The sequence below is a fragment of the Streptoverticillium reticulum genome (assembly GCF_047456005.1).
In the GTDB taxonomy this organism is placed as follows: Bacteria; Actinomycetota; Actinomycetes; order Streptomycetales; family Streptomycetaceae; genus Streptomyces; species Streptomyces reticulum.
Genome location: NZ_CP179755.1, coordinates 115344 through 171719, shown reverse-complemented (window position 1 = coordinate 171719; position 56376 = coordinate 115344). Strand labels below are relative to the sequence as shown.

53 protein-coding genes and 2 pseudogenes (2 of these 55 running past the window's edge) are annotated in these 56376 nt (G+C 71.5%); 34 read left to right on the top strand and 21 right to left on the bottom strand.

All coding sequences use genetic code 11. The features are described 5' to 3' along the window. The 3 genes in view from ACMATS_RS00795 to ACMATS_RS00785 are tightly spaced (each overlapping or abutting the next) and all read left to right on the top strand, a layout consistent with a single transcriptional unit that may run on beyond the window. Positions 1-904, top strand: the 3' portion of a protein-coding gene (locus ACMATS_RS00795) for an alpha/beta fold hydrolase (protein ID WP_391155027.1). It extends 20 nt beyond the left edge of the window; only the last 904 of its 924 coding nucleotides appear in the window; its start codon lies off the left edge, out of view; it ends in the stop codon at positions 902-904. After that, on the top strand, positions 901-1881 hold the full coding sequence (locus tag ACMATS_RS00790) for an NAD-dependent epimerase/dehydratase family protein (RefSeq protein ID WP_390780923.1): 981 nt from the start codon (positions 901-903) through the stop codon (positions 1879-1881). Before ACMATS_RS00795 ends, ACMATS_RS00790 begins: the two co-directional genes overlap by 4 nt. After that, a complete protein-coding gene (locus tag ACMATS_RS00785; protein WP_414166459.1) occupies positions 1878-2801 on the top strand; it encodes an alpha/beta fold hydrolase in 924 nt (307 codons plus the stop codon). Before ACMATS_RS00790 ends, ACMATS_RS00785 begins: the two co-directional genes overlap by 4 nt. Before the next feature lie 13 nt (positions 2802-2814). Here the strand turns inward: ACMATS_RS00785 and ACMATS_RS00780 are convergent, their stop codons facing one another. After that, the gene (locus tag ACMATS_RS00780; RefSeq protein WP_414166458.1) at positions 2815-3456 is read right to left on the bottom strand and encodes a protein-L-isoaspartate(D-aspartate) O-methyltransferase; all 642 of its coding nucleotides are present in this window, start codon (positions 3454-3456) and stop codon (positions 2815-2817) included. A gap of 79 nt (positions 3457-3535) precedes the next feature. Between ACMATS_RS00780 and ACMATS_RS00775 the strand changes: the two genes are divergently transcribed. Both ACMATS_RS00775 and ACMATS_RS00770 read left to right on the top strand, forming a co-directional pair. Further along, entirely contained in the window at positions 3536-5446 is a 1911-nt protein-coding gene (locus ACMATS_RS00775; RefSeq protein ID WP_414166457.1) for a sugar-binding protein, read from the top strand. Positions 5447-5693: 247 nt separating this feature from the next. Next, the gene (locus ACMATS_RS00770; RefSeq protein ID WP_390780927.1) at positions 5694-6482 is read left to right on the top strand and encodes a VOC family protein; all 789 of its coding nucleotides are present in this window, start codon (positions 5694-5696) and stop codon (positions 6480-6482) included. A 27-nt stretch (positions 6483-6509) separates the two neighbouring features. Here ACMATS_RS00770 and ACMATS_RS00765 read toward each other — a convergent pair whose 3' ends face one another. Beyond that, complete coding sequence (locus ACMATS_RS00765) at positions 6510-7064, bottom strand: DUF1707 SHOCT-like domain-containing protein (protein WP_414166456.1); 555 nt, start codon at positions 7062-7064, stop codon at positions 6510-6512. 64 nt (positions 7065-7128) lie between these two features. Next, positions 7129-8766 (bottom strand): ABC-F family ATP-binding cassette domain-containing protein, encoded by a 1638-nt coding sequence (locus ACMATS_RS00760; RefSeq protein WP_390780929.1) that lies wholly within the window; start codon positions 8764-8766, stop codon positions 7129-7131. A gap of 347 nt (positions 8767-9113) precedes the next feature. Here ACMATS_RS00760 and ACMATS_RS00755 point away from each other — a divergent pair. After that, a pseudogene (locus ACMATS_RS00755) lies at positions 9114-9593 on the top strand (FAD-binding domain-containing protein); the annotation flags it as partial. Between the two features lie 9 nt (positions 9594-9602). On the opposite strand, the gene ACMATS_RS00750 reads toward ACMATS_RS00755, so the two are convergent. Beyond that, positions 9603-10220: a LysE/ArgO family amino acid transporter gene (locus ACMATS_RS00750; RefSeq protein WP_390780930.1), complete on the bottom strand. Its 618-nt coding sequence runs from the start codon at positions 10218-10220 to the stop codon at positions 9603-9605. 69 nt (positions 10221-10289) lie between these two features. Here ACMATS_RS00750 and ACMATS_RS00745 point away from each other — a divergent pair, with 69 nt between their 5' ends. After that, entirely contained in the window at positions 10290-11186 is an 897-nt protein-coding gene (locus ACMATS_RS00745) for a LysR family transcriptional regulator ArgP (RefSeq protein ID WP_414170626.1), read from the top strand. A gap of 12 nt (positions 11187-11198) precedes the next feature. On the opposite strand, the gene ACMATS_RS00740 is transcribed toward ACMATS_RS00745, so the two are convergent. After that, a complete protein-coding gene (locus ACMATS_RS00740) occupies positions 11199-11984 on the bottom strand; it encodes an aminotransferase class IV (protein ID WP_414166455.1) in 786 nt (261 codons plus the stop codon). A 52-nt stretch (positions 11985-12036) separates the two neighbouring features. On the opposite strand from ACMATS_RS00740, the gene ACMATS_RS00735 reads away from it, so the two are divergent. The 4 genes from ACMATS_RS00735 to ACMATS_RS00720 all read left to right on the top strand — a co-directional run bounded on the left by ACMATS_RS00735 (position 12037) and on the right by ACMATS_RS00720 (position 16935). Beyond that, positions 12037-12513: a DUF6314 family protein gene (locus ACMATS_RS00735; RefSeq protein WP_414166454.1), complete on the top strand. Its 477-nt coding sequence runs from the start codon at positions 12037-12039 to the stop codon at positions 12511-12513. 51 nt (positions 12514-12564) lie between these two features. Then, entirely contained in the window at positions 12565-13293 is a 729-nt protein-coding gene (locus ACMATS_RS00730; protein WP_414166453.1) for a hypothetical protein, read from the top strand. A gap of 130 nt (positions 13294-13423) precedes the next feature. Further along, entirely contained in the window at positions 13424-15061 is a 1638-nt protein-coding gene (locus ACMATS_RS00725; RefSeq protein WP_414170625.1) for an FAD-binding oxidoreductase, read from the top strand. 254 nt (positions 15062-15315) lie between these two features. Then, positions 15316-16935 (top strand): multicopper oxidase family protein, encoded by a 1620-nt coding sequence (locus ACMATS_RS00720; RefSeq protein WP_414166452.1) that lies wholly within the window; start codon positions 15316-15318, stop codon positions 16933-16935. A gap of 31 nt (positions 16936-16966) precedes the next feature. Here the strand turns inward: ACMATS_RS00720 and ACMATS_RS00715 are convergent, their stop codons facing one another. Then, positions 16967-17239, bottom strand: coding sequence for a hypothetical protein (locus ACMATS_RS00715; protein WP_414166451.1), 273 nt, complete (start codon positions 17237-17239; stop codon positions 16967-16969). A 182-nt stretch (positions 17240-17421) separates the two neighbouring features. Here ACMATS_RS00715 and abc-f point away from each other — a divergent pair, with 182 nt between their 5' ends. Then, positions 17422-19056, top strand: coding sequence for a ribosomal protection-like ABC-F family protein (gene abc-f / locus ACMATS_RS00710; protein ID WP_414166450.1), 1635 nt, complete (start codon positions 17422-17424; stop codon positions 19054-19056). 21 nt (positions 19057-19077) lie between these two features. Here abc-f and ACMATS_RS00705 read toward each other — a convergent pair whose 3' ends face one another. Beyond that, complete coding sequence (locus tag ACMATS_RS00705) at positions 19078-19551, bottom strand: nuclear transport factor 2 family protein (RefSeq protein WP_390780937.1); 474 nt, start codon at positions 19549-19551, stop codon at positions 19078-19080. Between the two features lie 179 nt (positions 19552-19730). Between ACMATS_RS00705 and ACMATS_RS00700 the strand changes: the two are divergent. Beyond that, positions 19731-20090 (top strand): annotated as a pseudogene (locus ACMATS_RS00700) (TROVE domain-containing protein); the annotation flags it as partial. Here ACMATS_RS00700 and ACMATS_RS00695 read toward each other — a convergent pair. Next, positions 20088-20894 (bottom strand): hypothetical protein, encoded by an 807-nt coding sequence (locus tag ACMATS_RS00695; protein ID WP_414166449.1) that lies wholly within the window; start codon positions 20892-20894, stop codon positions 20088-20090. The pseudogene ACMATS_RS00700 and the gene ACMATS_RS00695 sit on opposite strands and share 3 nt — an antisense overlap. Positions 20895-21031: 137 nt before the next feature. Here ACMATS_RS00695 and ACMATS_RS00690 point away from each other — a divergent pair, with 137 nt between their 5' ends. Continuing rightward, the gene (locus ACMATS_RS00690; protein ID WP_414166448.1) at positions 21032-22045 is read left to right on the top strand and encodes a L,D-transpeptidase; all 1014 of its coding nucleotides are present in this window, start codon (positions 21032-21034) and stop codon (positions 22043-22045) included. A 44-nt stretch (positions 22046-22089) separates the two neighbouring features. On the opposite strand, the gene ACMATS_RS00685 is transcribed toward ACMATS_RS00690, so the two are convergent. After that, positions 22090-23199 (bottom strand): DUF5937 family protein, encoded by a 1110-nt coding sequence (locus tag ACMATS_RS00685; protein ID WP_414166447.1) that lies wholly within the window; start codon positions 23197-23199, stop codon positions 22090-22092. 314 nt (positions 23200-23513) lie between these two features. Between ACMATS_RS00685 and ACMATS_RS00680 the strand changes: the two genes are divergently transcribed. The 10 genes from ACMATS_RS00680 (at position 23514) to ACMATS_RS00635 (ending at position 34866) form a co-directional block, all read left to right on the top strand. Continuing rightward, on the top strand, positions 23514-23879 hold the full coding sequence (locus tag ACMATS_RS00680; protein ID WP_390780941.1) for a DUF2089 domain-containing protein: 366 nt from the start codon (positions 23514-23516) through the stop codon (positions 23877-23879). Continuing rightward, positions 23876-24136 carry a hypothetical protein gene (locus ACMATS_RS00675; RefSeq protein ID WP_414166446.1) on the top strand — a complete coding sequence of 87 codons (261 nt, stop codon included), beginning with the start codon at positions 23876-23878 and terminating at the stop codon, positions 24134-24136. The genes ACMATS_RS00680 and ACMATS_RS00675 overlap by 4 nt, the downstream gene beginning before the upstream one ends. 23 nt (positions 24137-24159) lie before the next feature. Further along, positions 24160-24591, top strand: a complete 432-nt coding sequence (locus tag ACMATS_RS00670; protein WP_414166445.1) for an SHOCT-like domain-containing protein — start codon at positions 24160-24162, stop codon at positions 24589-24591. Between the two features lie 165 nt (positions 24592-24756). Continuing rightward, the gene (locus ACMATS_RS00665; RefSeq protein WP_414166444.1) at positions 24757-25140 is read left to right on the top strand and encodes a hypothetical protein; all 384 of its coding nucleotides are present in this window, start codon (positions 24757-24759) and stop codon (positions 25138-25140) included. An 89-nt stretch (positions 25141-25229) separates the two neighbouring features. Further along, the gene (locus ACMATS_RS00660; RefSeq protein ID WP_414166443.1) at positions 25230-25724 is read left to right on the top strand and encodes a nucleotide exchange factor GrpE; all 495 of its coding nucleotides are present in this window, start codon (positions 25230-25232) and stop codon (positions 25722-25724) included. A 111-nt stretch (positions 25725-25835) separates the two neighbouring features. Next, complete coding sequence (locus ACMATS_RS00655) at positions 25836-27410, top strand: Hsp70 family protein (RefSeq protein ID WP_390780946.1); 1575 nt, start codon at positions 25836-25838, stop codon at positions 27408-27410. Between the two features lie 27 nt (positions 27411-27437). Next, positions 27438-30083, top strand: coding sequence for a hypothetical protein (locus ACMATS_RS00650; protein WP_414166442.1), 2646 nt, complete (start codon positions 27438-27440; stop codon positions 30081-30083). Then, a complete protein-coding gene (locus ACMATS_RS00645) occupies positions 30080-31168 on the top strand; it encodes a TRAFAC clade GTPase domain-containing protein (RefSeq protein ID WP_414166441.1) in 1089 nt (362 codons plus the stop codon). Before ACMATS_RS00650 ends, ACMATS_RS00645 begins: the two co-directional genes overlap by 4 nt. Continuing rightward, positions 31165-32610 (top strand): hypothetical protein, encoded by a 1446-nt coding sequence (locus ACMATS_RS00640; RefSeq protein WP_414166440.1) that lies wholly within the window; start codon positions 31165-31167, stop codon positions 32608-32610. Before ACMATS_RS00645 ends, ACMATS_RS00640 begins: the two co-directional genes overlap by 4 nt. A 3-nt stretch (positions 32611-32613) precedes the next feature. Continuing rightward, positions 32614-34866, top strand: a complete 2253-nt coding sequence (locus ACMATS_RS00635; RefSeq protein WP_414166439.1) for a hypothetical protein — start codon at positions 32614-32616, stop codon at positions 34864-34866. A gap of 4 nt (positions 34867-34870) precedes the next feature. On the opposite strand, the gene ACMATS_RS00630 is transcribed toward ACMATS_RS00635, so the two are convergent. The 3 genes from ACMATS_RS00630 to ACMATS_RS00620 all read right to left on the bottom strand — a co-directional run bounded on the left by ACMATS_RS00630 (position 34871) and on the right by ACMATS_RS00620 (position 40206). Further along, positions 34871-37477, bottom strand: a complete 2607-nt coding sequence (locus tag ACMATS_RS00630) for an NACHT domain-containing protein (protein WP_414166438.1) — start codon at positions 37475-37477, stop codon at positions 34871-34873. 52 nt (positions 37478-37529) lie between these two features. Continuing rightward, the gene (locus ACMATS_RS00625) at positions 37530-38474 is read right to left on the bottom strand and encodes a hypothetical protein (protein WP_414166437.1); all 945 of its coding nucleotides are present in this window, start codon (positions 38472-38474) and stop codon (positions 37530-37532) included. A gap of 634 nt (positions 38475-39108) precedes the next feature. Continuing rightward, complete coding sequence (locus tag ACMATS_RS00620) at positions 39109-40206, bottom strand: barstar family protein (protein WP_414166436.1); 1098 nt, start codon at positions 40204-40206, stop codon at positions 39109-39111. A 162-nt stretch (positions 40207-40368) separates the two neighbouring features. On the opposite strand from ACMATS_RS00620, the gene ACMATS_RS00615 reads away from it, so the two are divergent. Next, complete coding sequence (locus ACMATS_RS00615; RefSeq protein WP_414166435.1) at positions 40369-40956, top strand: snapalysin family zinc-dependent metalloprotease; 588 nt, start codon at positions 40369-40371, stop codon at positions 40954-40956. Between the two features lie 33 nt (positions 40957-40989). Here ACMATS_RS00615 and ACMATS_RS00610 read toward each other — a convergent pair whose 3' ends face one another. Then, complete coding sequence (locus tag ACMATS_RS00610) at positions 40990-41145, bottom strand: hypothetical protein (RefSeq protein WP_391155065.1); 156 nt, start codon at positions 41143-41145, stop codon at positions 40990-40992. On the opposite strand from ACMATS_RS00610, the gene ACMATS_RS00605 reads away from it, so the two are divergent. The 3 genes from ACMATS_RS00605 (at position 41108) to ACMATS_RS00595 (ending at position 44247) form a co-directional block, all read left to right on the top strand. Further along, on the top strand, positions 41108-41521 hold the full coding sequence (locus tag ACMATS_RS00605; RefSeq protein WP_414166434.1) for an SCO4402 family protein: 414 nt from the start codon (positions 41108-41110) through the stop codon (positions 41519-41521). The two genes, ACMATS_RS00610 and ACMATS_RS00605, sit on opposite strands and share 38 nt — an antisense overlap. Before the next feature lie 186 nt (positions 41522-41707). Further along, entirely contained in the window at positions 41708-43756 is a 2049-nt protein-coding gene (locus ACMATS_RS00600) for an MGH1-like glycoside hydrolase domain-containing protein (RefSeq protein WP_414166433.1), read from the top strand. Further along, positions 43753-44247: a hypothetical protein gene (locus ACMATS_RS00595; protein WP_414166432.1), complete on the top strand. Its 495-nt coding sequence runs from the start codon at positions 43753-43755 to the stop codon at positions 44245-44247. The genes ACMATS_RS00600 and ACMATS_RS00595 overlap by 4 nt, the downstream gene beginning before the upstream one ends. Before the next feature lie 80 nt (positions 44248-44327). Here the strand turns inward: ACMATS_RS00595 and gap are convergent, their stop codons facing one another. The 3 genes from gap to ACMATS_RS00580 form a co-directional block, all read right to left on the bottom strand. Next, positions 44328-45332, bottom strand: coding sequence for a type I glyceraldehyde-3-phosphate dehydrogenase (gene gap / locus ACMATS_RS00590; protein WP_414166431.1), 1005 nt, complete (start codon positions 45330-45332; stop codon positions 44328-44330). Between the two features lie 107 nt (positions 45333-45439). Next, positions 45440-46396 (bottom strand): GlxA family transcriptional regulator, encoded by a 957-nt coding sequence (locus ACMATS_RS00585; RefSeq protein WP_414166430.1) that lies wholly within the window; start codon positions 46394-46396, stop codon positions 45440-45442. A 55-nt stretch (positions 46397-46451) separates the two neighbouring features. Then, positions 46452-47393 (bottom strand): LysR family transcriptional regulator, encoded by a 942-nt coding sequence (locus tag ACMATS_RS00580; RefSeq protein ID WP_414166429.1) that lies wholly within the window; start codon positions 47391-47393, stop codon positions 46452-46454. Between the two features lie 89 nt (positions 47394-47482). Here ACMATS_RS00580 and ACMATS_RS00575 point away from each other — a divergent pair, with 89 nt between their 5' ends. Together ACMATS_RS00575 and ACMATS_RS00570 are read left to right on the top strand one after the other, a co-directional pair. Continuing rightward, entirely contained in the window at positions 47483-48403 is a 921-nt protein-coding gene (locus ACMATS_RS00575) for a zinc-binding dehydrogenase (protein WP_414166428.1), read from the top strand. Further along, a complete protein-coding gene (locus tag ACMATS_RS00570; RefSeq protein ID WP_414166427.1) occupies positions 48400-48537 on the top strand; it encodes a hypothetical protein in 138 nt (45 codons plus the stop codon). The genes ACMATS_RS00575 and ACMATS_RS00570 overlap by 4 nt, the downstream gene beginning before the upstream one ends. Positions 48538-48710: 173 nt before the next feature. Here the strand turns inward: ACMATS_RS00570 and ACMATS_RS00565 are convergent, their stop codons facing one another. Further along, complete coding sequence (locus tag ACMATS_RS00565; protein WP_414166426.1) at positions 48711-49784, bottom strand: hypothetical protein; 1074 nt, start codon at positions 49782-49784, stop codon at positions 48711-48713. Between the two features lie 32 nt (positions 49785-49816). Then, positions 49817-50185 (bottom strand): hypothetical protein, encoded by a 369-nt coding sequence (locus tag ACMATS_RS00560; protein ID WP_414166425.1) that lies wholly within the window; start codon positions 50183-50185, stop codon positions 49817-49819. Positions 50186-50402: 217 nt separating this feature from the next. Between ACMATS_RS00560 and ACMATS_RS00555 the strand changes: the two genes are divergently transcribed. Then, complete coding sequence (locus ACMATS_RS00555; RefSeq protein WP_414166424.1) at positions 50403-51134, top strand: dienelactone hydrolase family protein; 732 nt, start codon at positions 50403-50405, stop codon at positions 51132-51134. A 212-nt stretch (positions 51135-51346) separates the two neighbouring features. Here ACMATS_RS00555 and ACMATS_RS00550 read toward each other — a convergent pair whose 3' ends face one another. Beyond that, the gene (locus ACMATS_RS00550) at positions 51347-51772 is read right to left on the bottom strand and encodes a DUF3592 domain-containing protein (RefSeq protein WP_414166423.1); all 426 of its coding nucleotides are present in this window, start codon (positions 51770-51772) and stop codon (positions 51347-51349) included. Positions 51773-51909: 137 nt separating this feature from the next. Further along, positions 51910-52506, bottom strand: coding sequence for a TetR family transcriptional regulator (locus ACMATS_RS00545; RefSeq protein ID WP_414170624.1), 597 nt, complete (start codon positions 52504-52506; stop codon positions 51910-51912). A 104-nt stretch (positions 52507-52610) separates the two neighbouring features. Here ACMATS_RS00545 and ACMATS_RS00540 point away from each other — a divergent pair, with 104 nt between their 5' ends. Both ACMATS_RS00540 and ACMATS_RS00535 read left to right on the top strand, forming a co-directional pair. Next, on the top strand, positions 52611-53546 hold the full coding sequence (locus tag ACMATS_RS00540; RefSeq protein ID WP_414166422.1) for an oxidoreductase: 936 nt from the start codon (positions 52611-52613) through the stop codon (positions 53544-53546). Positions 53547-53719: 173 nt separating this feature from the next. Then, a complete protein-coding gene (locus ACMATS_RS00535; RefSeq protein ID WP_414166421.1) occupies positions 53720-54109 on the top strand; it encodes an SMI1/KNR4 family protein in 390 nt (129 codons plus the stop codon). A 165-nt stretch (positions 54110-54274) separates the two neighbouring features. Here the strand turns inward: ACMATS_RS00535 and ACMATS_RS00530 are convergent, their stop codons facing one another. Further along, complete coding sequence (locus ACMATS_RS00530) at positions 54275-54793, bottom strand: DUF1203 domain-containing protein (protein ID WP_414166420.1); 519 nt, start codon at positions 54791-54793, stop codon at positions 54275-54277. 926 nt (positions 54794-55719) lie between these two features. Here ACMATS_RS00530 and ACMATS_RS00525 point away from each other — a divergent pair. Further along, a protein-coding gene (locus ACMATS_RS00525; RefSeq protein WP_414166419.1) for a hypothetical protein crosses the window boundary here: on the top strand, positions 55720-56376 show its start. 783 nt of this gene lie beyond the right edge of the window; only the first 657 of its 1440 coding nucleotides appear in the window; its start codon is at positions 55720-55722; the stop codon falls past the right edge of the window.

The following is a 56376-nucleotide window of genomic DNA, read 5'->3' as shown; positions in this document are numbered from 1 at the left end:
CCCCCGCTGGCCCGACTACCCCTTCACCTCACAGTGGTTCGCACACACCGACGGCAGCCGGCAGCACTACGTGGACGAGGGCACCGGCCCACCGGTGCTGATGGTGCACGGCAACCCGTCCTGGAGCTACGCCTGGCGCCACCTGATAACCGGACTGCGCGACGCCTACCGGTGCATCGCCCCGGACCTGCTCGGCATGGGCCTCTCCGAACGCCTCGCCGCACCCCTGCCCGCCCTCCTGGCCGGACACCAGATCGCCGCACTCGACGACCTCGTCCGCCACCTGACCGACGCGCACGGAGCACCACGGCACGGATGGACCGTGGTCGCCCACGACTGGGGCGGACCCGTCGCCCTGACCTGGGCCTGCCTGAACGCCGACAAGGTGGACCGGGTCGTCGCCCTGAACACCGCCGTCTTCCGCTTCCCCGAACACGGCCTGCCCCCCTGGTGGTTCCGCCTGCTGCACCTGCGCGCCGTCAGCACCCCCGCCGCGCACTGGACACCCGGCTGGGCCCACGGAGCCGCCCGGCTCGGCGTGACCACCCCGATGCCCCCGCCGGTCCGCCGCGCCTTCACCGCGCCCTACCGCCCACGGCGCCGCCGCGCCGCCCTGGCCCGCTTCATCCGGGACGTCCCGCTCACCCGCCGCGACCCCGGCTGGGCGCTGCTGGCCGTCGTGGAACGCATGCTGCCCGCCCTGCGCCGCACACCGATGCTCGTCGGCTGGGGCATGCGCGACCCGGTCCTGCGGCCGCCACTGGCCGACGCCTGGCAGCAGCGCTTCCCCCACGCCCGCGTGCTGCGCTACCCCGACGCAGGCCACTACGTCCTGGAGGACGCGCGCGCCGAACTCGTCCCGGCCATCCGGCACTTCCTCGACACCACGGGAGAACAACGGTGAAGATCCTCGTCACCGGCGGCAGCGGCTTTCTCGGCGGCGCCGTGTGCCGGCACCTGGCCGTGGCCGGACACGACGTCAGGTCGCTGCAGCGCCGCTTCTGCGAGCCGCTCGCCGCACTCGGCGTCGACCAGCGCCTCGGCGACATCCGCGACGCCGACGCCGTCCGCCGCGCCACCGCCGGCTGCGACGCGGTCGTCCACACCGCCGCCCGCGTCGGCGCGGCCGCGGACCCCCGGCCCTGCCACGACGTCAACGTCACCGGAACCCGGCACGTCCTGGACGCCTGCCGACGGCACGGCGTCGGCACCCTCGTCCACACCTCCAGCCCCAGCGTCGTCTTCGACAACACCGACATCGACGGCGGCGACGAAACCCTGCCCTACCCGCGCCGCCCCCTCGGCCCCTACCCGGCCACCAAGGCCGCCGCCGAACGCCTCGTCCTGGCCGCCGACGGACCCGGCCTCGCCACCGTCGCCCTGCGCCCCCACTGCATCTGGGGCCCCGGCGACCCGCACTTCGCGCCCCGGCTGCTGCGCGCCGCCCGCCTCGGCGTCTTCCCGCTCGTCGGCGGCGGACACAAACGCATCGACACCGTCCACGTGGACAACGCCGCCCACGCCCACCTCCTGGCCCTCGACCGCGTCCGCCCCGGCACCCCCGCGGCAGGCCGCCCGTACTTCATCACCCAGGGCAGGCCGTGCACCTTCGCCCGCACCCTGACCCTCTTCTTCCGCGCCCTGGGCCGCAACCCGCGCCTGCAGCCCGTGCCCGTCCCGCTCGCCCGCGCGACCGGCGGACTCTGCGAGGACGGCTGGCGACTGCTCCGCCTGCCCGGCAGACCACCGCTGGACCGGTGCCTGGTGGCAGGAGCGGCCTACGCGAACTGGTTCGACATCACCGCCGCCCGCACCCACCTCGGCTACACCCCCCTCGTCAGCACCCCGGAAGGGCTCGAACGCCTGCGGCGGACCCGATGAGCCCCCGGCCGCCCCTCACCGCCGCCCAGGCACGCCGCCTGCCCGACTACCCCTTCCAAGGGCACTGGTTCGGGCACGGCGCCTGGCACCAGCACTACCTGGACGAAGGCCGGGGCACCCCGGTCCTCATGGTGCACGGCAGCCCCACCTGGAGCTACATGTGGCGCCACCTCGTCCTCGGCCTGCGCACCCGCTACCGCTGCATCGCCCCCGACCTCAGGGGCATGGGGCTCTCCGACCGCCCGCGCGACCCGGACGGCGAACTCCTCGCCGACACCCGCGCCCAGGACCTCGGCCGCCTCGTCGACCACCTCACCACCGACCGGGGCGCACCCGCACGGGGCTGGACACTGATCGTGCACGACTGGGGCGGACCGGTCGGCCTGTGGTGGTCCCACCTGCACCCCGGCGTCGTCGACCGCCTCGTCGTCCTCAACACCACCGCCTTCCCCCCGCCCCCGGGATACCGGCTCCCGCGCGCCGTACAGGCCCTGAGACGACCGGCGCTGGGCAGGATCACGCACGCGGCCAACGCTGTGGCCCAGGCCTCGTGCCGGCCGCTGCCGCAGGCCGTCCGCGACGCCTACCTCGCCCCCTACCGGCACCGCCGCGACCGGTCCGCGCCGGTGCGCTTCGCCCGGGACATCCCCCTCAGCCCGGCCGACCCCGGCTGGTCCCGCGCCCGCCGCCTCGGCCAGGCCCTCATCACCTTCACCCAACTGCCCGTCTTCATCGGCTGGGGCATGCGCGACCCCCTCCACGACGACCTCGTCCTCGCGGAATGGACCCGCCGCCTGCCCCGGGCATCGCTCCACCTCTACCCCCGCGCCGGGCACTTCGTCCTGGAGGACACGGCGGGGCAACTCGTCGAGGACATCCGGGACTTCCTCGCCGTGACGGACCGGGGGACGGGCACATGACGGTGCGCCGCGGTCAGGAGGGGTAGCCGTACCGCCCGTGCAGGCGGACGAAGCGCGCATCCGTCAGCACGCGCACGGATTCCAGCCCGCCGCCGGTGCGCCGGAAGGCCACCACCCGTTCCCGCCCGCCCGGCCCGATGGGCTGCACCAGCCGTCCACCGTCGCGCAGTTGCCCGACCAGTGGCGCGGGCACCTCGGGGAACGCGGCGGAGACGAGGACGGCGTCGTACGGAGCGCACTCCGGCACCCCGCAACTGCCGTCCCCGGTGCGCACGTCCACGGTGCGGATGCCCTGCCGGTCGAGGTTGCGCCGCGCCTGCTGTGCGAGGTCGGGCCACATCTCGACGCTCACCACGTCGCCCGCCAGCCGGGCGAGCAGCGCGGTCTGGAAACCGAGCCCCGTGCCGACCTCGAGAACGTGCTCGTCCCCGCCCAGGCACAGGCCCTCGATCATCAGGGCGGACAGCGAGGGCTGCGTGGTCACCAGGCCGTGAGCGATCGGAACGGGCTCGTCGTGGTACGCGACCGCCTCCTGACCGGCGGGCACGAACGCCGCCCGGGGCGTGGTCCGTACGGCCTGCAGCAGACGCTCGTCACCGATACCGGCGTCCCGCAGGACACGCGCGAGGCCTTCGGGAGACTGATTGCCGCTCATATGCCCCATGTTCCCCGCCACGCCACCGCGGCATCATGGGCTTCCCGCCCGCAGGAGCCCGAGGGAAGGACGAGGTCCCGTGACGCCGTACAAGCCCCGACGCCTCCTCCCCGCCGCACTCGTCGCCACAGCACTGGTCACCGGCGCGTGCAGCACGCACAAGGAACCGGACGGAGGCGACACCACGTCCCCGGCGAGCAGGGCGGCGGCCCACACGGACGTGCTGTTCGTCGGCGCCCACCCGGACGACGAGTTCCAGTCCCTGGCCACCTTCGGCCAGTGGAGAGAACGCCAGGGACTGAGCACCGGCGTCGTCACCGTCACCCGCGGCGAGGGCGGCGGGAACGCCGCCGGCCCCGAGGAGGGCCCCGCACTCGGCCGGATCCGCGAACGCGAGGAACGCGCAGCCGTCGGGCACGTCGGCATCCGCAACGTCTTCTACCTCGACAAGCCGGACTTCTGGTACACGCTCTCCGCACCCCTGACCGCCAAGGCCTGGAACCGCGGCCCGCAGCAGCCGACGGACACCCTCGCCCGGCTCGTCCGGCTGATCCGGGCGACCACCCCGAAGACCGTCGTGACCATGGACCCGCGCCCCTTCAACCAGCACGGCGGCCACCAGGAGGCCGGCCGCCTGGCCGTCGAGGCCTTCCGCCTGGCCGGCGACCCGACGGCATTCCCCGAACAGATCACCAAGGAGAAGCACGCCCCCTGGAAGCCCTCCCGACTCCTCGCCCAGAGCTGGAAGTTCGACGGCCCGACGGGGAAACAGTGCGCCGCGCGGCGGGCCACGGACCCGCACACCGGGCTGCCGGTCGTCGGCGTCTGGCCCGGAGCACGCTCCCGCGACCACGGAAAGACGTGGGCACAGGTGGAGCGGGACGCCGCCCGCACCTACGTCACCCAGGGCTTCGGCGCCCTCCCGCCCACCGTCGACACCCCCGCGGACCGCCTTCCCTGCGAGTGGTTCACCGTCCTGGCCGAGGACGGCAGACCCGTCACCGCCCCGGTGCACCCCCAGTCCGGACTCCGCCCGCTGTACGCGGAGTTCCGCGACTGGGCGCAGCAGGTGCACATGCCGTGGCTGGCCGACGACGCCCAGCCCGCCTACCCGCCCGCACCCGCCACCACGGTCCCCGAGGTCGCAGAGGCCCCGGTCGTCGACGGCACGGCGGGCCCGGGCGAATACCCCGGCGAGACGCTCCACTTGACGCACTGGGACGGCAAGGAGTGCACCCCCGACGACTGCTCGGCCGACGCCCGCCTCGCCCGCCACGGCGACGACCTGTACGTCCTCGTCCATGTCACCGACGACAAGAAGGGCGCGGCCCTCGACGCCGCCGACGACTGCAAACGCCACTGGCGCACCGACTCCGTCGAGATCGACATCGACCCCCGGGGCCGCTCCGACGACACCTCGACCACCTTCAGGACGGGCATCCTCCCCTTCACCGCCCACGGCGGCGGCCCCTGCGCCGAGCGCGACGGCGACAGCCACCAGGGCCCGGCGAGCAGCACCGCACCCGGCATGACGGTCGCCTCCACGGTGACCGACCCGTACCACGGCTACACGGTCGAGGCGAAGATCCCGCTCGCCGGCCTGCCGACGCCCGTCGACCCCGCACACCTCACCGCGAACATCCTGGTCTACGACTCCGACACCCAGGACAAGACGGGCAAGTCCCGCCTCGCCTGGTCCCCCTACGGCAGCGCCCAGGCCGACCCCTACGTCTGGGGCACCCTGCGCCTCCCCGGATACACACCACCGTCCGCCCGGCCCGCACCGACCGCCGAGCTGCCCCTGGACGCGGCGCGCAGCCAGGACTCCCCGGCATCCGTCGAACAGTCCACCCGCACGGGCGTCCCGCTCGGGGGAGGGGCGCCCTGGGGTGTGTCCGGTGGATCGTCGCCCCGTCAGGGGCGCGGGGCTGTATCGACTTGCGGCTCCGCCGCGTGGGCGCGACCGGCCACGACGCGCCCCAGCCGGTGATCCGGTGCGCGATGCCCAACTGCTCGCAGGCCAGGGTCCTGTCGGCCCGTCGGCGAACGATCTGCACGTTCCCGGCCGGGATGCCGGTGCGGCGGAAGAAGCCGTGGTGGTGGAGTCACGCCCGGGGGCACCTCATGCCGTGGGCCCACCAGATGTTTGCAGTCCACCCGATGGGCATACACACTCCCTGACCACGTTGCGCTCCCGGCTCCCATGACGCCGGGACGACTTGCACCAGGAGCATACGATGCTGACCTCGACACACGTTCCGGGCGGACCGGCCTGGCTCGACCTGGGAACACCCGACACGGACGCGGCCGTCGCCTTCTACGGAGGACTCTTCGGGTGGGAGTTCCGCTCCGCCGGGCCGGACGCAGGCGGGTACGGCTTCCTCCTGAAGGACGGCAAGGCCGCCGCCGGCCTCGGCCCGCTGATGGAGGAGGGCGCGCGTCCCGCGTGGACGGTGTACTTCCGCACCGAGGACGCGGACGACACCGCCGACGCGGTACAGCGGGCCGGCGGCTCGGTCCGCTTCCCGCCGATGGACGTCATGACGGCCGGCCGCATGGCCGGATTCACCGATCCCGCAGGTGCGGAGTTCGCGGTGTGGCAGCCCGGCGACACCGACGGCCTGGAGGCGGTCAACGCCCCCGGCTCCGTCAGCTGGATCGAGCTGTACAGCACCGACGCCGCCGCGGCGACGGAGTTCTACCGCAAGGTGTTCGGCTGGGACACCCGCGACATGGGCATGGGGGAGGGCCTCGTCTACACCATCGCGGGCCCCGCGGGCGGTGGGGAGAAGCGGATGCACGGCGGCCTCATGCAGCTGCCCGAGGAGAACATGCAGCGGGGCTCGACCTCCGAGTGGCATCCCTACTTCGAGGTCGAGGACTGCGACGCCGCGCTGGCCCGGGCCGAGGAGTCGGGCGCCACCACCGTCATCCCCGCGATGGACGCCCCGGGCGTGGGCCGCCTGGCCATGGTGCTCGACCCGTTCGGGGCACCGTTCGCAGTGATCAAGAGCGCGGGGAGCTGAAGGGGCCGGCTCGGGCCGACGGACCGTTCAACGTGCCAGGCGGCGACGGCGCGGACGCCGCTCGACGATCTTCGAGTGCTCGACCTTGCCGACGAGCTCGATGCGGAGCCGGGGATCGTGACTGGCGTTCCCGGAACGGAGCTTGCACGTGGAGTAGTGGAGGGTGAGCCCGTCGGTGTCGATCAGGATGCCCGGCGAGCCGACGATGAGCAGTTTGCCGTGCTGCATGTCCGTGTCGATGCGCAGGGTCCCCGTGGTGATCGCCGCTTCGGTGAAGTCGAGGGTGACGCGGCACAGTCGCGCCCTCAGTTCGATGCGCGCGGGCACCACCCAGCGTCCGGCCCGCACCCACTTGCTGCCGTGTGGCTCGACGACGAGGACGTCCTTGGCCGTGGACGCAGTCGGCAAGTCTGCGGTCAGCGCGGCCAACTCGCCGCGCGTCCGGGCCGACAGCGCTCTCTCCAGCCGGGCGTCGAGCTCCTCGGCGGTGAGCAGACCGTCACCGCCGGCGATCCGCAGCGCGTCCACGACGCGGTCGCGATCCTCGTGCGACGCCCGTAACTCGGGCTGATCCCTCGCCATGAGGGCACGCTAGCAAAGCGAGCCCGAGGTACGACATGCCCGGGAGAGTCCGTTCCCCCGGCTGCTACCCGCCCATCTCCGCACGCACCTCCTCCGCCGTGGTGTCCCGCAGCCCACCGTCCAGGAGCAGCCAGCGCGTCACGCCGAGCGACTCCAGGAAGGGCAGGTCGTGACTGGCCACGACCAGTGCGCCCTCGTACGACTCCAGGGCCGTGGTGAGCTGACGGACGCTCGCCATGTCGAGATTGTTCGTCGGCTCGTCGAGCAGCAGGAGCTGCGGGGCGGGCTCGGCCAGCATCAGGGCCGCCAGCGCGGCGCGGAAGCGCTCCCCGCCCGAGAGGGTCCCCGCCTGCTGGTCGGCCCGTGCCCCCTTGAACAGGAAGCGGGCCAGTCGGGCCCGGACCCGGTTCCCGGTCGCTTCCGGCGCGAAGCGCGCGACGTTCTCGGCGACGGTCGACTCCTCGTCGAGCACGTCGAGTCGCTGCGGCAGGAACCGCAGCGGCACATGGACGTCGGCCGTGCCGGAGCGCGGCTCCAGCTCTCCGGCGATCGTGCGCAGCAGGGTCGTCTTGCCCGCGCCGTTCCGCCCGACGAGGGCGATCCGCTCGGGGCCGCGCAGCTCGAACCCGCCCTCGATCCGGGCCCCGTAGGGCAGTTGGAGGTCCCGGAGGGTGAGCACGGAACGGCCCGGCGGCACCGCCGTGGCCGGGAGGTCGATGCGGATCACGTCGTCGTCGCGCACGGCGTCCACCGCCTCGTCGAGCCGCTCCTTCGCCTCGGCGAGCCTGTCCTCGTGCAGGATGAGGTGCTTGCCCGCGGAGACCTGGGCCTGCCGCTTGCGCGCACCCATGACGACCTTGGGCTCGCGCTTGGTGTCCCACATCTTCTGGCCGTACCGCTTGCGGCGGGCCAGTTTGACGCGGGCGTCGGCCAGTTCGCGCTTCTGCTTGCGCAGGTCGGACTCGGCGGTACGGACCAGTTGCCCGGCCGCCTCCTGTTCCTTGGCGAGCGCCTCCTCGTACGCCGAGAAGGTGCCGCCGAACCAGGTGATGCCGCCCGCCCGCAGATCCGCGATCCGGTCGACGCGGTCGAGGAGTTCACGGTCGTGGCTGACCACGACCATGACGCCGGGCCACGCCTCGACGGCCGCGTACAGGCGGCGACGGGCGGACAGGTCGAGGTTGTTGGTGGGCTCGTCGAGCAGGAGCACATCGGGCCGGCGCAGCAGCAGCGCGGCCAGGCGCAGCAGGACCGACTCCCCGCCGGACACCTCGCCGACGGTGCGGTCCAGGCCGATGCGGCCCAGCCCCAGTCCGTCGAGCGTCGCCATGGCGCGCTCCTCGACGTCCCAGTCGTCGCCGACGGCCGCGAAGTGCTCCTCGCTCGCGTCGCCCGCCTCGATGGCGTGCAGCGCGGCGCGCGCGGCGGCGATGCCGAGGGCCTCGTCGACGCGGAGCGAGGTGTCGAGCGTGGCGTTCTGCGGGAGATAACCGGTCTCGCCGGCCACGCGCACGGTGCCGTCGACCGGGGAGAGCTCTCCGGCCATCAGCTTCAACAGGGTCGACTTTCCCGACCCGTTGAGGCCGATGAGACCGGTCCGGTGAGGACCGAAGGCCGCCTGGAGGCCGTCGAAGACGGGGGTGCCGTCCGGCCAGGCGTAGGAGAGCGACGTGCAGCTGATGAAGGCAGGGGTTGCAGACATGTGGGCCTCGCGTGGTTGCGTGAGAAGGGCGGTCGGGGCAACACGTGGAGACACCGCGGGGGATCGGGATCCCTGTCTCCGGCGGGAGGACGGCTCGATGCGTCGAGGTCGCACACGGAACGCAGGCGGCGGCAGAGCGGGGCCATGACGGCCCGGCAGCGCGGCAGCGCGGTGTCTCAGGACCTCAGACGAGCAACGTCCTTCTCCGATCGACGGCAACAGGGGCCCCATCAACGTAGGACGGCGCCATCGGCACGTCAACGGAATTCCGGCGGCACGGACCGGTACACCGGACGACGGTCCGGGAAGGGGACGATCATGAACGTCCCGGTGGTCCCGGGCGGCAGGCCGCCGCGGAAGTGGCCGCGTGGCGCGACGGCCGCACCGGATACCTCGTGATCGACGCGGCCATGCGCCGGCTGCGGCACGAGGGCTGGATGCACAACCGGGCACGCCTGCTGGCCGCATCCTTCCTCACCAAGACGCTGTACGTGGACTGGCGCATCGGTGCGCGGCACTTCCTGGACCTGCTCGTCGACGGCGACATCGCCGACAACCAGCTCAACTGGCAGTGGGTGGCCGGAACCGGCACGGACACCCGCCCCAACCGGGTCCTCAACCCCCTGGCCCAGGCACGGCGGCACGACCCGCACGGGGCATACGTACGCCGCTGGGTACCGGAACTCGCGCGTCTCGGGGGCGGACCGGCCGTCCACGAACCCTGGCGCCTGCGGGGGAGCGGGCGCGCCGCCCGCGGCTACCCGGATCCGCTCGTCGACCCGGCCGACGGGCCCGCCCGGTTCCGGCAGGCCCGCGGCCTCGGGTGAGAGGAGCCGTCAGGCTCCAGCCAGCAGCATCACGCCGACGAACAGCATCGTCGCCGCCATCAGCACGTCGATGACGCGCCAGGCCGACGGCCGGGCGAACACCCCGCTGAGCAGCCGGGCCCCGAAGCCCAGCGCACTGAACCAGCACAGGCTGGCCAGCGCCGCGCCGATGCCGAACTCCCAGCGCAGCGGCCCCTTGGTCGCGGCGACCGCACCGAGAAGCAGCACGGTGTCGAGGTAGACGTGCGGGTTGAGCCAGGTCATCGCCAGACAGCTGAGCACGGCGCGCCGCCGCGAGCGCACCGACGAGCCCTCCGTGTGCATGGCCGCGTCCGGGGAACGGTAGGCGCGGACCGCGGCGCGCAGCCCGTAGCCGAGGAGGAAGGCGGCGCCGAGCCAGCGCACGGCGGTCATGGCCGGCGGCCAGGCGGTGACCAGGGAGCCGAGACCGGCGACGCCGAGGGTGATGAGCAAGGCGTCCGACGCGGCGCAGATGGCCACCACGGGCAGGACCGCGTCGCGCCGGATGCCCTGGCGCAGCACGAAGGCGTTCTGCGCACCGATGGCGACGATCAAGGAGAGTCCGGTGCCGAAGCCTGCGGCTCCGGCGGTGAAAACGTTGTGCATGCCTCCGACGCTAAAGATCGCCCGGCCGACAGTACAGCTAAAGTTTCTTAGGTATCATTAGCAACCGTGATGACGAGCCTGCCCCACGACCTGGTCCGCACCCTGCTCGCCGTGGTGGACGAGGGCACCTTCGACGCCGCAGCCGCGGCCCTGCACATCACGCCGTCCGCCGTCAGCCAACGCGTCAAGGCACTGGAACAGCGCACCGGACGCGTCCTGCTGATGCGCACCAAACCCGTGCAGCCGACCGAGTCCGGCCGGATCGTCGTGCGCTTCGCCCGCCAGCTCGCCCGCCTGGAGAGCGACGCGCGCGCCGACCTGGGCATGGCGGAGGCCGGCGCCCCCGCCCGCCTGACGATCGCGGTCAACTCCGACTCCCTGGCCAGCTGGTTCTTCCCGGCACTGACCCGGGTCCCGCACGACCTGCGGATCTACTTCGAACTCCGCCGCGAGGACCAGGAACACACCACCGCCCTGCTGCGCGAGGGCCAGGTCATGGCCGCGGTCACCTCCTCGCCCGACCCCGTGGCCGGCTGCTCCGTCCGAGAGCTCGGCCGCATGCGCTACCTGGCCGCCGCAAGCCCGGACTTCACCGCCCAGTGGCTCGCCGACGCCCCGCTCCACCGGGTGCTTCCCGACGCCCCCGTCATCATGTTCGACCGCCGCGACGACCTCCAGGACGCCTTCGTGCGCACCATCGCACGCGGCAGGGACGCGAGCCCGCTGCGCCACTACGTGCCGACGAGCGAGGGCTACGTCGAGGCCGTGGTGGCCGGCATGGGCTGGGGCCTGGTCCCCACCATGCACGCCGAGCCCCACCTGCGCGCAGGCACACTCGTCAACCTCGCCCCGGACCGCCCGGTGGACGTCCCGCTGTACTGGCAGCAGTGGAAACTCGGCTCCCCGGCCCTCGCCGCCGCCGCGGACGCCGTCGCGGCGGCAGCGGCCGAGGCGCTCACCGCGTGAGGGCGGCCACGTTCACAACGACTCGAGCGGGACCCCCGCATACAGCTCGCGCAGCCGCCCGACAACCTCGTCCTCCTCCGGGAACGTCACCTTGCCGATCGCACTGATCGCGCGCACCCCCACCGAGGCGTTCGTGGCGAACGCCGCCCGCATCCGCGGAAGATCCCCGACAGCCACCGGAGCCGTGAGCGTCCCGGCATCGGCGGCCCGCAGCAGCTGCAGCGTGACCCCGGGCAGCACGTCGGCCTCCGGCCACACCACTCTCCCCGCCGCGTCCACGAACCCCACGTTCCAGGTGACGCCCTCCGAGACGCACCCGCCGGGCCCGACGAACAACGCGTCGTCGAAACCGGCCAGTTGGGCCTCTCTCCGCAGCCTGAACTGGCTGAACAGCCCGACATGCTTCACCGCGGCCGCGTCACGGCTGAAGGCGCACGGCTTCGCCCTCAACGGCGGCGGGGCCGTCACCCCGGCGGGCCGGAGCGTCACCATGACGTGCGGGTCCGCCTGCGCACCGAGATCCAGCATGTCCAGGTGCGGATCGAAGACGGTGACGCGCACCATGACCGGCCCCGGCCCGTGCTCACCGACCGCCTGCCGCACGTACGCGACGACACGCGCAGGGTCCAGATCCGTCCCGAACACGGCGCGGCAGTCGCGCCGCAACCGGTCGAGATGCAAGGACAGGCCCCGGACTCCTCCGTTCTCCACGCGCATCGTGGTGAAATGCCCGTAGTTGGCCAGGGCGAGGGATTGCAGGTACGCGGAGGGAGCCGGCGCTCCGTTGACTGTGACCACCCGCCGGATTCTGGCACGAACCCCCGCACCGGGCAGAAGGGACAATGAAGCCATGAACGCCACCGTCCCGGGGACGGCACCCGCCGCCGTACCGACCAGCCATCCGGTTCCCGACGCCGTCGCCTACCTGGCCGGTCACTGGTCGCTCGACCGCACCCTGATCGACCTGGACACCGGCTCCCACGGGTGGTTCCACGGCACGGCCGCGTTCCGCCCCGCCGCCGACGAGACGCATGTGCTGCACACCGAGGACGGCGAGCTGAGCTGGAACGGCACGGTCAACCGCGCCGGCCGCACGCTCAGGATGCTGCCCGGGCCGGACGGCACGGCCGCGGTGATGTTCGCCGACGGCCGCCCCTTCCACCACCTGGACCTGCGCACCGGCCACTGGACCGCCCGCCACCCCTGCGGCCGGGACCTCTACAACGGCACGTACACGGTCGTCTCCCCCGACGAGTGGCACCTGCAGTGGCGCACCACCGGCCCGGCCAAGAACCAGGAGCTGCGCTCGGTCTACCGGCGGCAGTGACGGACGGGCACCCTGGGCCGGGATGCGCCCGGCCGACGGAGGGGGCCGACGATGGGGACGCCGAAGCATCCGCACGCCCGGCGGCACGCCTGGCCGGTCACGGCACTGCGCGTGCTGCTCCTGGCCGCCGCCGTCTGCGGGCTGGTCCTCTGCGTGCCATGGGTGCAGGAGTCGTACCGGAACTCGGTGACGTACCGGCACGCGGCCCCCTGCCCGTCCGACCACCGGACCCACACGGCCGACGACTGCATCGAGCAGGCCACGGCCCGTGTCGTGGACAAGGACGTCCAGGAGTCCTGCACCACGGACAGCAACGGCGTCCGGTCCTGCACGCAGCACTACGAGCTGCGGATCGCCCTCGCCGGGCGGGACACGTGGCACGAGGTGCAGTGGCCCATGTACCGCGACACGGACCCCGGTGACCGTGCGGAGGTCCGCAGCTGGCACGGGGCGCTGATACGGATGGCGCTGCGCGGCCGCACCGAGACGTACCTCGCTCCCCCGGAGAAGTCCCTCTTCTGGAGGCTGACGGGTGCCTGGGGGATCCTGGGCGTGGCCGTCGGAGCCGCCGGGGGAGCGCGCCTGCTGTTCCGGCTCCCGTACGTGATCGGGTGGTTCCTGCTGACGCTGCCGGTCCTGGCGATCGTGTCCGACGTCCTGCTCGGGAACGCGAGCGCACTGGAGTGGACCGTGAACATTGCGCTGGCTCTTCCCGGCCTCTGTGTGCTGGCCGTCGGCTGGTGGCGCAGGCGTCGGGAGGACAGGCGCTGGTCAGCGTGATGCGGACCGGCTGCCGACGTGGCCGGGCCGCCGATTGGGGTGCACCCGCGCTTTCATGATCGAATGCGGTCGTACGTTGTTCGAATGTTCCTGGGGGGACGTTTTGTCCGAGACCGCCCGCACGCCGTTCATGGGACGCCGCAGCCTGTTGACCGGAGGCGCCGCGATGACCGTCGGCGCAGCACTGACCGCGACGTCGACCGTGCCCGCGCAGGCCGCCCCGCCGCAGGGCATCACGACGCCCGCCGCCGTCACGGTGAAACCGGACGACCCCCGGTACGCGGACCTGATACGCGGCATCAACCAGCGCTGGGTCGGCAAGCCCGAGTACGTCCGCCTGGTGACGACCACCGGCCAGGTCGTCTCGGCCGTGCAGGAGGCCGTACGGGCCGGGAAGCGCATCGCGGTGCGCAGCGGCGGCCACTGCTACGAGGACTTCGTCTTCAACAAGGACGTCCAGGTGGTCATCGACATGTCCGCGATGACCGGGGTCTGCTTCGACCGGGCCCGCGGCGCCTTCGCCGTCGAGGCCGGTGCCTCGAACCTGAACGTCTACGAGGCCCTGTACAAGCTCTGGGGCGTGGCCCTGCCCGCGGGCTCGTGCTACTCCGTCAGCGCCGGCGGCCACATATGCGGCGGCGGTTACGGGCTCCTCTCGCGCCGGCACGGCCTGACCGTCGATCACCTGTACGGCGTCGAGGTCGTCGTCGTGGACAAGGACGGCACGGCCCGCGCCGTCGTCGCCACCCGCGAGAAGAACGACCCCAACCGCGAACTGTGGTGGGCCCACACGGGCGGCGGAGGCGGCAACTTCGGCGTCATCACCCGCTACTGGCTGCGCTCGCCCGACGCGAGCGGCACCGACCCCTCCCACCTGCTGCCCCGTCCGCCGTCCGAGGTACTCCTGCACGCCTCGGCCCTGCACTGGGACGACCTCGACGAGGAGTCCTTCACCCGGTTGCTGACGAACTGGGGAACCTGGCACGAGCGCAACAGCGCCCCCGACTCCCCGTACAACTCCCTCTTCGGCCTGCTGAAGCTGACCCACCGTTCCGCCGGTCAGGTGGGCCTCATCACGCAGATGGACGCAACGGTCCCGGGGGCCCGCGCGATGCTGGACCGCTACCTGACCGAGATCCTCGACGGCGTGGGCGCCAAGGGCAGGGTCATGACCCAGCGCATGGGCGAGCACGCGGCCATGCCGCAGTTCTCCGCCCCGCGCCGGCTGCCCTGGTTCCTGGCCACCGACTCGCTCAGCGGCGCGAACCCCACGCTGCGGGGCAAGTACAAGTCCGCGTACATGCGCAAGGGCTTCACCGACGCGCAGATCAAGGCGCTGTACAAGCACCTGTCCCGTACGGACTACAGCAATCCCGACGCCCTCGTCCAGGTCGACTCCTACGGCGGCCGCATCAACGCCGTCGCCCCCGACGCGACCGCCGTCCCCCAGCGGGACTCCGTCCTCAAGCTCCAGTACATGGCCTTCTGGACCGACGCGGCCGACGACGCCCGGAACCTGGCCTGGGTCCGTGACCTCTACCGCGACGTCTACGCCGACACGGGCGGCGTACCGGTCCCCGGCGACGTCAACGACGGCTGCTACGTCAACTACCCCGACACCGACCTGGGCGACTCCGCCTGGAACACGTCGAGGACCTCGTGGGCCGAGCTCTACTACAAGGGCAACTACCCGCGCCTGCAGCGCGCCAAGGCGACGTGGGACCCGCGCGACGTCTTCCGCCACGCCCAGTCGATCCGGCTGCCGTAGCCGTCCCGGGCGGCGGCGCCGAGCGCGCCGCCGCCCCCGCGGAAGTCCCACGGATGGGCGATACGGACTGCCTGTCAGGGGCGCCGATAAGCTGGTCGATTTGTCATGGTCTGCGGTGGTTGGCCGGGCAGGTTTGTGATGGTATGTGACCGTCTTGTGATCAGTTATATGGATGAGGACGGGTTAGGGGAGTGTGTGGGATGAACGCGGGTGGTGGTGGAGGCGTATCGCGTCGCGGGGTGTTGCGGGGAGGGATGGTGGGCATCGGCGCGGGGATAGCCGGGGGCATGGGGATACCGGGTGCATGGGCGTCGCCGGCCGGGGTGCCGGACCCGACGGGCGCACTGGGGACGGGGGCGGCGGGGGAGGAGCTGGCGGACCTGCCGGCGGTGTCCAGCCGTGCGGGCATCCTGAACCACACACTCACGGTGGCGGGCGGCCACCCGGTGGTGGGAGGAAGACGGCTCGGCCTCGACGTCTACAACGGCCGATTGCCGGGCGAGATGTGGCGGGTACGGGCCGGGGACCGGATGCGGGTGCTCCTGTGCAACCGGATGGAGCCGTCCGGGGTGCCGCCCGTGTGCACGGACCAGGATGCGTCCGGCTGCCTGCCCGCACGCGAGCGTCAATCCCTGATACACGATGCAGTGACGACGAACCTGCACGTGCACGGCCTGCAGGTCTCTCCCTCCGGCGCCTCGGACAACGTGTACGTCAGCGTGCCGCCCGGAGGCAGTAGGCAGTACATCTACGACATCCCCTCCGACCAGCCGCCCGGGTTGTACTGGTACCACCCGCACCACCACGGCTCGACGACGCATCAGGGCTGGTCAGGGCTGTGCGGGCCGCTCGTGGTGGAGGGAGCGGTCGACCGGGTGCCGGAGATCGCCGACATGCGCGAACGGGTCATCGTGATCAACGCCGTGCGGGTGGACGAATACGGCGAGAACCCGACCGTGTCCGTCATGCCGACCGCCGGCGACGACCCCTTCACCATGGAGGACCCGTTCACCACCGACCCCGTCGTGCCGGCCAGAATGCTGTTCCCGCTCAACGGCGGACTGCGGCCGGTCGTGAACATCCGCCCGGGAGAAGTGCAGCGCTGGCGGGTGCTGAACGCCGCACCGCACCGGGAGATGTGGTTCCACGTGGACGGCCACACGCTGTACTGGATCGGCCAGGACGGCATCCCCTTCGCCTGCCCCCGCCAGGTCCCCTCGCTCCTGCTGGCCCCGGGCAACCGTGCCGAGTTCCTGATCCGCGGCGGAGACCCGGGCCGGCACTGCATCTACGCGGCCCCCTACCGGCAGGGCCCCGCCCGCACCGACCGCCCCGCACTCGAACTGGGCACGCTGGAGGTCTGCGGCGCCCGGGCCTCGGGCTGCATCCCGCAGCGCCTGGTGGACCCGCCGTGCATGCCCCGCCTGCCGATCGCACGCCGTCGCACGCTGGTCCTTTCCCGCGAGCGCTCGGACGTGCCGGGCGGGGGAGCCCGGTTCCTGATCGACGGTCAGGCCTTCGACATGGACCGCATCGACCAGGAGGTGGAGGCGGGAACGGTCGAGGAGTGGCGCCTGGTGAACCGGGACGACTTCCAGCACCCGATGCACTTCCACGTCAACCCGTTCCAGGTGGTCGACGTCAAGGGCATCCCCGCGGGCGACACCTCCTGGCAGACGGACCCCACGCTGTGGTGGGACACCTATCGCCTGCCACCGGGAGGCGAGGTGACGCTGCGGATGTACTTCCGCCCCGACGCGACGGGCAAGACGGTCTTCCACTGCCACGTCCTGCCGCACGAGGACAGCGGCACGATGGGCACGCTGCTGATCTCCCCGCCGGGGGCACACGGCCGCGCGTCCACCGGGGCGTAGCCTCTGCCGGGGCTTCGGCGGACTGTCGTGATCAGCCCTCGTAGTCTTCGCACGCCCTGGTGAACGGCACGTCCGGGTCGGCCGACTGACGGACCGTCGCCCTGCTCACGCCCGCGTCCCGTATCTCCGCCAGCACGAGCCGTGCGATATTTCCTGCCCGGACATATTTTTGTGTCAACTCGCCTCCGAAATCGGCCACTTGCAGGGGACCGGCGAGCGAGGACGAACCAACCGCCGCAGTCCCGGCGAATAATCCGAGCCGGGCTGCCGTCCCTGCTGCTAGGCTGACGCCGAATTTGATCACGCTTCGAGGAGACCGGACATGGTGGTGGAAGACGACATCTCCGGGTGATGCCCGGACCCGGCGGGCCACCGGCCGGTGCGTGCAAGCACCGCTGTCGTGGCTGCTCTGTCGTCCCCCTTTTCCCTTGTTTGTCACCGAGGCAGAAGCGTCATGCCTGCCTCCCTCCTCACGAGGTCACCTCCATGTCCGACGCCTCCGTCGTCTGCTCGAACCTGTCCTTCACCTGGCCCGACGACACTCCCGTCTTCCAGGACCTGTCCTTCGCCCTCGGCTCCGGCCGCACCGGTCTCGTGGCGCCCAACGGCGCGGGCAAGAGCACCCTGCTCAAGCTCATCGCCGGTGACCTGCGACCGGGCACCGGGTCGGTCGCCGTGGGCGGCACCCTCGGCTACCTCCCGCAGAGCCTCCCCCTGACCGACGACCTCACCGTCTCCGAGGTCCTGGGCATCGCCGCGATCATCCAGGCCATCGACGCCGTGGAGTCGGGGGACGTCGACGAGAAGCACTTCACCACCATCGGCGACGACTGGGACATCGAGGAACGCACCCGCGGCCAGCTGGACCGCCTGGGTCTGGGCCACCTCACCCTCGACCGCACCCTGAACACTCTCAGCGGCGGCCAGGTGGTCTCCCTCGGACTCGCCGCCCAACTGCTCAAGCGGCCCGACGTGCTGCTGCTCGACGAGCCCACCAACAACCTCGACCTCGACGCCCGGCACAAGCTCTACGACGTACTGGCGACCTACACCGGCTGCCTGCTGCTGGTCAGCCACGACCGCGCACTGCTCGACCGCATGGAACGCATCGCCGAGCTCGACCGCGGCGAACTCCGCTTCCACGGCGGCAACTTCACCGCGTACGAGGAGGCCGTCCGAGCCGAGCAGGAGGTCGCCGAGAAGAACGTCCGCAACGCCGAGCAGGAACTGAAGCGGGAGAAGCGGGAGATGCAGCTGGCCCGCGAACGCGCCGAGCGCCGGCAGAGCAACGCCGCCCGCAACCTGAAGAACGCCGGCCTGCCCCGCATCTTCGCCGGCAACATGAAGCGCGGCGCGCAGGAGTCCGCCGGACGGGCCGGCCAGATGCACGCCGGCCGGGTCACCGAGGCGAAGGCCCGGCTGGACGAGGCCGGGCGCACCCTGCGCGAGGAGCAGCGCATCGCGCTGGACCTGCCCGACACCACCGTGCCCGCCGGACGCACCCTGTTCCTCGGCGAACAGCTCCGCGTCCGGCTCGGCGACAAGGAGGTGTTCACCGGTGACGGCGCCGACCTGACGATCCGGGGCCCGGAACGCATGGCGCTGACAGGTTCCAACGGCGCCGGGAAGAGCACCCTGCTGCGCCTGCTCAACGGCGATCTGCCCCCGCACAGTGGCGGGGTCAAGCGGGCCGACGGGCGCATCGCCTACCTCTCGCAGCGCCTCGACCTGCTGGATGAGGACCGTACGGTTGCCGAGAACTTCGCCGAGTACGCCCCGCAGCGGCCGGAGGCCGAGCGGATGAACCTGCTCGCCCGGTTCCTCTTCCGCGGCGCCCGCGCACACCTGCCCGTCGGGGTGCTCTCCGGCGGCGAGCGGCTGCGCGCCACCCTGGCCTGCGTCCTGTGCGCGGAACCGGCCCCGCACCTGCTGCTCCTGGACGAACCGACGAACAACCTCGACCTGGTCAGCGCGGGCCAGCTGGAGAGCGCTCTGAACTCCTACCAGGGGGCTTTCGTGGTGGTCAGCCACGACGAGCGGTTCCTGCGGGAGATCGGAGTGAACCGGTGGCTGCGGCTGTCCGACGGCGAGTTGAAGGAGACGGGGGCGCCCGAGGTGTGACGGGTCCGACCCGCGGGAGGGCTACCGCTGTGGGGCAGCCCGGCGCAGATGGCGGCTCACGTCGCCGACCAGGGTGATGCGGACCCGTCGCTCCACGAAGTGCCACTGCCCGTCACGGCGTTCGAAGCGGTCGTGGTAGCGGCCGCCGGCGATGGGCTGCAGCGGCAGTTCGGGCAGGGCCTGCAACACGGTGACGTACGAACGCGAGACCGCCGTGCCCGCCTGTTCGTCGACCTCGATGGCAACGTTGGTGGTGACGTGCTGGGTTCGCGGCGTGCCGTCGGCGTAGACGATCAGCGTGTCCCGGAACATCTTCTCGATCGCGTCGCCTCCGATCACCGGCTCGCCGCTGCCGGTGAAGGTGGCGTCGGCGAGAAGGGCACCGAGCCCTGCGAAATCACCGTCGTCCACGAGCTCGGCGTACCGTGCGATCAGGTTCTCGACGGCCCGGTGGCTCGGCACCGGATCGGCGGGCATGCGGGTGGATGCGGACATGGTCCTCCCCAAGCAAGACGGGCGGCGGCGACAACCAGGCCTGCACATCGGCCGGTTGTGACACGTAGCCTGCCATGCCGGTGACGGGCAGCTCCGGTCGGCCGGCGAAAACCCTTGGCGCGCCGCCTTTCCCCACCCCTACCCCTACAGTGATCGTCGTCCAGGTGCGAAGGCAGGACCTACCGCCCACCGCTGACCGGACCCTCACCGCGCACCGCGCGCTGATGGCCGTGCCCGTTGCGAAACGCCGCGCCCTGGTCACCGGGCCCGACGGCGCCGAGCGGCTGGCGGAGGCGGGCATGACCCGGGAGGCGCTGGCGGGATGGCTGCAGGGCCCGGTGGACGCGGCGGCCTGGGAGGCCGTCATCCCCTCCATGGGCACCATGGCCCTGGTGCGCAACCTGCGGAACCTCGACGAGGTCGGCGTCTGTGACGACCTCGCCCGGCAGGCGGCCGCCCGGATCGCGGACCCGGCGGAGGTCGCGCGGTCCCGGCAGTTCCCCTTCCGGTACCTGGCCGCGTACCGGCACGCGCATTCAGCAGGCCCAGGGCAGTCGTCGGGCCTCGATTTCCGCGTCGCCGACGAGGGCGTCGATCAGGGATGAAGGGCCTGCAACTTTGGTGCCCCACAAGTCGTAGTCGGTGTAGACGATCCAGGAGCGGTCCTCGGGCCAGAGATTGGAAGGGGAGAAGTCCGGCTCGTCGATGTCGTACAGCGCCCGGGCGTCGCCCAGCCTGCCGGTGAGGACATGGCGGTGGGCGAACTCCTCGGCCGTCATGGCCCGCGGGTGGTGGATGAGTGGGTTGTAGTAGGCCAGGCAGCGCGTGTCCGGGCCGGCTGGGCTGTGTTCGAGCAGGAGGTCGGTCAGCCGGTTCCACGACGGGCGGTCGAGACTGCCTTCCGCCGGGAGGTGCAGGGAGACGGGCCAGCTGCCGTCCTCCAGGCGCCCGTCGGGCGCACTGCGATACGACGGCAACAGCCCCTCGACAACGACCGGTTCGCCGGTCCGGTGCGCGAGCTCGGCCCAACGCAGCCGACGCCACCCGGGCCCCGGATGCTCGGCGCGCCCGAGCTCGCCGCCGGTGACGATCCCTGCTTCGAGGCCGACACTGCCGACGGCGTCGGGTTCGGCCGTGCCGTCCGCCAGGCGGACCTGGTGCGCCTGGTGGTGGGAGACGGAGTCCGGCCACTGCCCGTGCTCGTACATGGCGTGCAGGACCCAGGCCGCGTCCGGCATTCCGGGCGGGGGATATCCGGTCAGGCCGTCGTCCTGGCACAGCTCGGCCGACCAGCCGGCCTCGGAGGCCGGTGCGACGCGCCACAGGGCGGATATCTCAGGCATACGCCCCATCGTGTCATGGCCGAGGGCTCGGCCTCCCGCCGACTGTTACGCAACGGTCATGACCTGATAGTGAACGCGAATTGGATGATCGGGCTCTCTCGGGGCGTATCGAAACCTTTCGGAGAAGAGCCACCGCCATGATGCGTGCCCGGTCCACCACCGCCGTTCCGTTCACCCGTGCCGAGCGTCGCCGTCTGCGCGCGATCCGGCTGTCCGCCGTCACAGGCGCCGGCCTGCTCCTGCTCACGGCCTGCGGCAGCGGAGACGGAGGCGACAACAAGGCCGCGGGGAAAGCCGGGGCGGCACATCAGCAAGCGGCGGCCCCGGCGGCAGCCGCGCCGAAGAAGGTGACCGCCGGCCCCTTGCTGGACTTCGACCTGACTCCGGGAGCAGGAAAGAAGGTGGGCACCGGACAGCCGGTGTCGCTGGAGTTCTACGAGCCGGTGAAGAACAAGGCGGCCGTGGAGAAGGCGCTGACCGTCACCGCGTCGAACGCCACCGAGGGCTCCTGGGGCTGGGTGACCACCACGGCGGGGCGGGACCGGCTGGACTGGCGGCCGAAGAATCCCTGGAAGCCGAACACCGATGTCACGGTCAAGGGCACGTTGACCACGGTCGACCCGGGTGGCGCGCACTTCGAGCGCGACATCGACCGGACGTTCACGGTGGGACGGGACCAGCAGCTGACCGCCGACCTGGACACCCACCGGCTGATCGTCGAGCAGGACGGCAAGCAGGTGAAGTCCATACCCATGTCCGGCGGCGAGCCCGTCACAGGACGTGCGTCACGACGTGGCACGTTCGCCATCAAGTCCCAGGAACGCACCGTCCACATGACGTCTGCGTCCGTCGGCGGTCCGAAGAAGTACGACGTGACGGTGAACTGGGGCATGCGCTTCAGCGATTCGGGCGGCTTCCTCCACCAGGCCACGGACGACGCGCAGCAGTACGTCGGCAACACCAACCACAGCGCGGGCTGCATCGGCATGACCCCCGAGGACGCCCAGTGGCTCTTCGAGAACACGCTCCTCGGAGACCTGGTCACGGTCAAGGGCGAGGAGGCCACCGGCGAGCTGGGCGGCCCCGGCAACGGCTACGCCGACTGGAGCGTCTCCTATGACCAGTGGAAGGCGAAGAGCGCGGCCAGGTGAGGGGGGCCAGGCCGTAGCCGGACCCCTGCCCGGATGCCCGGATCTCAGCGCAGCACGCTCTCGATGAAGTCGCTGCTGAGCCGGGCCACGGTCGTCAGGTTCAACTCGTGCAGGACGTACCGGCCGCGCCGCTGTGCCGTCAGCAGGCCTGCCTTCTTCAGGACCGTCAGGTGCCGGGATATCTCCGGTGCGGTCATGCCGTGCGCGTCCGCCAACTCGCTTGTGGTGTAGGGCCCGCGGGAAAGATGACGGCAGAGCCGGATCCGCACCGGGTGGGCCAGGGCCTCCATGCGCCGGGACAGATCCTGCACGGAGGAGCGGGTGGCCGGACCGGGTGCCGTGATCGGGTAGTGGATCACCGGCTGCCAGCCGGGTCTGTGCACCACCATCACGTGAGGGCGCCCCAGGCTGGTCGGTACCAGTGTGAGACGGCCGGACGTGGTGGCGGTGCGCCCGTCGACGAGTTTGTCGACGGTGATGCGCTCGGTCGCCTTGTCGTACGCGATGGCCTGCGACGCCGCGGCCAGCGCCTGGCCCAGGCCCTTGTGCCTGAGCAGCTCGTTCTTGTGCCGGGCGTCCGTCGCCAGCTCCGTGCGCAGCCGGGCCCAGGTGTCGGCGAAGAATGCCTCGTCGCACTCCTCGAGGAGCTGCCGGAACCAGACGCGGATGGCCGGCGGGTCGTCGAGCAGCCGCTGTGTGAAGTGCACCTGCTGCGGGCCGCGGGAGGCTGCGAGCTCCAGAGCACGCCTGCGCGTGGTGCCGTCGCCGAACAGGTCCGGGGTGCCGGCGGTGCCGTAGGACAGCTCGCAGGTGAACCCCAGGGCGGCGGTCACGAACTGGAGGTCGGTGAGCCGGTCGAGGTGGTCCAGCTCGTCGGCGAGGGTGCTGCCCGGCAGTCCGGCGGTGCCGGGCAGCCCGGCGAACGGCAGGAAGAGGTCCGAGATGGCGTTGCGCCACATGAACTCCGCCTCGCAGAGCCGGTCGGCGAGGCGGGGAGCGAGTGCCGTGGCGGTGGCGCACGCCCAGCCCTGCTGCCCCGGGTGATGTCCGGACGCGACCATGACATGCAGGGCCATGCCCAGCTCCGCCAGGGGGGACGGCGCGGCGGAGATCCGCTCGTGCGACAGGCTGCTGATGTCGATGATCACGCTCACCCCTCTATCGTGCCCCATCCGTCTGACAGCACCTCCGACGATCCGGAAGTGCTGCGGCGCGAACCTGCCGGGGGCACCGGCAGCGAGGCAGCTGCCCTGCGGCGGGCCGTCGTCCCCTTCAGCCACTGTGAGCAGACCGCCGCCACCGCTCTGCCCTGCTCCTCAGGGGTGCGTCCTCGGGCCTCCGACTGGCCGCGGCGGAGCAGAATAATCAAGAGAAAAATCGTGAATCTCAATATTGTTGGGTTGTCTACTTGAGAATCTCAAGGTAGACATGAAGTGCAGGCAAGTCGCCGAGAGTTAAGGAACCGAGGATGGACTGGCAGGACCTGACGGACCTGACGCGTGGTCGGCCGTTCGCGGTCGAGCGGGTTCGCCTCGTCGAGAGCGGCGTCGCGATCGAGGGGCGGTTCGAGCCGCCGCAGCTGGCTCAGCTCGGCATCGACGACCAGATCTTCGTCGCCGCGTTCGTCCGGGCGCACGGATCCATCAAGGAGATGGAGCGGATCTTCGGGGTGAGCTACCCGACGATCAAGTCCCGGCTGAAGCGGATCGCCGAGCACCTCGATTTCGTCGATGTCGGCCCGGCACCCACGAGCGCCGCCGACATCGTCGACCGCCTGCGCCGGGGAGAGATCAGCGCCGAGGACGCCCTGGCCGAGCTGGAGCCGGACCGGTGATCCCGCAGCTGGTGACGGTGCACGTGCGCCCCTGCAGCGGTCGCCGGGTGCGGATGTACATCCCCGTCGTGCCGGTGGCGCTGATCCTCTCGCCGCTGCTGGTGCTCGCCGTGCTGGGCGGGTGCATCGCATGTCTCGTCTTCCGGATCAACCCGGGAGGCGCGCTGCGCGGCGCCGGACAGGTGCTGTGGGCGCTGCCCGGCACCCGGTTCGAGATGGAGCAGGGCCGGACAGTCGCGCTGGTCAGCATCAGGTAGCCCAGAGAAACGGGAGCACACGCATGAACGAGCAGAGCCGCCAGATCCTGGAGATGCTGGCCGAAGGAAAGATCACCGTGGACGAGGCCGAGCGGCTGATCGAAGCGCTCCGGCGCGAGCAGCCCGGGACGCCGCCGGGAACGGCCTCCCGCCCGAAGGCCCGCCCGAAGTACCTGCGCGTGGTGATGGACGCCGAGGACGGCACCGGCGGGGACGGCCGCACCCGGCTCAACGTCCGTATCCCGTTGCAACTGCTGCGCGCCGGCGTCCGGCTCACCACCCTGATTCCACCGGCGGCCATCACCAAAGTCAACGCGGAGCTGGACAAGGCCGGCGTGCCGATCGACCTCGGCGAGCTCAAGCCGCAGCACCTCGATGACCTCGTCGAGCACCTTGACGACGTCGTCGTCGACCTCGACGACCCCGGCTCCAAGATGCAGGTCTACTGCGAGTGATACCGCCCCGGCTCAGGATCACGAGCCGGCGGGCCGAGACGGCCTGCCGGCCCTCCTGACCCGACGGCCGGATTCCTCCCCCGGATCCGGGTCTCCGCAAGCCCACCGTGCCCTACGCTCGGCCTACGACCTATGTGTTGGAGACGGTGGAACGGTGGAGGCCTCGTGGACCTGATTGCACCTGAACTGCTCATGGCCCTGGCCGGAGGCACCGCAGGCGCGGCAGGGGAGCAGATCTGGACATCCCTGCGGGACCTGGTCGGACGGCGGCGGTCGGGTGGAGAGCCGGGCGACCAGGGCGAGTTGACCGCCCTGGCCGAGGCGCCCGGCAACGAGAAGCGTGCCACCGAGCTGGCCGCGGTACTGGCTCTCCGTGCCCGGCAGGACCCTGCATTCGCCCAGGCTCTCGCGGCCTGGCGGCGGGAGGCCGAAGCTCTGGAGGGCCCCCGGACCGGTGCGGGGGATGTGCACAACGAGGTCTCCGGAGGCACTCAGAACACCGTCGTCCAGATGCGGGATGTTCACGGTTCCATCACCTTCGGTGGCTGACGAGGCCGGGCAATGGGACTGTTCCGGTCCGCAGACGATCGTGACCGTTCCGGAGACGCGTCGTGCCCCTGTGGTCTACTGTGACTGACGTGTCAGAACGAGTCGAACCCTGCCCGCTCGCAACGGAGTTCACTGCGGCGCTCGCTCGTCAGCAACAGCTCGCCGAGCGCCGTGAGGAGATCGTGACCAGGCTGCACGACGAGGTCGAGCGGCTGCGTCAGGGCGAGATGGAAACGGCGCTCGATCTCGTGCGCCACTCCCTGATCCGGCTTCACGACCAGATCCTGCGCCAGGCCGAACACGTCACCGGCCCGCTCGGCGTCGACGAGCTGCGTGCCCTGCTGACCGCGCTGGCCGACGAGGCGGCGGACACCGTGGCCAGGACCGGCGCAGAGCGGTACGTGCCCCGGCCCGGCGAGCCGTTCGACAGGGCGTTGCACCGTCCGGCGGGCCGCGTCGCCGCCGAAGGCCCCGAGGCGGACCGGACGGTGGTGCGCGTCGTGGCGGCCGGATTCGTCCAGGGGGAACGGGTCGTGCGCAAGGCCGACGTCGTGGTGTCCCGGTGGGAACCGGACACCCCGTAGACGTCTCCCTCTCCCGACGGGCTCACAGGGCATGACACACGCACCAGGACAAGAGGACAGACAACAGACGGGACGGGCGCAAGCGCGGGCGTCCCGGTGGCGGGAGACCGTATGGCCGTGTACGGCATCGACCTGGGGACCACCTACTCCTGCGTCGCACGGATCGACGACGTCGGCAGACCGACCGTGCTGCGCAACATCGAGGGGGCGGACACCACGCCGTCCGTCGTCTACTTCGAGAGCGCCGACAGCGTCGTCGTGGGACAGAGCGCCAAGGACGCCACCGTCCTGGACCCCGACCACGTCGTACAACTCGTCAAGCGCGACATGGGCGATGTGGTGCCGCGCGAGTTCCACGGCCGTACCTACACACCTGAGGAGATCTCCGCCCGCATCCTGCGCAAACTCGTCGACGACGCGAAGGCCACCGGCGGTGAAGAAGCGCGCGACGTGGTGATCAGCGTGCCCGCCTACTTCGGGCTCGCAGAACGGGACGCCACCCGCAAGGCCGGCGAGATCGCCGGCCTGCGCGTCCTGGACGTGGTCGCCGAGCCCATCGCGGCCGCGCTCGACTACGGGGCCCTGGAGGGGGACGAGGAGCGCGGAGACCGGTCCGTCCTCGTGTACGACCTGGGCGGCGGCACCTTCGACACCACCGTGCTCACGCTGCGCGGGCGCGAGTTGACCGTGCTGTGCACGGACGGTGCGAAGGAGCTGGGCGGCAGCGACTTCGACGACCGCATCGTGGTGCACCTGGTGGAACGGTTCCGCGAGCGCTTCCCGGACGCCGACGACCCGCTGTCCGACCCCCAGTCCGAGACGCAGCTGCGCAAGGACGCCGAGGAGGCGAAGAAGGCGCTGTCGTTCCGCGAGCGCTACACCGTCCGCGTCATGCACCAGGGCAGGGTCGAAGCGGTGGAGCTGACCCGGGGACTGGTCGAGGAGCTGACCCGCGACCTGCTCGACCGCACCGTCGACATCACCCGCCGCACCGTCGAACTGGCCGCGGAGCGCGGGGTGTCGTCCTTCGACGATGTGCTGCTCGTCGGCGGCGCCACCAAGATGCCCGCCGTCGCCGCCGCCCTGCGCACCCAGTTCGGCTTCGAACCCCGGCTGCACAACCCCGACCTCGCGGTGGCCCGCGGCGCCGCGTTCTACGCCCTCGACCGGGCCGCGTACATGCTGTCCAGCGGCGAGCCCGCCGACGGACGGGCACCGGACGTACCGGAGACCGGCCTCGCCCACCGCCCCTACGACATCTCCACCGTCGCCTCGCGCGGTTACGGCATCAAGGTCACGGACATCGACACCGGCCGGGAGTACGTGACCCACCTCGTGCACGCCAACGACGTCCTGCCGGCGTCGGTGACCGACGACTTCTACACCCTCCGTGACGGCCAGCGGCAGGTCCGGATCCAGGTGATGGAACAGGCGGGTGCGGTGGAGTCGGACGAGCCGGAGCACAACACCGCCGTCGCGCAGGGGACGTTGAAGATCCCGGCCGGCAAACCCGCGCGCTGGCCCTTCCAGTGCGTGTTCACCCTCGACGCCTCAGGGCTCCTCGCCGTCGTCGCCACGGAGCGGGAGTCCGGCGAGCAGATCGAGATCTCCGTTCAGATCGGAGGCCTGTCACAGGAGGCGGTCGACGAGGCGCGGGTCACGATGAGCCGCCAACGGATCGGCTGATCGCCGTCAGGACGGGGGAACACGCTCGTGGCGTTCGACGAGTCGCGATACCGGCGCGAGGTGCTCGACGCCGGGCTGCCCGTGACCGAGGACCTGCGCACGCGCTACCAGCTGCCGCGGAACCTCGACGGGACCGCGGTCGCCGAGGCGGTCGCCGCGGTCCGCGCCTGCTGGCGCCGGAGCCGGGCCCGGCTCAAGTACCGTGCCGTGATCGAGCAGTTGGAGGCCGGATACCTCTCCCACCGGCCGCTGCTGGACGCGGCCGCCGCCGGGGACCCGGGGCCGCTGCGGGCCGCCCTCGAAGCGCACGGCCGACGTGCCGAGTCCGGGCGGGCCCGGCTGCGCGCGGTCCTGGGGGAGGCGGCAGGCGGGCTCGGCATGCTCGCCGAGAGCACGGTCGCGGAGATCGCCGCAGCCCACCGGGTCCGCGAGGACCAGGTACGGGAGCTGCTGCCCGCCCTCGGGCTGCGGATCGCCGAGCCCGACCCGCTGCCGCGGTCGGTGCCGCACCCCGCGTATGCGCGCTGCGCCGGCCACCTGGAGGTCCTGGGGCTGCGACACCTCGGCGACTTCCTCGCGACGGGCACGCCCGGAGGGCGTTCCGGAGAGCCCTTGCACGTCTTCGGCGTGCTCCCGGCCGGTCCGTCGACCGTCGAGGCGGCGGCGCAGCGCTGGGGCCGGCTGCCGCACGGCGCCGCGCACACGGCGGCCCAGGCCGTGGTCGCCGCCGTCCGCGGCGTGCTGACCGGGCAGGGGCCGGAGGGACTCGCCCGGATCCTGCTCTATGAGCTGGCGACGCCGCTGCGGAGGCGGTATGCCGCCCGCGCGACCCCGGCCACGCTTCTCGCCCACGCGGTGGAAGAACTGTCCGTCGCCGAGGACGACGCCCGGCGACTGGTGTTCGCGGTGCTGCACGAGACGGCCGGGGATCCGGTGTCGGACCGGCTGCGCCGCCTGGTCGCGGACGGGCGGCTCGCCGAGGCGGCGGCCGTGGCGGACCGGTTGCCGCCGGGCTCGCTCGCCGAGGACGTCCACGCACTCGTCGATCACGTGCGCGGGCAACTCGCCGAGGCGCGCAGCCTGGTCGACCGCGCGCGCGGACTGCCGCCGGCCGAGGCCGACCGCGCCTGGGACCTGCTGGAACAGGCGGAGGCCGCAGTCCGTGATCTGCCGGGTGCCGACGCCGTGCGCCGCGGCCTCGCGGTCGCCCCCGTGTCCGGCCTCACCGCGACCCACGACGGCCCGGGCGTCACGGTCCGGTGGCGGCCCTCGCAGGCCACGGCCGGCGAGCCCGAGTACGTGCTGCTGCGCACCGAGCGGCGCCCGCCGCGCGACGCAGCCGACGGCACGCTGCTGCCGCTGGCGTCGCCGCGTGTCACGTCCTGCACGGACGGCACACCGCCGGCCTGCGTCCCGCTGTACTACGCGGTCGCCGTGCGCCGTGCCGCCGAACCCGGCAGCGCGCCCTCGCCGCTCGTGGTGAGCGGGCCCGTCGTGCACTGGCCCGAGGTCACCGACGTCCGCCTGCGCCCCCAGGACCGGCGGATCACCGCCGACTGGACCTGCCCGGACCGTGCCCGGTCCGTCGAGGTCGTGCGCACCGCGCCCGACGGCGAGGAGGTGTCGGTCGCCGCCCGCCGCGACGGCTTCACGGACGGCGGGCTCGCCAACGGCACGACGTACGGCTATCGCATCCGCGTCGTCTACCGCACCGACGACGGACCGGCCGTGCGCACGGCGGGCATCCGGCGCACTGCCACGCCGCTCGCACCGCCCGAGCCGGTCACCGGCCTGGACATCCGCCTCGTGGACGGCGGCTTCTCGGCGCACTTCGACCCGCTGCCGGGCGGCGAGGTGCGCCTGTACGGCTTCGACGACGTGCCCCCGTGGCCGGCCGGCACCCGGCTGCGCGCGGCGGAGCTCCCCGGCCCCGGGCGTCCGATCACGGCCCGGCACACCCCGGACGGGCTGCAGTTCGTGCCGCCGGACCGGCCCACCATGGTGCTCGCGGTCACGATCGTCGGAGAAGACGCCGTCGTAGGAGCACACGCCGCCACCGCGCCTGCGCTCGGCAACCCCACACTCATCCGGCACGGCGGCACGGGCGTGGCCGTCGTCTTCGACTGGCCGCCGGACGGCGCCCACGAGGTCGAGGTCACGTGGCGGATCACCGGCGAGCCGGGCAGCCGGCGCCGAGCCGTCACCCGCTCCGCCTACCGGCACGAGGGGGGCCTGCGGCTGCCGGTCCCCGACGGCGCCGGGGTGGAGGTCGAGGTGCGGCCGGTCGCCCTGCTCGGAGGGCAGCCCGTCCACGGCCGGCCGAGCACGACGGGGCTGCCACCGCGCGCCGAGGCCGACTACCGGCTGGAGCAGCACGGCCTGCCCGGACGTCGCACGGTCACCGCCGTGTTCACGGCCCGCGCCACCGTACGAGCCGAACGACTGCTGCTGGTGCGGTCGCACGGCCCGGTCTGGCCGCTGGAGCCCGACGACGGGGACGTCCTCGCAGAAGCCGTCGACGTCACGCTCGGCCCGGGGAAGGACGTGAAGCTGTCGGCACGCCTCGCCCGCGGCCCGAGCGGCTGGCTGCGCTGCTTCGCCGTCGGCGAGGCACTCGTGCTGCGCGACCCGCCGCAGCACACGCTCAAGGCCACCCGGAGGGAGCGGACGTGAGAACGCCGTGGCGCCGCACCTGGGTGTGCCCGCACTGCTTCCGGACCATCTCCCGGGCGCAGATCGCCTACGTCTGCGCGAGCCGCGCCGACTGCGCCGAGGACCGGGGCCTCGCGACCGCCGACCCCCGGGCCGGTTCCGCGGTGTGCGGCACCTGCGGCCGTACCACCACCCGGCTGCGGTGCACCAGTTGCACAGGGCGGCTGCCGGAAGGCTATCTCCGCACCCCCGGCAAGCTGGTCGCGCTCGCCGGGCCGGTCAGTTCCGGCAAGAGCACCTACATCGGCGTCCTGGTGCACGAACTGCTGCACCGCCTCGGCGCCGAACTCGACGCCGCGCTGCTCCCGTGCGACGACGACACGATGGCCGACTACCACGAACGGTACGAACGGCACCTGTACGAGGAACAGCACACCGTCCCCAAGACCGCCGAGCACGACGCCGGCCGGCCCCTCGTGCACCGCCTCAGCCGCACGCGTCGGGGCCGCTTCGGACGCACCCGCAAGCAGGTGCTGACCCTGGTCTTCCTCGACACCGCAGGTGAGCACTTCGCCTCGCGGGACCGCATGGAGACCCAGCTGCGCTACTTCGCCGCGGCCGACGCCGTCGTCGTCCTCGTCGACCCGCAGGACCTGCCCGGAGCACCGGTGAAGGACGGCGACGGGGTGCCGGGCCGGTCGGGCGAGGTGCTCGCCCGGGTGCTGGGCCACCTGGGCGGTGGCGGGAAGGTGACCGTGCCGGTCGCGGTCGCCCTCACCAAGGCCGACCTCTTGTGGCCGCACCTGCCGGACAACTCCGTGCTGCACCGCACCCGCTGCCCCGGCCCCGTCTTCGACGCCGACGACAGGGCCGCCGTCCACGCCGAGCTGCGGGCCCTGCTGCGGCGCTGGCAGGAACACCAACTCGACGCGCGACTCGAACAGTTCTGCGCCGACTACCAGCTGTTCGCGCTGTCCACGCTCGGCACCGCGCCCCGGCAGGGCGGCGGCCTCGGACTCGGCGGCGTCGTACGCCCGCACCGGGCCGAGGACCCCCTGATGTGGCTGCTGCACCGCTTCGGCGCCCTCGACCGTGGACGGGGATGACGCGTATGGCAGGACAGGCGCACTACACCTCCGCCCCGCCGTCGACCGACGCACCCCACGGGGGCTTCCGCTTCACCGCGGTCTCCCCGACGGCCCGCCCCGCACTCGACGTCCTGCGCCCGCTGACGGGATACGCGCGGCCTCCGGGGCGGGACCGGCACCACCCCTTCCCCGTGGCCTTCGCCCACGACCGGCCGGACGACGACGCGGTCGTGCTGACCCGCACCGTCTTCACCGGCCAGGACTACAGCGGCCGTTGGGGCAACCACTTCTGTCACGCCTGGTACGCCACCCCCGACGAACTGGCCGGGCTGCGCCCCGTCGAGCTCTGGGACAGCCCCGACTGGGCCCCGGCGCCGACGTGCGACGACGACCGTGGCCTGCCCGACCTCGCCCAGCTCGTTCCCGGCAGCGCCGTCGGGCCCGGCCGTGTGACCCGTCTGCTGGCCGGCACCGGCGCTCCCGGCGTCCGCCTCCTGGAGCGGCTGCTCACCGTGGTCCTGCGGGCGCTGGCAGGGGAGGGCCCCGGTGCCACCCTGGTCTCCGCGGACCCCGACCGTGTCGTCGACTGGATGGCCGCCGCCTCCTACCCCCTGCCCGTCGGCCTGGCCGCCCGCCTGACGTTCACCACGTACACCGCCCGGCCGCAGGACGACCACCACCATCTGACCGGGACCCGGCCGGAGAACGGGGAAGGGGTGACGGGCCCCGTGTTCCACCTCGACCGGCTGACCGGTGACGAATGCCCGGAGCCCGGCCCGGCGGCACGGTTCCTGGCAGGGGCGTTGGGGAGCGGACGCCTCGACGTCCTGGACACCGTCGCCGAACTGTGGGACGCGGGCCCCGCGGACGATGCCGGCGCAGGCGTACGGCGGTTGCGGGCCGCGTGCGCCCTGCTCGCGCCGGACACCGACGCCGAGGCCTTCGCAGGCGACGGCTCCCCGCTCGTGGGCTTCGTACGAGGCGTGGCGGAGCTGCGGCCGCAGGAGGCGGGACTGGCACCCGGGCGTCTCCGGGACGCAGCCGCGCGTCATCTCGCCGACGGGACGGCACCGCTCGGCGATGTACGTGCCGCGCTCGCCCCGCTGCCCGAGCCGTACCGGCCGGCCGTTCTCGCCGGGCTGCTCAGCGCCCTCGAAGCCTCCGCCGAACTACGCACTGCCACCTTGGACATGCAGGCGTGCGCCTCTCTCGCCGCCCTCGTGGAGGAAACGCCGGACCTGCTCGCCGCCGGCCCGGCCACCGCGCTGCACGTACTGCGCCGGGCACCGGGGGAGCCGCGGCCGGCCGCGCTGCGGATCCTGCGGCTGTTCCGGCAGGGGCTGTGGGAGGAGGCAGAGACCTACGAGGCACTGCGCGATCTGGCGCGCGCCGAGGAACCGGAACCGGAACGGGCGCCACGGCTGCTGTGGCGGCGCGGTCCGGCCCGGGAGAAGGAGTGAGCCGTGGCGAACCCCGTGATGCTGCTCCTGGCGATCATCCTGCTGGTCGTCCTGGTCATCGGCCACGGCATCCTCGTCACCCTCCCCAAGCTGGTGTGGACCCAATGGCACACCGTCTGGCGGACTTTCGGCCGGGCAGCACGCACCCCACCCGATCCGCACGGCGAGCCGGCCGTCCCCGCCTACCTCCGCGTCACCGCCCCGCGCGACCTGCGTGCGACGTGGTGGGACGGACTCGAACAGCACGAACGGCTGATGGGCGACGCCGAGCGGTTCATGGCCGACCGGGTGAGCGACGCGTTCCGCCGCCCGCAGCAGGCCGGGACCGGCGGACAGGGCTGCCTGATGCTCCTCCTGCGCCCGGCCTTCCTGCTCACGGCCGTCGCCGTCGTGCTGACCGCAACGGCGATCAGCATCCTTCCGCTGCTGTGTGCGCTGTCGGTGTGGGCGCTGTGCTGCGCACTGTGGAGCCTGTGGTGGGCGGTGGGGGCGGCCATCGCGCGAACGGGGCGCGCGCTGCGCCGTCGGACGGCGCCGTGCCCGTACACGGACTGCGGGCGCACCATCGACCGCCCGGTCAGGCTGTGCCCGACGTGCCGGGCACAGCACCGGCAACTGGTGCCCGGCCGGTACGGCGTCTTCCACCACCGCTGCCGCTGCGGCACCCGCCTGCCCGCCGTCCTCGGCGTGCGCCGCCTGGACGCATGCTGTCCGCACTGCGGGAAGGCGCTGCCTCCTGGATACGAACAGGCGCGTGTCGTGGTGCTCGTCGGGGGCTCGGGCACGCAACGCGCAGGAGTGCACCGGCAAGGGCTGGTCTCCCTGGGCGTCACGCCCGGGGCCGGGCCGCCGCTCGTGCGCACGGCCGGGACGCCCGTCCTGTGGTTCGACCCGTCCGGTGACGCGTACGGCAGCCAGGAGTCGGCGGCCGCGCTGGACGTACTGCGCCGGGCCCGAGGACTGCTGCTGGTGGTGGACGACCCTGCCGCGCACGGCGATGCCGTGCGCGCCGTCACCCGGGTCCTGCACGTTCTCACCACCCTGCCCCCACGCCTTCGTCCGCGCCGTCTCGGGCTGCTGTACAGCCGGGCCGTACAGGGCGACGACACCGCCGTGCGCGCGCAGCTGGACGCAGCCGGCGGCGGCCATCTGCTGCGCGCGCTGGACACCTTGGGCATCCCGGTGCGCTGCGTTGCGACCGAGGCTCTCGGGGGGACGGTGCGGTGGCTCGCCGGTACGGCCGGTACCGAGGGCTCCGGTGAGAGCATGGCGCCCCCGCCCGTGCGCCAACCGGAGAGCACCGCGTTCCGCCTTCCCCGGCACCGCGTCGCCCGCCACACCCTGCTGCTCGCCCATCTCGCCGGGTACCTGGTCGTACCGCTCGCCCTGACGCTCCTGGAGACGAGCGTGCTGCCGCCGGACGCCATCTTCGGTCTGCCCGGGCGGTACGACGAGTGGCGGCACCCGCTGACCGGTTCGGTCCGCCGGATCGACCTCACCGCGGCCGCCACCCCGGACTGGCCGAAGCTCAGCGCCAGTTACTCAGCGCCGGGACATCCGCCGTCCGCCGCTCTGCCGGGCCACACGGGCTACTGGTCGGTCAAGGGATCCCCGCAGAAGAGCAACTGGCTGCGGATGGACTTCGGAATGCCGCTGCCGCTGAGCGAGGTGTCGGTGAATTTCGATCCGGACAGCGTCACGTCGTCGTTCTTCTCGCCGGGCTCCGTGGAGGGCCAGGTCGGCGTCCGCACGGTCAGCTTTCCGCACGGACACTCCCACCAGAAGAAGCAGGGCGCCTATTTCACGAAGGAGTACGGCTACGACATTCCCGTCCCGGAAGCCGTCGACTCCGTCCGCCTCGACATGGGCTCCCCGTTCGACAAGGACAACAAGCAGGAACAGCAGCTCCGCCTGCGCGAGTTCACCATCCGCTGGTCCAGCTCCGACGCCCTGCGCCTGCACCCTGCGGACGGCGGACGGCTCACCGTGAAGAACACCACCGCACGCGACCTCGCCATGACCGTACGTCCGCCCCTGCTGCCCGCGGGCTGGCACGCCACCCTTGTCGGACACCCGCCCCGGATGCTGCGGGCGCACGACACGTACGAGGCGCGCTGGCGGATCACGGCTCCGCAGGGGACCACGGGCCGGGCCCCCATCGCCTACGCCGTCGACATCACCGAGGACGGCCACACCGTGACGGCACGCTGCCTGGCCCTCCTCGAGGCCTCCATAAAAGCCGAACCGCTCTGCTGAAGTCTCAGCGGCCACCGGACGACGACGTCCACCGGGATCCGGCGAAGTCGGCCAGAACCGCGGTCAGCCGGGGATCCACACGCGACGAAAGGCTCATCGGCAGGACGAAGAACCAGCCCTCTCCCATCCGGGAGCGGCGCGGCGGACGCGGGGCGCCGGCGAGCAGCCGGACCTGGAGCGCGTAGAAGCGCGCGTCCCGGCCCCGGACGATCGCCCGGCGCACGGCGATCTCCTCGACGTGGCGCCACTCGTAGGAGCGCCGCCTGCGCCCGATCACGGAGGTGACGCCGTCCCGGGTCAGCTCCAGCTCCAGCCGCCGCCGCGGCATGAGGAACCCGGCCACGGTGATCAGAGCACCGACCAGGGGCCAGAAGAGCAGAACCAGCCACGCAGCGGGGTCCTGCCACTGCCCGGACACGCTCAACCGGACGACGAAGACGCTCAAGAGCGGGCCGATCACGGCCCAGTGGGCCAGCGGAAGCCTCCGCGACCGGCCGCTGAGGCGGTAGTGGTCCGCCGTGCGTTCCACCGTGAAGTGACGGGAGTCCGAGAGCGCGGGGAGAGAGGACCGCTCGGGTCCGGCCGCGGCCGTTCCCTGTTCCTGGGCACGCTGCCCCGCCAGATGCTCCTGGAGCCTGCGGTTACGGAAGCGGTAGGTGCCGCCCGACACCTGCAGCAGGCCGGCCGTGCGCGTGTCCCTGAGGAACGCCATCAGCGACCAGGGCACCCGGCCCGCCGCCGCGAGGGAGCACCTGGCCAGCATCCAGCGGCTCCACGGACTGAGCAGCACCAGCGTGGCCGAGGCGCCCGCCCAGCCGCCGACCGCCTCCTCCCAGCCGCCGCTCCCGCCGTGCAGCCAGAAGAACGCACCCGCGCCGGCCCCGATCAGCGGGGCCACCAGCGTCAGCGTCGTGATGAGCGCACTCTGCTCGCCGCGCAGGAGTTCGTCGGGAGTGGCGGCGTCCACGGTGTCGGCGGGAGCCCCGTACACGATCAGCAGCAGGACGGGGAGCACACCACCGATCGAGAACCACACCAGGACGGGGTCCCCTGCCACGGGGTACAGCGCGAGGAGGAGGACGGCGAGGGCGGGACCGCCCACGAGCGCCGCAAGACGGACCAGCGGGCCCACGCGCGCGTGCCGGTCGAGAGAGCGCAGGGCCCGGACGAAGAGCAGCGGATTCGCGCTGCGCCGCGGCTCGGACAGTCGCTGACCGAACCAGGAGGCGGTCACGGACCGCGCCATGGCCGCGAAGACGACCCCGCCCGTCACCGCGTACGTGCCGCTGAGATCACCCAACGGCGAGGCGTCCGCATAGCCCGACATGCCCGCCTTGATGACGAAGGAGAGCAGGATGCCGGTCACCAGCAGCGCGGGCGTGGCCAGCAGCCGGGGCAGCGGTGCCATGTGCAGCCGCCACCAGGCCAGTTCGGACTCCTCGCGACGGCTCAGCAGCAGCGCCAGGTACGAGAGCCAGGCGCCGGCCCGCTCGGCGTCCCAGGTGCGGGGCGGGTGCAGCCGGCCGGGGTGCGCAGGCAGCGGCGGAAACGCGGCGGGCACGATCCGGTCGAGCAGGTGCGCCTCGACGGCGTCCCGGGTCGGGAATCGCCCCCGGTCCGCCAACTCCCCTGGAAGCGCCGCGTGGTGCTCGTACGACCGGCGTACCAGCCACACCATCAGCGGACTGCTCAGGGCCCAGGCGACCGGTGCGGAGGGTTCCTTCTGGAGGGTCTCCAACAGGCCTGCCCAGGCGGCGGCGCGGGCCGGAGGCCGGGCTCTGCGGAGGTAGTTCGCCACCTCGTCGGGTCGCAGCGGCAGCGACTCGATCACGGTGGCGTGCCGCAGACCCCTGCCCTCCTGGTCGAGGCGGGCGTACTCGGCCGTGCGGGAGACCAGTACGGCGTCCCCCTCGCCGCCGAGGCCCGCGTTGAGCGCGTCGAGGACCTCGGCGCGGCGATGCTCGGGCAGTTCGTCGAGGCCGTCGAGGACGGGCAGCACCCGCCGCTCGAGAACCAGCCGACGGGCCGGGTGGACGCCGTCCACGGGCGGCAGACCGGGGTGGTCCTGGCGCAGCCGGTCCACCAGCCACTCGGTGAGCGACTGCCGCCGGGTGTCCCAGGACTCCAGCGACAGCACGAGCGGGACCGGCACGCCGTCCTCGCCCTGTGTGAGCCGGCGGGCGAGGAGTTCGAGGGTGAGCAGGACGGAGAGCACGGTCTTGCCGGACCCGGCGGTGCCCAGCACGACGAGGCGCCGTCGGGGCCGGAGCCCGAGGAAGGTCCCGGCGATGGTGTCGGTCCCGGAGCCCGCGGGCACGTGCTCCCCGGCGGACTTCACCCGCCGGCTGGGCGTCCAGCGCACGGGCAGCGGCTCGGGATCGGTCATGTCCCAGGCGTCGGCCTCGGCCCGCCACCGGTACAGGAGACTGCGTGCCAGCCTCCGCTCGGCCGCGGCCAGCGGAGCGTCGTCATCGGGCGGCGGGGGCTCCACCCGCAGCGTCAGATTGAGATCGCCCTGGAGGATCCCGATCTGGATCAGGTACTCGGCCGTGCAGTCGACCGCGGTATTGGTGATGGGCGGCCCGCCGCCGGAGCCCGTCTGCCTCGCCATGTACGTCCGCCCCCCGTCATCGCTCGTCCCACGGTACTCAACGGTGCCCGGCTCAGGATGCGGATGGCCTCGGCGTCCCGTGGAGCCGTACCGTGCTGAGGATCTTCATGATCGTCGAGTCCGGCAGCTCGTCCTTCACACCTGTGGCGCCGTAGAGGCTCCATGCGACGAAGTCACCCGCGGAGTTCTTGAAGCCGAACGTGACGGCCTTGCCGTCGCTTTCGCATGTGCCTTTCCGGGGTGTGTTCCTGGACCGGGCCCAGGCGATGCTGCCCTTGATGCCGGACACGGTCGTGTACGGCTGCGCCGTCCTGTCGGAGACGATGCTCTTCTTGTCGGGCTGCGTGTAACCGCCGTACACCCACCGGGTCACCTGGCTCAGGGCGACATCGTCGGTACTCTCGGCGCCCTGGGCACCCTTGGTGCCCGCTGCCGCCAGATCGGTGCCGTGCGTACGACCGCTCTTGTCGTCGACGGACAGGCACCAGTTCTCCCGGAGGACCGCCGGTGCGCTCATGACGATGACGGTCTTGCCCCAGTTGTGGGGGTCGCTGTAGTCGACCTTGCTGTCCTCGAAGCCGATGATCAAGTCCGGCGGTTTGACGACCCAGTCCGGCGGCGCGTCGAAAGCCGTGCCCCACTTGGGGTTGACGACGACCTTCCAGCCCGGGACGGTCGGTCTTTCGGACTCGCCGGCGTGCGGGTGGCCGGACGCCGACGCTGACGCCGAGGCCGTCGCGCTCGGCGAGGCACTCGCCGGCGCATTCGTGTCCCCGCCACGGCCGTCCGCGCTGTCGTCCTTGCCGCCGCCCAGGATCAGGGCGCCGCTGACACCGGCCGCCACGACCACGGTCGTGGCGGCAGCGATCGCGACGGCCTTTGCCCGATTCCCGCCACCCCCGCCCCCGCCGCTCGACGGCTGAGGCCCCCATGACTGCTGGTAGGGGTCCTGGCTGTAAGGGTTCTGCTCGCCCTCGGGCGGCTGTCCTAACGGCATGGTCAACAACCATAGCCCCTGGCCTTCTTGAGGGCGCTGAGGATGCTGAGAGCGGCGGTGATTCTCGGATGCGGAGCGTTCCGGGGAACGCGCCGTGGCCGACGCCCGGTGCGGTGAGGGCCAGCCAGCCGTGTCCGCGTACCTCGGTGTCCGGGCCGACCTCGTCGGGGTCGACCGAGAGGTACCCGCGGAAGCCGTTGCCCGACCTGCCGTGGTCCGGATCGGCTGCCAGGGCCGCGTACTGGTCGGCGGAGCACTCGTCGAACACCCCGAGGAGCCGGCCCGCCTGCCAGTCCGTCACCTCTTTCCGGCCCCACGCCGCCAGTACGGCGTCGCAGGCCGGAGGCCCGACGTGCCTCAACACCCCTATGACCGGCTCCAGATCAGCGGTCCGCTGCACACCGGCCAGACCCCGCAGCAGCGCCGGCACCACGCTGTCGGCCTGCCCCGCCAGCCGCGCGGCCGCGGCCTCCTTGGGCCGGGGCGGCTCACGCCGTGGACGCGGGCGGGTGCGCCGGGGACGGTTGCGGTACCACTCGTGCGGATGCGGCAGGCGGGGCGTTTGCAGGCGCGTTTCGAGGATCCGTGGGTGGCCCACGCGAGGATCGGTGGTTGGCCCCGGGCAGGCAGCAGCTCATGCCAGGGTGACGTCCATGCCGCCTTCGGCCAGGGCTTCGAGGACTGCGGCGAACAGGTCGTGGGGCCGGCCGTCCGGCGTCAGGACGTGGGACAGGTGCTTGCGTGCGGTCGCGGCGTCTCGCCAGAGCAGGGTGGCGGGGGCGGTGTAGCCGAAGGTGCCGCGCAGGCAGTCGTCAAGGGCGGCAAGACAGCCGCCGAAGTAGCCGCCCGGCCCGTTGACCGCCTCGCCGAGCGCCAGGTAGAGGGCTGGTTCGTCGGTGATGTACCGGCCGTCGAGTTCATAGGTGTGACCGGCCGGCCGGTCATGGTGGGATCGTCGGCAGGCCCGCTCCCGGACGAGGTCGTGCCAGGCCCCGCGGTGGCGGGTATCGAGACCGGCCCACGTGTTGACGGCGTCCGGAGGCCCGGCGAGCCACCGCTCCCAGACGGGCCGGGCGTATTCGGGAACGGGTGTGAAGCGGCCCCCGTCGAGCTCCAGGTCGATCAGGTCCGCCCCGCAGGAGGACGGGCGCCAGTCGCGGACCGTGGCCCACAGCAGCCGATCAGCAAGCGGCTCACCCCGGCTGTCCCGTATCTCCAGAGCGGCCTCCTCCAGGTCCAGCGCCCGCCGGGTGCCCTTCATCAGTGCCGCCCTCAGCCGATCGCTCGGGGCGAGCCCCCGCAGCACGAGCGGGGGCGGCACCTGCCCGGGCGGCAGGACGCGGGTGAACTCCTGGCAGGAGCCCAGCCAGCGATGCCCGTCGTGCACACGAACGCGACCCCTGTACCCCTCGGGCGGACCCTCGTAGTCGTCCAGGCCGGTGAGCACGAGACTGTCCGCCCCGGGAGGCTGCCCCGCACTCTCCGCGTCCTCCAGCAGCCAGGGGTCGAGCGCCTCGTCGTCCGGCACGAGCCACACCCGGCTGCCGGCCCAAGCAGGTACGCCGGATTTCTCCGGAACCCAGCCGAACAGCTCGTACGTCCCGCGCTGGGGCTCTCCGAACAGTCCCTCCGCCTCGACGCAATCGCCCCAGACACGGCCGTGCTCGGTCTCAGTCAGCTTGTACCGCGCGCTCCTGCGCTCGTTCTCGTCCTCATGCACAGCGGAAATCATGCCCGCCCACGTTCCGACGACGAAGCCTTTGTTCCTCTGCCTCCTTCCTGCCCCGATTTGGCAACCATTGAGCCCCGGTCTCCGACAGGAGGGATTGTCATGTCCGCGGCGAACGCGTTTACTGCGGGCAACACCCGAGACTCAAGGAGGCGCATCAGTCTCATGATCAAGCGAATAGCCGCGCTGACGGCACTTGTTCCGGCCATGCTGAGCACTCCGGCCGGCGTCGCTTCGGCGCACCCCGCGCCGCAGGCCCCTGCTGTGGTCACCCTGACCTACGACGCCAGTAATGCCGGTCAGTGGGCGGGCCCGATCAAGCAGGCCGTGCAGAACTGGAACGACGCGGTGCACAACGTGCGCTTGGAGCCGACGAGCACCCCCGGCTCGGCCGACTACATCTACGAGGCGACCAACGGCTGGCCGCAGGCCACATTGGGGCCGGTCTTCCCCGGCGGCAGCGGCGATGTGCAGCTGGGGCAGCAAGCGGTGGACGAGGGCTACGACGCGACCCGGATCGCGGCGCACGAAACCGGGCACATCCTCGGGCTGCCCGACGACTACAGCGGCCCGTGCTCGGAGCTCATGTCCGGCCACGGCCCCGGCACGTCCTGCACGGACGCCAGACCGGACGCGGCCGAGGCGGCGCAGGTCGACAAGAACTACGCCGCCGGCACGCCGACGGTGCGCCCGCATCACCACCAGGTGGTGATCGACATCTGGTCCGGCCGCGTTCTCACCGGCTCGCGCTGACTGGTCGGCATCGCGACCCGAGGACGGAGTCGGTCAGGCGGCCGGCCGTTTCGGGGCCGAGGGGGTGTGCCCCAGGAGAAAGCGGTACCAGAACAGGCCGTAGATCTGGTCGGCGATCAGGTCGCGGTAGGCGGCCCGCAGAACCGCGCCCTTGGAGGGCCGCCACCGGTGGACCGTCTGCACCAGCACCAGCCCCACCTGGCAACGGGAGGTGTGGCTCGACCCGGATCGGTTCGAGAACCTCGACCACGTGGTGCACGTGCTGTTCGACGACTTCTGCGAGGCGGACAATCCGTCGCGCTGGCTGGGGCAGAGTCTCCGCACCGAAGAAGAGGTCGAGCTGATGGCACGTCTCGGCACCGCCTACGGCGCGGTACAGGACTCGGTCGGTGCGGATGCCCGCGACGAGGTCTACCTGGACTCGCCGGGCCGGCCTGCCGTCGTGGCCGCGGCAGCCCGGCTGGCACAGGTACTGGTGGCCAATGACCAGACGGCGCTGAGCAAGCCGCATGACGCCGGCCACCACTGGCCGCCCGGGACCGAACGGGCGGCACCCGGGCTCTGAAGGACCCGCACTCGTCCAGACTCCCGTGACGGCGGCCGCGGTCCCGCTTCGGGCCGCTTCCCGTCGTCGGCGGGATCGCTTCCGGCCTGACTCGGGGAATCACGTGCCGTGGACTCCGAGCCCGTTCCATGCTGCCGAAAACCCCTCCGGTTCTCGGACCCTGACCGGACCTCGGAAGGACGGAACGTGTCTCTGCGACCGCACTCCCGCGCCCTGGCGACCGTCGCCTTGGCCCTGACCGTGGCCATCACCAGCCTGCAGCCCACAGCTGCCGCTCCGCCCCGGCACACGGCTTCCCCGAACGACGCCCACGCCCACGGCCACGACCGCATCGGCACGAGCCACGGCTACGACGACGTGCTCGACCTGCGCGGCAGCCCGACGGCAGCGCTGCCCGGCGACGCCAAGGACATCAATCCGGTCAACGTCTTCTCCGATCAGGGGGCTTGGCACGCCTACGCCCTGCCGGCGTCGCACGCCCCGGGAGGCTACGGCGGGTTCACCGGCCCGCTCTACGTCGCGCAGGAGTATCCCTGGTGGCTGAGCTCCTCGTTCACCCGCATCAGGCTGAGCGAGCACGGCCGCACGCTCGACCTCGCCGGCGGCGGCGAGCCGCACTTCACCTCCCGTCCCGGCGCCCTGGTCCAGGCGTACGACCTCGGTGACGGCCTCCGGCTCACGCTCGATCTCCGGTACGCCACGCACCGCACCGCGCTGGTACGGGCCGTGGTGCGCAACACCGGCCGCATCCCGCGCACCTTCGGCGCCGACTGGAGCGGACGTCTGCTGCGGCCCGCCGAGGCGCCCATGCGGCAGGCGCCCTCGCTGGCCGTCGCGTCCCGGGGCGTCGCCGTCGACTTCGCCAGGGTGCGTGCGGCGGACGATTTCCTCACCGACGGCACCGAACGGTTCGAGGTGCGGCACGCGGATCCGGTGCGTACGACCGTGACGGGGGACTCCTACCGCACGGAACTGGCCGCGCCCTTCACGCTCGCGCCGGGCACGGAACGCTCCCTGGCCTGGACCGAGAGCTACACGTTCACCCAGGCCGAGCGCCGCACCGAGGCCGATGGGGCGCGGCGGGTGCTCACCGCCCCGGAGCGGACCGTGCAGGCGGTCGAGATCCGCTGGCGGCGGTACGCCAGCGGCGTGACCGCAGGGGTGCCCGCCGGCCGGCGGCGGCTCGCCGTCAAGGCACTGGAGACACTGGTGACCAACTGGCGCAGCGCCGCCGAGAGCCTCGCCCACGACGGGATCACGCCGTCCCTGTCGTACAAGTGGTTCGCCGGCGGTTTCTGGGCGTGGGACACCTGGAAACAGGCGGCCGGCACGGCGCGCTTCGATACGGAGCTCGCCGAGTCCCAGATCCGCTCGGTGCTCGACCATCAGATACGCCCCGGCTCCACGACCCGGCCACAGGACGCGGGGATGATCCCGGACGCCGTGTTCTACAACGACCCGCGGCGCGGCGGGACCAACTGGAACGAGCGGAACAGCAAGCCGCCGCTGGGCGCGTGGTCGGTGTGGCAGGTCTACCGGCGGAGCAGGAACAAGGAATTCCTGCGGGAGGCGTACCCGAAGCTGGCCGCGTACGAGGCGTGGTGGTACCGCAACCGGGACCACGACCACAACGGGCTCGCGGAGTACGGCGCGACCGTCGACCCCGCCAACGGCTCGGCCGAGCAGCAGCGGCAGGCCGCGGCCTGGGAGAGCGGCATGGACAACGCCCCCCGGTTCGACGCCGCGTCGGGCACCACGGTCGTGCCGAACCGGGACGGTTCCGGGAAGGTGACCGGCTACTCGCTGAACCAGGAGTCCGTGGACCTCAACGCCTACCTCGCCGCCGACCAGCAGTACCTGGGTCTCATCGCGGGGGAGTTGGGCGAACGGGCGGACGCCACTGCCTGGCGCGCCAAGGCCGCCGCCACCACGAAGCTCGTGCGCCGGCGGATGTACGATCCGGCGACCGGCTGGTTCTACGACACCGCGCTCGCCACCGGCACAACGGCATCGCCGTGGACGTCCCGTCGAAGAACTACGCCTGGGTCGACTTCGCGGCTGTCGGCAAGAAGGTCACCGGAACGTGGACGTTCGACACCGACAACCAGCCGTGGACCGTGGACGCGACCGTCACCGTCCCCGTCGTCAACTCGACGGCCGGATCCACCATGTACGTCGCCCGCACCAGCACCGACCCGTCCGGCAGCAGTGGAAGTACGACCAGCCCTGACGTGAAGCCGCAGACTTTCGCCACGACCACGACGAAGACCTTCAGCCTTCCTGCGGGAAGCCGGGTGACGTCGTCCGACGGGACCGTCACCGCGACGGACACCGACGGCACTGTTGCCACCATCCTCCCCACCACGCTGAAGGACACCAACGGCACGACCCACAAGGTCGGCCTGACCGTCTCCGGCAACACGGTGACCCAGACCGTCGAAGGCGTCACCGGCGACACGATCACCGGCACCATGAGCCCGCCGGTCTTCTCGGTGAGAGCAGCAGCCGCCGCACCGGCCGCCACGAAGAGGACCCTGATGAAGACGGCCGCCATGATGCGTCCCGCCGCGTCCGGCGACAAGAGGGGCCGTATGAACTGCATCGGGGACAAGATGGGTGAGGGAGCCACCTTCGGCCTCCTCGGTGCTGCCGTGGGACAGCCCGAAGCCGTCCTGGGCGGAGTCTTCGGCGGCCTCATCATCGGCCTCGCCGAATGCACCAGGTGACCTGACCCGCTGCTGAACGAAGCGTCCCCCTGCCCGTGATCGGGCCGGGGGACACCGTGTTTTCGGGGAAAGGCGACGGTTCAGGCCATCCGTCCGCAGAGGAGCTCGAGCGTGTCGATCACGCGGTTCGAGAAGCCCCACTCGTTGTCGTACCAGGCGACCACCTTGACGTGGCGGCCGTCGACGCGGGTGAGGGCCGAGTCGAAGATGGAAGAGGCGGGATTGCCCGTGATGTCGGACGACACGAGCGGGTCGTCCGAGTAATCGAGGATGCTGGCGAGCGGCCCCTCCGCCGCGGTGCGGTACGCCGCCAGCACATCCTCGCGCGTCACGTCGCGGGCGACGGTCGTGTTGAGTTCGACGATCGAACCCACCGGCACCGGCACGCGGATCGAGTCGCCCGACAGCCTGCCGTCGAGGTTCGGCAGCACCAGGCCGATCGCCTTGGCGGCACCGGTCGTCGTCGGCACGATGTTGACGCCGGCGGCCCGGGCACGGCGGGCGTCGCGGTGCGGACCGTCCTGCAGGTTCTGCTCCTGCGTGTAGGCGTGCACCGTCGTCATGAACCCGTGCTCGATACCGGCGAGTTCGTCGAGCACCTTGGCCAGCGGCGCGAGCGCGTTGGTGGTGCAGGAGGCGTTCGAGACGACCGTGTGTACGGCCGGGTCGTAGGCGTCGGTGTTGACCCCGAACGCGAGCGTGACGTCGGCGCCGTCCGACGGCGCGCTGACGAGTACCTTCTTCGCGCCCGCGTCGAGGTGGGCGCGGGCCGCCTTCGCCGAGGTGAAGCGGCCGGTGGCCTCCAGGACGATGTCGACGCCGAGTCCGGCCCACGGCAGCTGCGCCGGTTCACGCTCGGCCAGCACCGTGATCCGGCGGCCGTCGACGACGAGGGCGTCCCCGTCGACGGTCACCGGGCGCCCGAGCCGGCCGGCCGTGCTGTCGTAGGCGAGCAGCCGGGCGAGAGTGGCGGGCTCCGTCAGGTCGTTGACGGCGACGATCTCCAGGGCGCTGTCGCGCTCCAGCAGTGCGCGCAGCACATTGCGCCCGATGCGGCCGAATCCGTTGATGGCGATGCGAGTCATGAGTGATGTCCCTTCCCTTCGCCACAAGGTTCGTCCGTGGCTCGCGCCGCTGACAGTGGCGGCATCGCCATGGTTCGAAAGGATCCCGCCACGCGGTGCCGGGCGGGTCACTCGCCCAGGGTGAAGGTGCGCCGGTACTCGCTCGGGGTGGTGCCGAGGATGCGCTGGAAGTGCAGCCGCAGATTCGCGCCGGTGCCGAGACCGACATCGGCGGCGATCTGCTCGACGCTGCGCTGCGACCGCTCCAGCAGTTCGCGGGCCACGTCGATGCGGGCGCGCATCACCCACTGCATCGGCGTGTACCCGGTCTCCTCGACGAAGCGCCGGGAGAACGTGCGCGGCGAGACCCCCGCCTGCCGCGCCAGTATGTCGAGGGTGAGGGGCTCACAGAGCCGGTGCAGCGCCCACTCGCGGGTGTCGGCGAACCGCTCGCCGCGCGGCTCGGGGACGCTGCGCGGCACGTACTGGGCCTGGCCGCCGCTGCGGTAGGGAGCCGCGACCAGACGCCGGGCCGCGTGGTTGGACGCGGCCACTCCGAGGTCGCCGCGCAGGATGTGCAGGCACAGGTCGATGCCGGAGGCGGCGCCGGCCGAGGTGAGCACGCTGCCCTCGTCGACGAACAGCACGTTCTCGTCGACCTGGACGAGCGGATGCCTGGCCGCGAGCGCCCGCGTGTAGTGCCAGTGCGTCGTGGCGCGCCTGCCGTCGAGCAGGCCCGTGGCGGCGAGCGCGAAGGCGCCCGTCGAGATGGCGGCGAGCCGAGCGCCCCGGCCGTGGGCGGCGACCAGTGCGTCGACGACGGCCTGCGGCGGGTCGTCGCGGTCCGGGAACCGGTAGCCGGGGACGAAGACGATGTCGGCCCACGCGAGGGCGTCGAGGCCGTGGGCGACGCAGTACGCGAGGCCGTCGCCGCCGGTCACGAGACCGGGTGTCGCCCCGCACACCCGCACCTCGTACGGCATGCTCGCGCGGGTCGTGAAAACCTGCGCGGGAATTCCGACATCGAGCGGCTTCGCGCCTTCGAGGACGAGTACGGCGACGCGATGCAGGCGGGATTCTGACACAGGAAGAGGTTACGTGGGGCGTGACGAGAGGGCGCACCTCAGGCAGCAGTGCTGCTCACCGGGGCGGGGGACCGGCCACGGGCGGTTCGGGCAGCCAGTCGTGCGCCGGGTCGTACTCCAGCCATCGACTCTGCCGTGCCTGCGCGGCGCAGGCCGCGGTGAGCCTGTCCAGTCCCGCATGCCCGTTGCCGATGCGCCACAGCAGCGACCAGGCGTACAGCGGTGTGGGGTTGACCAGCGGGACGGCGCGCAGTCCGGGGATGTGCGGCAGCGGCATGTCGGCGGGCAGCAGCGAGAAAAGACGCGGGTCGCCGACCACGTCTTCGAGGAAGTGGATGAGCCCCAGGTTGACGCCCGTGGCAGTGTTCCGGATGCCGAATCGGTCAGCGAACTGGCGGAGGAAGTCGAGCCGGTCCAGCGCACTGGGTGCCCAGAGTACACTGTCGCTCAACTGGTCGGGCCTCAGGGCCGGTTCGGCTGCGAGCGGATGGTCTGCGCTCAGTACGGCGTCCACCGGTTCGAGGCGGACGAGGCGGTGCGCCAGCCCGGTGTGCAGCGGGGGGTGGACCCGGCCGAAGGCCGCGTCGATGTCGCCGTGCAGCAGCGCGGCCGCCACCGATGACAGATCGCGCCCGTGACCCATCACGAACTCCCCGTCCCGCCCGGCGACCTGGGCCAGTGTCCGCATCGGTGCGTAGAGGTGGCCCCAGACGTCGACGCGCAGCGGACGGTCCTTCCTTCCCACCGCCGCCGCGACCGCGGCATCGGCTGCGGCCAGGGTCTGCCGGGCCGGCGTGAGGAAGCGTTCTCCGGCCTCGGTGAGGCCTACCCCGCTGCCGCCGCGCTGGAACAGCTCGGTGCCGAGCAGGGATTCCAGCCGCGCGATCCTTTTGGACAGCGCCTGCTGGGAGATGGCGAGCGTCCCCGCCGCCCGTCCGAAGTGCAGTTCCTCGGCGGCGCGTACGAAGGCACGTACCTGCGCCATGTCGAGATCCATGGCTCCCACCATAGGTGACAACGGAAAGTTGTCAGCCTTGCGTGTGCGTTGTTGGCTCACGGGGCCGCCGTGGAGGTTGTATTCCCCGCATGCAAAGACTGATTCCCACGGGGGACATGGCGCGTCCCGTCGCCTTCGCCGAGGTTGCCCAGCCCGTCCTGGAGCCCGGTGAGGCGCTGATCAAGGTCGAGGCGTTCGCTCCGAACCGGGGCGAGACGTTCCTCCTCGAACACCCCCGGCCGGGGCTGCTGCCCGGCAAGGACATCGCCGGCCTCGTCGTGCAGGCGGCAGCCGACGGTTCCGGCCCCGGCGTCGGCACCCGCGTGGTCGGGCATCCGCCGCAGGGCGGCTGGGCCGAGTACGCGGCCGTGCCCACCCACTCTCTCGCGGTGCTCCCGGCCGGCATCGACAGCGTACGGGCGGCAGCCCTGCCGCTGGCCGGGATCACCGCCTTGCGGCTGCTGCGTACGGCCGGTTCCCTGGCCGGCAAGCGGGTGCTGCTGACCGGCGCCTCGGGCGGCGTCGGCCACTACGTCACCGAGCTGGCCGTCGCGGCCGGAGCCGAGCTGACCGCGGTGACGGCCACACCGGTGCGCGGCGAGCGGCTCGCGGAACTGGGCGCCGAGGTGGCGCACGAGGTGACGGCGGTTCAAGGGCCGTTCGACGTCGTCCTGGAGTCCACGGGCGGGCCGAACCTCCCGCTCGCCCTCTCGAAGATGCGCCCCGGCGGCATGCTCGTCTGGTTCGGCCAGGCGAGCCGCACCCCGGTGACCCTCGACTTCTTCCACCTGCTGAGCGGGCCGGAGCGCGTGACGATCCAGCACTTCCACTACGCAGGCGCCCCCTACGGCTCCGATCTCGCGACACTGGTACGCCTCGTGGAACAGGAGCGGCTGCACCCGGAGATCGGCCGGATCGCCCACTGGACGGAGACCGCCGACACCCTGGTCGACCTGCGGGACCGCCGGATCCGGGGCAAGGCCGTCCTGACGACGGGAGGAACGCGATGAGCGCGATGAACGGGATGAGCGCCGTGAACGCCCCCGAGTCCGCCGCTGCCCAGTGGACACGCGCCACCGGCACGGGAGTCGACCCGCACGGATACCGCCGCGTCATCGCCGGCCTCGCCTCCGTCGCCGACTGAGCGATAACAACACGTCACAGAATGAGGTCGGTTGGCGCTGATGGCCGTGTCCAAGCGGCTCCGGCGCAGTTCGCTACTGATCCTCGGATGCCCGGCATCGGCGGGTCAGCGCCCTGTCCACGACGGTGCCGATGGCTTCGACCCTGGTGGAGCGGCGGTGGGTGCCGGAGCGATCAGCCGAAGTGGCGGACGAAGACGTGCGACTTGCCGTTGGTGTCGCCGGGCACGATGCCGCCGGCCGTGGACTGGAAGACCACGTCCCGCCCACCGGCGCTGACCGCGTGGGACACGGCCGAGGCGGGCTGGTCCGAGACGATCTTGTCGGTGTCCGTCTGCAGGTCGCGCAGAGTGAGCGACGGTCCGGTCGTGTCGGCCGGGGCGTACAGCAGATAGCGGCCGGTGGGATCGATGGCCACGCCCCGCACGTTCGGCACCAGTTGGTCGGTGCCCGAGGGCATGTCGTGGACGTAGGTGTCGGAGCCCGAGAGGTAGACGACCTTGGTGCCGTCGTCGCTGAGCTGGACGAGTGTCGCCCCCTTGGAGGAGTCCTCGATCGGGCCGGAGCTGGTGCCGCTCGTCCGGTCCCACACGAAGACGTCTCCCGCCTCGCCGTCCTCGTAGGCGACGTATCGGCCGTCACCGCTGATGGACGGCCGGGCCGGGAGGGTGTGCTCGAACTCGGCGACGGTCACCTTGGCGCCGGCGTGCCAGTCGATCACCTCGACGCTCTGCCGGGACGCCGGTCGATTGAAGGTGGCGACGTGGGCGATGTAGCGGCCGTCCGCACTCAGCGACGGCTGGCTGCAGCTGAGGCCCGAGCACCCGATGCCGATCGTTCTTCCCGTGCCCGCCTGGGACAGGAAGATCTTCGTGTCTTTGAACAACTTCCCCCATTGGGCCACGTATTGTCCGTCACCGCTGATCACCGGGGGCTGGATCGGGGTGGAGTTGGACGACATCTGCTTGATCTGCCTCGTCTGCTGGTCGCGGACGAACACCTTCTCGCTGCCCGTCGTTGCGTCGGGCGTGAGGTTCTTCGCCGACGACGAGAAGACGACGTGACGGCCGTCGGGCGTGATCGAGGCGCCGGCGGAGTCGCCGTCGGCCTGGGTGCCATCGGCGGCGACACTGACCCTCTCGACACTGGATCCGAGGCCGCCCGCAGTCGTGGGCTCGGCCGAGGCGGCTGCGGGCAGCAACGCCGTGACCGCGCAGGCCGCGACCGCCGCGCCCAGGGCGGCCCGCATACGTCTGGTGGTGCTCCGGTTCGCGTTTCCTCTCATTGTCCCCCCAGGAAGGATGTGGTCTCTTCTCCAGTTCTCCACTGGAGGACCACAAGCATGCAGCCGCAACGGCGGTGGGGGAGGCGGGGTTTCGGCCATGTAGGAGCGGTCCGCTTCTCACCGGCGCGGCCCGTCACCCACTTCTCGCCGTTGAAGCGCTCCAGCTCCCTGGAGAGGACGTAGAAGGACTCCGACATCGCCTTGTGGAAGTGGGCCTTGGCGCCGGCGGCCCGGGCTGCCAGGTCCACCTTGTACAGGCCGTACTCACCACCGTCCGACTCGCGCGTGGCGAGGTGGCGGTAGGTGTCGCCGCCGGGCGAGGTGAGGTCCGGCGGGGTGTCGGCGGTACGGAAGGACGCGTTCACCCCGCCCCTGTCTCCGTGGCATCCGGCCACGGAGCTTCCGTAAAAACCCGTTTGGCGGACCATGGCGACCACTGCTACCTTTCCGGAGGCCGTGCGAGAGAACAAGGAGGTGGTACCCGTGAACACAGTATCGACATGGGTGCTCTCCTCCGGGGTCACGGTCGGGCGATAGGTCGTCCGGGAGCGCCGTTCAAGAGCCCTCCCGAAAGGCACGATCATGCAATTCACTTCTGAGCAGCGCCTCGACGACGGTGTCCTCGAGCGCGAGTTCACCCTCGGCGAGATCCCCGGCACCCTGTGGACGCCTGGATCCGCATCCGCGTCCGCACCGGCCCCTCTGATCCTGATGGCTCACAACAACGGCCTGCCCAAGGGGGAACCCCGGCTGGTGGCCCGGGCCCGGCTGTCCGCGGCGTACGGCTACGCAGTGGCCTCCATCGACGCCGCCGGGTGCGGTGACCGGCACCGTTCCGCCGCCGACGAGCAGGCCCGCGCCGACCTCCGCCGGGCGATGCAGGCCGGCGAGCCGGTCGACGAGATCTTCGAGTCCTTGGTCGGCCCGCTGGTGGGAAAGGCGGTCCCGGATTGGCGGACCACCCTGGACGCCCTCCTGGCGCTGCCCGAAATCGGCGGCCCGGTCGGGTACTCGGGGTGGACCGCCCTCGGCATCCGCCTGGCGGTGACCGAACCGCGCATCGCGGCCGCCGGTTTCTTCGCCGGGGGTTACGTGCCCCGCGCCCAGCGCGAGGAGGCCCGGCAGGTCACCATTCCCTTGCTGTTCCTGCTGCAGTGGGACGACGAGGGGAACCCCCGGCAGCGGGCCCTGGACCTGTTCGACGCCTTCGGTACCAAGGAGAAGACACTGCACGCCAATCTGGGCGGGCACCTCGGCACCCCGTGGTTCGAGAGGGAGGACGGGGACCGGTTCTTCGGCCGGCATCTGAAGTGAGGCCGGGCCGTCAGGCAGGCAGCAGACGGTAGTTGGTGCCGGCCAGGCTGCCGCTCATCGAGGACAGGCCACGGCCCTCCTCGATGAGCGGCGGCCGGCAGAGGCCCGGGAGCAGCCCGTGGGCAGGACCGGTCAGAAGCCCTCATAACGGAGGCGGCCTGATCGAGCCGTCGCTGAAACGTCGCGATGGTGGGGCAGTTGGCCGGCCACGCTCAGAAGGCGAGCAGGCGGACGAGCAGAATGGTCACCGTGCCCAGCGTGAAGATCGCCCCCAGCACCGTGAACAGCTGGTCGACCCACTTCACGTCCCATCCCTCGATCGCAAACCGGTGCGGGGCTTGCGGATCGTACTGGACCACGACGTGCGTCCCCACGCCGAAGCCGTTTCCGACGGTTCCGCGGCCGAACCTGGAGGAGTGCTCGCACGTACGCCCGTCCTGGGCCGTCCAGGCCGCGACCGGGTGGTAGTACGTGGCACCGTCGTCCTGTCGGCCGACGTCGTGGCGGACGATCCGGGCCTCGGCAGTGATACCTGTGCGGCGCAGCGCGCCGGCATGGCGGAGGCCGTACACGCCGAAGCAGAGGAAGCCCACGCCGATCGTCAGGGGGATGAGGGAGAAGAGCCATTCGCGTTTCACGTGTTATGTGATGCGTGTGCCGGGCTGTCGGTTGCGGGCGAGCGCTCGGCCGCGCTCCGTCACGAGGTGGCCTGCGTGCTCCCGGACTCGACTGCATCCGACGCGTAGAGCGGCAGTGGTTCGGCGGTTCGGCAGGCTCACGCGCCAGTGGCGTCCAGGGCCGGGGCGATGACGGCGAAGGCCTGGTCGATGAGTTGGGCGGGGTCTTCGGCGCCGTCGCTGCCGCTCCATCGGTGCAGCACGGCGTCGAAGGCGGTGAGAGCCATCCCCGCGGCCAGTCGCGGGTACAGATCGGTCCCGGAGTCGAGCCCGTGGCGGCGTGCCAGTTCTGCCGCCAGGTCGTCGCGCCATTGCGCCTGGCGTTCCAGAAAACGGGCGTGCAGGGCGGGGGTGCGCAGGATCAACTGGACCACGCGCAGCGCCCGGTCGGAATGGTCGGAATGGTCGGCACAGGACGCCATGGCGACCCAGACGGCGTGCCGCAGTGCCGCGGAGGGGCGCTCGTCGGTGGGGCGTGCGGCGAGTTGCTCGTGCATGCCGGTGCCCATGTCGGCGAGGAACTGGACGACGACGTCTTCCTTGGATGCGAAGTACCGGAAGAAGGTCCGCTTGGACACGCCGGCGGCGGCCGCGATCTCGTCGATGGTGACTGCGTCGAAGCCGTTGAGCGCGAGGAGCTGCAGCGCTGCTTCGGTCAGCTCGTCGGACACGAGCTGACGTTTGCGCTGGGCCATGCTGACGCCTGGTCGGGAACTCACCGGGCCATCGTAGCGCCATGCCACGGGTGTCATGGAAAGCCATTCTTGACACTCGGTGACACGCGGGGCAGTGTGTGCCTATGACACGGCTACAGCACTGGACCACCGATCAGATGCCGGACCAGACCGCCCGGGTGTGCGTCGTCACCGGGGCCAACAGCGGCCTCGGCCTGGCCACCACCCGGGCACTCGCCCGCCGGGGCGCGCACGTCGTCCTCGCCGTACGTGACGAGGCGAAGGGCCGCCACGCGGCCGCGGACATCACCGCCGAACAGCCCGACGCCGGCCTTGAGGTGCGCCGACTCGACCTGTCCGACCTCGACTCCGTGCGGGCCTTCGCTGGCCGCATGCACGCCGACCACCCGAAACTCGACGTCCTCGTCAACAACGCCGGCGTGATGGCGCCTCCCCGGACCCTGAGCGCCCAGGGCCACGAGCTGCAGTTCGCCTGCAACCACCTCGGCCACTTCGCCCTCACCGGACTGCTCCTCGACCTGCTGACCGCCGGGGACGACCCCCGCGTGGTCACGGTGAGCTCGGTCAACCACCGCAAGGGGCGCCTGTACTTCGAGGACCTGGCCGGTGAGCACCGTTACTCGCCCATGGGCTTCTACAACCAGTCGAAGTTCGCCAATGCCGTCTTCGGTCACGAACTCCACCGGCGGCTCACCGGCGTCGGCAGCCTCGTGCGCAGCGTGCTCGCGCACCCCGGCTACACGGCCACCAACCTGCAGATGCGTGCCGTCGGGTTGTGGCGGGTGGTGTTCGGCCGCATCGGCAACCCGCTGTTCGCCCAGTCTCCTGCCCACGGCGCGCTGCCGCAGTTGTACGCCGCGACCGATCCGGGCGTGGCGGGCGGGCAGTTCATCGGCCCCGACGGTCCGGCCGAACTGCGCGGCGCACCGACGCGGGTGCAGTTGTCCCCTGCGGCAGCCGATCCGGAGACCGGTCGCCGGCTGTGGGAGCTGTCGGAACGGCTGACGGGCGTGCAGTTCGCATCGGCCGCGTCCGTGTGAGCGTCCACGGGAACCGCGTTCGGGGCGGACGGGAGGTGTCACTGGCGTGCTTATTGCGTTCTTCAACGGGCCGGTGTGGGCGATGAGCCGAGGGATCTGGGGCGCCGGGCTGTTCCCGCGGTGGCCGTGGGCCCCGCGCCCCGGGTGTCGGTGGCAGCGCGTACGGTCCGCGCATGACAGGTCAGTGGTGGGTGGGCGTACGTCAGCGGGTTGACGCGATCGGCGCGGGGCCTGCGGGCAGCAAGGTTTTCGGGGCATGGGGGCACGAGTGGGTCGTGGAGGACCCGCTCACCCAGGGCGAGCTTGCCGAACTCGAGGCCCAGATGGGCGTGCGGCTGCCGGAGGAGTACCGGGCCTGCAGCCGATCCGCCTGTGGGGCGAGGGCCGGGGCATGCGGACTGGTGTCGCTGAAGACCGTCTTGCCCTCGAACGTGGCTCCGTTGTCGACCGAGAACATCAGGTCCAGCTGCGGATTCCCCGACCCCCTCCAGGCCAGCCGCAACGCGCTCAGTGCACTCGAGGAACTCATCATCGGGCGTTATTGGTGGCGCCACGCTCGGTGATGCCGGCCCTTCCTCGGTGATGCCGGCCCTTCAGCAGGTCGTCGGTCTTCCCGTACGGTGCGGTGGCGGGGGAGCCCAAGTCTGCTGCCGTAACCGCACTTTGCGCTTCTCCGTTCCCCGCAGGCGGCTGATCCCTTGAGATCGATCATTCAGACGGGATGGCGGCTATTGCTCCTCGGCGGAGGGCCGTCGCACCTCGAAGTGGAAGCATCCGTATTCCAGTGCTCTGACGTGCACGAGCACCACATCCGGGTCGCTGAACGCATCGTCGAATGCCGCATCGAAGCCGGCCGTGGCATCGGTCGGAACCTCCAGCAGTCGTCCACCGGCGATATGGCCCCGGGCGTCATAGCGGCGCACGGTACGCAGGGCGCCCGGCCGGTCGAGAGGATAGCTCTCTCCGGGGGTGAACCCGCCACAGTCATCGGCGTGGATGAAGACGGGGCCCTGTTCGTCGTACGCGCCCGGACGTGCACCCATCGTGGCGGCCCAGCGTCGCAACGGGGCGTACGAGACAGGGGCAATCCGCTCGCCGAGCCTGATGGGGCGCAGACAGCAGCGCAGCGGGGAGCCCGCGTCGTCGCTGGTCGCGATGTACGGGACACAGGGACGGCGTGCGTCGTCGGCAACCCGCAGTTCCTTGAGGGTGGTTGTGTTGATGGGGAGCGCGGTGTATCTGGTCATGCGTCGATGCTGGCTCGACGCATGTGTGTTTGCTGGCGGGAAACGGACGTTGCGTTGCTGCGTGCCCACGGAGAAATTCGGCTGGAACGCCACACCTGCTGAACACAGGCCTCTACGATCACCGGCCCTCCCGCACTGCCGCACGGCCGCACACCACGTTCCCGTGCCCCGATCTTCCCTGCGCAGCCGTCCTGTTCCAGCCGTCGGCCAGTTGTCAGCGGAACGGGCGGTACCGGCACCGCCCCACCAACCTCTTGAGGCGGCGCAATTGCGTGGTCCGTGCCGGAGGCCGGGATCGGTTACTAGGGCGGCATTCGACCTCCAGCCTTGCGACCTGCGCCGTCAAGCAGCAGTGGCCCGGCCTCCAACCCGACATGGCGCATGTGAACGGCCGCAGCCCGAACCAGGCTGAACCACTTGCCGAACCAGTCATCACCCACCCGCCACCACCGGGCGGAACGTGATGCAGCGGCAGGAGTCCGAGTCCGCCACGGCCTCGCCGTGCGTCCACGTAGCGGATGCGCGGTGACGTGCCGGCGCCCGTGCCCTGCAACTGCTGTGATGCCTGATCATCGCCCCAGGCCGGGCTGTGAAACATGTCGACCCATGAATCTCCGCGGCCATCGCCGTGACACAGAATTCACGGCAGGTACGTGCAATGGATATCGTCGCAGAACCATGGAAGGCGCGACAGAATCGTTTCACTGCCATCGAGTACCAGCCATCAGGGGAATACCTGAATACACGCCCGCCGCCGCCCGTTCAAGCCAATCTCTCAACAGCCGGTTGCCCGGCACCCGCGCTGGACCGATAGCATCCGATTGTCGACTCATTTCGGCCGGAAGGAAGGCGCTTCACTCGCACTACCGCCTCAGGAACGGCAAAAGAGGGCAGTGCATCGAAGGAATCGAAGGAGTGGTTTTTGAATGCAGGACACCGGCAGTCCCGAAGAATACCCTCTCCTCAAAGACGGTAGCGGAAGGGGCACCGTCACGCCGCACTCCATCACGGTCGGACCGGATGGCTACCTCTGGGTGACGACCCACGACAGCGCGCTGGTCCAGGTGCATCCGACAAGCATTGCCAATCAACTCAAGGTGACCAACGATGTCCGCCCCCTCTCTGCCGGAATCATTCCGGACCCGTATCCGAACCGGCCGGACGGGAAGAAGGTCGTATGGTTCGCCTCTCCCGCGTATGAGCAGGACTACGACCCGGTCATCGAATACGACATCGTGAACCACAAGCGACTCAATGAGTTCAAGCTGGCCGATGACGCCAGGGCTCAGACCATCGCGTCGCTCCTGATCAACAAGGGAACCGACCAGACTCCGGTATGGGCCTATTGGGTCATGTTCGCCGAGCCCGTGCACACGCAGGTGGGCTACTGCGATCCGGAGGACGAGTCCAGCACCCCACGCATGTATCCATTTCCGGACCCGAAGCAGAACCCCGTCTACGACACCTGGCTCTGGTCCGTGGCCGTCACCACTCCCAAGGGCACGGAATCACTCAAGGAGTGCGTCTATTGGGCGACAGGCCAAGTCAGTACCACGGGAAACTTCGAGCGGAAAACGAACAGC

What these genes read in the sequence shown, in the direction of transcription:
- ACMATS_RS00785 (WP_414166459.1), top strand. Translation starts at nt 1,878, where the DNA reads ATGAGCCCCCGGCCGCCCCTCACCGCCGCCCAGGCACGCCGCCTGCCC.
- ACMATS_RS00780 (WP_414166458.1), bottom strand. Translation starts at nt 3,456, where the DNA reads ATGAGCGGCAATCAGTCTCCCGAAGGCCTCGCGCGTGTCCTGCGGGAC.
- ACMATS_RS00770 (WP_390780927.1), top strand. Translation starts at nt 5,694, where the DNA reads ATGCTGACCTCGACACACGTTCCGGGCGGACCGGCCTGGCTCGACCTG.
- ACMATS_RS00765 (WP_414166456.1), bottom strand. Translation starts at nt 7,064, where the DNA reads ATGGCGAGGGATCAGCCCGAGTTACGGGCGTCGCACGAGGATCGCGAC.
- ACMATS_RS00760 (WP_390780929.1), bottom strand. Translation starts at nt 8,766, where the DNA reads ATGTCTGCAACCCCTGCCTTCATCAGCTGCACGTCGCTCTCCTACGCC.
- ACMATS_RS00750 (WP_390780930.1), bottom strand. Translation starts at nt 10,220, where the DNA reads ATGCACAACGTTTTCACCGCCGGAGCCGCAGGCTTCGGCACCGGACTC.
- ACMATS_RS00745 (WP_414170626.1), top strand. Translation starts at nt 10,290, where the DNA reads ATGACGAGCCTGCCCCACGACCTGGTCCGCACCCTGCTCGCCGTGGTG.
- ACMATS_RS00735 (WP_414166454.1), top strand. Translation starts at nt 12,037, where the DNA reads ATGAACGCCACCGTCCCGGGGACGGCACCCGCCGCCGTACCGACCAGC.
- ACMATS_RS00730 (WP_414166453.1), top strand. Translation starts at nt 12,565, where the DNA reads ATGGGGACGCCGAAGCATCCGCACGCCCGGCGGCACGCCTGGCCGGTC.
- ACMATS_RS00725 (WP_414170625.1), top strand. Translation starts at nt 13,424, where the DNA reads ATGGGACGCCGCAGCCTGTTGACCGGAGGCGCCGCGATGACCGTCGGC.
- ACMATS_RS00720 (WP_414166452.1), top strand. Translation starts at nt 15,316, where the DNA reads ATGGTGGGCATCGGCGCGGGGATAGCCGGGGGCATGGGGATACCGGGT.
- abc-f (WP_414166450.1), top strand. Translation starts at nt 17,422, where the DNA reads ATGTCCGACGCCTCCGTCGTCTGCTCGAACCTGTCCTTCACCTGGCCC.
- ACMATS_RS00705 (WP_390780937.1), bottom strand. Translation starts at nt 19,551, where the DNA reads ATGTCCGCATCCACCCGCATGCCCGCCGATCCGGTGCCGAGCCACCGG.
- ACMATS_RS00695 (WP_414166449.1), bottom strand. Translation starts at nt 20,894, where the DNA reads ATGCCTGAGATATCCGCCCTGTGGCGCGTCGCACCGGCCTCCGAGGCC.
- ACMATS_RS00690 (WP_414166448.1), top strand. Translation starts at nt 21,032, where the DNA reads ATGATGCGTGCCCGGTCCACCACCGCCGTTCCGTTCACCCGTGCCGAG.
- ACMATS_RS00680 (WP_390780941.1), top strand. Translation starts at nt 23,514, where the DNA reads ATGGACTGGCAGGACCTGACGGACCTGACGCGTGGTCGGCCGTTCGCG.
- ACMATS_RS00670 (WP_414166445.1), top strand. Translation starts at nt 24,160, where the DNA reads ATGAACGAGCAGAGCCGCCAGATCCTGGAGATGCTGGCCGAAGGAAAG.
- ACMATS_RS00655 (WP_390780946.1), top strand. Translation starts at nt 25,836, where the DNA reads ATGGCCGTGTACGGCATCGACCTGGGGACCACCTACTCCTGCGTCGCA.
- ACMATS_RS00640 (WP_414166440.1), top strand. Translation starts at nt 31,165, where the DNA reads ATGACGCGTATGGCAGGACAGGCGCACTACACCTCCGCCCCGCCGTCG.
- ACMATS_RS00630 (WP_414166438.1), bottom strand. Translation starts at nt 37,477, where the DNA reads ATGGCGAGGCAGACGGGCTCCGGCGGCGGGCCGCCCATCACCAATACC.
- ACMATS_RS00625 (WP_414166437.1), bottom strand. Translation starts at nt 38,474, where the DNA reads ATGCCGTTAGGACAGCCGCCCGAGGGCGAGCAGAACCCTTACAGCCAG.
- ACMATS_RS00620 (WP_414166436.1), bottom strand. Translation starts at nt 40,206, where the DNA reads ATGATTTCCGCTGTGCATGAGGACGAGAACGAGCGCAGGAGCGCGCGG.
- ACMATS_RS00615 (WP_414166435.1), top strand. Translation starts at nt 40,369, where the DNA reads ATGATCAAGCGAATAGCCGCGCTGACGGCACTTGTTCCGGCCATGCTG.
- gap (WP_414166431.1), bottom strand. Translation starts at nt 45,332, where the DNA reads ATGACTCGCATCGCCATCAACGGATTCGGCCGCATCGGGCGCAATGTG.
- ACMATS_RS00580 (WP_414166429.1), bottom strand. Translation starts at nt 47,393, where the DNA reads ATGGATCTCGACATGGCGCAGGTACGTGCCTTCGTACGCGCCGCCGAG.
- ACMATS_RS00575 (WP_414166428.1), top strand. Translation starts at nt 47,483, where the DNA reads ATGCAAAGACTGATTCCCACGGGGGACATGGCGCGTCCCGTCGCCTTC.
- ACMATS_RS00570 (WP_414166427.1), top strand. Translation starts at nt 48,400, where the DNA reads ATGAGCGCGATGAACGGGATGAGCGCCGTGAACGCCCCCGAGTCCGCC.
- ACMATS_RS00565 (WP_414166426.1), bottom strand. Translation starts at nt 49,784, where the DNA reads ATGCGGGCCGCCCTGGGCGCGGCGGTCGCGGCCTGCGCGGTCACGGCG.
- ACMATS_RS00555 (WP_414166424.1), top strand. Translation starts at nt 50,403, where the DNA reads ATGCAATTCACTTCTGAGCAGCGCCTCGACGACGGTGTCCTCGAGCGC.
- ACMATS_RS00545 (WP_414170624.1), bottom strand. Translation starts at nt 52,506, where the DNA reads ATGGCCCAGCGCAAACGTCAGCTCGTGTCCGACGAGCTGACCGAAGCA.
- ACMATS_RS00540 (WP_414166422.1), top strand. Translation starts at nt 52,611, where the DNA reads ATGACACGGCTACAGCACTGGACCACCGATCAGATGCCGGACCAGACC.
- ACMATS_RS00535 (WP_414166421.1), top strand. Translation starts at nt 53,720, where the DNA reads ATGACAGGTCAGTGGTGGGTGGGCGTACGTCAGCGGGTTGACGCGATC.
- ACMATS_RS00530 (WP_414166420.1), bottom strand. Translation starts at nt 54,793, where the DNA reads ATGACCAGATACACCGCGCTCCCCATCAACACAACCACCCTCAAGGAA.